General features: G+C 29.3%; 45 protein-coding genes and 1 riboswitch (1 of these 46 running past the window's edge). Of the genes, 44 read left to right on the top strand and 1 reads right to left on the bottom strand.

Going from position 1 to position 57671, the window contains the following annotated elements; translation table 11 throughout:
* The 31 genes from yicI to CLPUN_RS00670 all read left to right on the top strand — a co-directional run.
* A protein-coding gene (gene yicI, locus CLPUN_RS00815) for an alpha-xylosidase (protein ID WP_077845491.1) crosses the window boundary here: on the top strand, positions 1-810 show its 3' end. It extends 1539 nt beyond the left edge of the window; only the last 810 of its 2349 coding nucleotides appear in the window; its start codon lies beyond the left edge, outside the window; the stop codon is at positions 808-810.
* Positions 811-998: 188 nt separating this feature from the next.
* Positions 999-3143, top strand: a complete 2145-nt coding sequence (locus CLPUN_RS00810; protein ID WP_077845490.1) for a glycoside hydrolase family 3 C-terminal domain-containing protein — start codon at positions 999-1001, stop codon at positions 3141-3143.
* Between the two features lie 197 nt (positions 3144-3340).
* Positions 3341-5719 carry a glycoside hydrolase family 95 protein gene (locus CLPUN_RS00805; protein WP_077845489.1) on the top strand — a complete coding sequence of 793 codons (2379 nt, stop codon included), beginning with the start codon at positions 3341-3343 and terminating at the stop codon, positions 5717-5719.
* 232 nt (positions 5720-5951) lie between these two features.
* On the top strand, positions 5952-7760 hold the full coding sequence (locus CLPUN_RS00800; protein WP_077845488.1) for a cache domain-containing sensor histidine kinase: 1809 nt from the start codon (positions 5952-5954) through the stop codon (positions 7758-7760).
* Positions 7761-9275, top strand: coding sequence for a response regulator (locus CLPUN_RS00795; RefSeq protein ID WP_077845487.1), 1515 nt, complete (start codon positions 7761-7763; stop codon positions 9273-9275).
* A 99-nt stretch (positions 9276-9374) separates the two neighbouring features.
* Positions 9375-10691 (top strand): hemolysin family protein, encoded by a 1317-nt coding sequence (locus CLPUN_RS00790; RefSeq protein WP_077845486.1) that lies wholly within the window; start codon positions 9375-9377, stop codon positions 10689-10691.
* A gap of 329 nt (positions 10692-11020) precedes the next feature.
* Entirely contained in the window at positions 11021-11440 is a 420-nt protein-coding gene (locus CLPUN_RS00785) for a hypothetical protein (RefSeq protein WP_077845485.1), read from the top strand.
* A gap of 307 nt (positions 11441-11747) precedes the next feature.
* Entirely contained in the window at positions 11748-11897 is a 150-nt protein-coding gene (locus tag CLPUN_RS27390) for a hypothetical protein (protein WP_158078668.1), read from the top strand.
* Between the two features lie 91 nt (positions 11898-11988).
* Positions 11989-12498: an acetolactate synthase small subunit gene (gene ilvN / locus CLPUN_RS00780; protein WP_077845484.1), complete on the top strand. Its 510-nt coding sequence runs from the start codon at positions 11989-11991 to the stop codon at positions 12496-12498.
* A 65-nt stretch (positions 12499-12563) separates the two neighbouring features.
* Complete coding sequence (gene cimA / locus CLPUN_RS00775) at positions 12564-14159, top strand: citramalate synthase (RefSeq protein ID WP_077845483.1); 1596 nt, start codon at positions 12564-12566, stop codon at positions 14157-14159.
* Positions 14160-14174: 15 nt separating this feature from the next.
* A complete protein-coding gene (gene leuC, locus CLPUN_RS00770; RefSeq protein ID WP_077845482.1) occupies positions 14175-15434 on the top strand; it encodes a 3-isopropylmalate dehydratase large subunit in 1260 nt (419 codons plus the stop codon).
* A gap of 13 nt (positions 15435-15447) precedes the next feature.
* Complete coding sequence (gene leuD, locus CLPUN_RS00765) at positions 15448-15936, top strand: 3-isopropylmalate dehydratase small subunit (protein WP_077845481.1); 489 nt, start codon at positions 15448-15450, stop codon at positions 15934-15936.
* Between the two features lie 318 nt (positions 15937-16254).
* Positions 16255-17337 carry a 3-isopropylmalate dehydrogenase gene (leuB, locus tag CLPUN_RS00760; RefSeq protein WP_077845480.1) on the top strand — a complete coding sequence of 361 codons (1083 nt, stop codon included), beginning with the start codon at positions 16255-16257 and terminating at the stop codon, positions 17335-17337.
* Between the two features lie 99 nt (positions 17338-17436).
* Entirely contained in the window at positions 17437-19113 is a 1677-nt protein-coding gene (gene ilvB, locus CLPUN_RS00755) for a biosynthetic-type acetolactate synthase large subunit (protein ID WP_077845479.1), read from the top strand.
* A 13-nt stretch (positions 19114-19126) separates the two neighbouring features.
* Positions 19127-20131, top strand: coding sequence for a ketol-acid reductoisomerase (gene ilvC, locus CLPUN_RS00750; protein ID WP_077845478.1), 1005 nt, complete (start codon positions 19127-19129; stop codon positions 20129-20131).
* A 318-nt stretch (positions 20132-20449) separates the two neighbouring features.
* A complete protein-coding gene (locus CLPUN_RS00745; protein ID WP_077845477.1) occupies positions 20450-20758 on the top strand; it encodes a hypothetical protein in 309 nt (102 codons plus the stop codon).
* A 210-nt stretch (positions 20759-20968) separates the two neighbouring features.
* Positions 20969-21229: a GIY-YIG nuclease family protein gene (locus CLPUN_RS00740; RefSeq protein ID WP_077845476.1), complete on the top strand. Its 261-nt coding sequence runs from the start codon at positions 20969-20971 to the stop codon at positions 21227-21229.
* Between the two features lie 353 nt (positions 21230-21582).
* A complete protein-coding gene (locus CLPUN_RS00735; RefSeq protein WP_077845475.1) occupies positions 21583-22890 on the top strand; it encodes an ABC transporter substrate-binding protein in 1308 nt (435 codons plus the stop codon).
* A gap of 231 nt (positions 22891-23121) precedes the next feature.
* Positions 23122-23988 carry a carbohydrate ABC transporter permease gene (locus CLPUN_RS00730; RefSeq protein WP_077845474.1) on the top strand — a complete coding sequence of 289 codons (867 nt, stop codon included), beginning with the start codon at positions 23122-23124 and terminating at the stop codon, positions 23986-23988.
* On the top strand, positions 23988-24887 hold the full coding sequence (locus CLPUN_RS00725; RefSeq protein ID WP_077845473.1) for a carbohydrate ABC transporter permease: 900 nt from the start codon (positions 23988-23990) through the stop codon (positions 24885-24887). The genes CLPUN_RS00730 and CLPUN_RS00725 overlap by 1 nt, the downstream gene beginning before the upstream one ends.
* A 296-nt stretch (positions 24888-25183) precedes the next feature.
* Positions 25184-26728, top strand: a complete 1545-nt coding sequence (malQ, locus tag CLPUN_RS00720; RefSeq protein ID WP_077845472.1) for a 4-alpha-glucanotransferase — start codon at positions 25184-25186, stop codon at positions 26726-26728.
* 290 nt (positions 26729-27018) lie between these two features.
* Positions 27019-28023: a LacI family DNA-binding transcriptional regulator gene (locus tag CLPUN_RS00715; RefSeq protein WP_077845471.1), complete on the top strand. Its 1005-nt coding sequence runs from the start codon at positions 27019-27021 to the stop codon at positions 28021-28023.
* A 309-nt stretch (positions 28024-28332) separates the two neighbouring features.
* Positions 28333-29745 carry a methyl-accepting chemotaxis protein gene (locus CLPUN_RS00710; RefSeq protein ID WP_242954007.1) on the top strand — a complete coding sequence of 471 codons (1413 nt, stop codon included), beginning with the start codon at positions 28333-28335 and terminating at the stop codon, positions 29743-29745.
* An 82-nt stretch (positions 29746-29827) separates the two neighbouring features.
* The gene (locus tag CLPUN_RS00705) at positions 29828-31030 is read left to right on the top strand and encodes a CapA family protein (protein WP_077845470.1); all 1203 of its coding nucleotides are present in this window, start codon (positions 29828-29830) and stop codon (positions 31028-31030) included.
* Between the two features lie 824 nt (positions 31031-31854).
* Positions 31855-33264 (top strand): HlyD family secretion protein, encoded by a 1410-nt coding sequence (locus CLPUN_RS00700; protein WP_077845532.1) that lies wholly within the window; start codon positions 31855-31857, stop codon positions 33262-33264.
* A gap of 5 nt (positions 33265-33269) precedes the next feature.
* The gene (locus CLPUN_RS00695; RefSeq protein ID WP_077845469.1) at positions 33270-34007 is read left to right on the top strand and encodes an ABC transporter ATP-binding protein; all 738 of its coding nucleotides are present in this window, start codon (positions 33270-33272) and stop codon (positions 34005-34007) included.
* Positions 33998-35266, top strand: coding sequence for an ABC transporter permease (locus CLPUN_RS00690; RefSeq protein WP_077845468.1), 1269 nt, complete (start codon positions 33998-34000; stop codon positions 35264-35266). Before CLPUN_RS00695 ends, CLPUN_RS00690 begins: the two co-directional genes overlap by 10 nt.
* 459 nt (positions 35267-35725) lie before the next feature.
* Positions 35726-37402, top strand: coding sequence for a PTS transporter subunit IIBC (locus CLPUN_RS00685; protein WP_077845467.1), 1677 nt, complete (start codon positions 35726-35728; stop codon positions 37400-37402).
* 4 nt (positions 37403-37406) lie between these two features.
* Complete coding sequence (locus CLPUN_RS00680) at positions 37407-38201, top strand: endonuclease/exonuclease/phosphatase family protein (RefSeq protein ID WP_077845466.1); 795 nt, start codon at positions 37407-37409, stop codon at positions 38199-38201.
* A 257-nt stretch (positions 38202-38458) separates the two neighbouring features.
* A riboswitch (SAM riboswitch) is annotated at positions 38459-38573 on the top strand.
* Positions 38574-38713: 140 nt separating this feature from the next.
* Complete coding sequence (locus CLPUN_RS00675; protein WP_077845465.1) at positions 38714-39871, top strand: trans-sulfuration enzyme family protein; 1158 nt, start codon at positions 38714-38716, stop codon at positions 39869-39871.
* Positions 39872-40121: 250 nt separating this feature from the next.
* Positions 40122-41258 carry a trans-sulfuration enzyme family protein gene (locus CLPUN_RS00670; RefSeq protein WP_077845464.1) on the top strand — a complete coding sequence of 379 codons (1137 nt, stop codon included), beginning with the start codon at positions 40122-40124 and terminating at the stop codon, positions 41256-41258.
* A gap of 213 nt (positions 41259-41471) precedes the next feature.
* Here the strand turns inward: CLPUN_RS00670 and CLPUN_RS00665 are convergent, their stop codons facing one another.
* On the bottom strand, positions 41472-41957 hold the full coding sequence (locus tag CLPUN_RS00665) for a MarR family winged helix-turn-helix transcriptional regulator (protein ID WP_077845463.1): 486 nt from the start codon (positions 41955-41957) through the stop codon (positions 41472-41474).
* Between the two features lie 337 nt (positions 41958-42294).
* Between CLPUN_RS00665 and CLPUN_RS00660 the strand changes: the two genes are divergently transcribed.
* The 13 genes from CLPUN_RS00660 to tnpB all read left to right on the top strand — a co-directional run.
* Positions 42295-43515 carry an efflux RND transporter periplasmic adaptor subunit gene (locus CLPUN_RS00660; RefSeq protein ID WP_077845462.1) on the top strand — a complete coding sequence of 407 codons (1221 nt, stop codon included), beginning with the start codon at positions 42295-42297 and terminating at the stop codon, positions 43513-43515.
* Between the two features lie 4 nt (positions 43516-43519).
* Positions 43520-46714, top strand: coding sequence for an efflux RND transporter permease subunit (locus CLPUN_RS00655; RefSeq protein WP_077845461.1), 3195 nt, complete (start codon positions 43520-43522; stop codon positions 46712-46714).
* 221 nt (positions 46715-46935) lie between these two features.
* Positions 46936-48234: a TolC family protein gene (locus CLPUN_RS00650; RefSeq protein ID WP_158078667.1), complete on the top strand. Its 1299-nt coding sequence runs from the start codon at positions 46936-46938 to the stop codon at positions 48232-48234.
* Positions 48235-49261: 1027 nt separating this feature from the next.
* Positions 49262-51088, top strand: coding sequence for a glutamine--fructose-6-phosphate transaminase (isomerizing) (gene glmS, locus CLPUN_RS00645; protein WP_077845459.1), 1827 nt, complete (start codon positions 49262-49264; stop codon positions 51086-51088).
* 249 nt (positions 51089-51337) lie between these two features.
* Positions 51338-52177 carry a TnsA endonuclease N-terminal domain-containing protein gene (locus tag CLPUN_RS00640; protein WP_077845458.1) on the top strand — a complete coding sequence of 280 codons (840 nt, stop codon included), beginning with the start codon at positions 51338-51340 and terminating at the stop codon, positions 52175-52177.
* Positions 52174-52338, top strand: a complete 165-nt coding sequence (locus CLPUN_RS27385; RefSeq protein ID WP_158078666.1) for a hypothetical protein — start codon at positions 52174-52176, stop codon at positions 52336-52338. Before CLPUN_RS00640 ends, CLPUN_RS27385 begins: the two co-directional genes overlap by 4 nt.
* Positions 52339-52390: 52 nt before the next feature.
* Positions 52391-52558 (top strand): hypothetical protein, encoded by a 168-nt coding sequence (locus CLPUN_RS27380; protein ID WP_158078665.1) that lies wholly within the window; start codon positions 52391-52393, stop codon positions 52556-52558.
* 339 nt (positions 52559-52897) lie between these two features.
* Positions 52898-53293 carry a hypothetical protein gene (locus CLPUN_RS00635; RefSeq protein ID WP_077845457.1) on the top strand — a complete coding sequence of 132 codons (396 nt, stop codon included), beginning with the start codon at positions 52898-52900 and terminating at the stop codon, positions 53291-53293.
* A gap of 63 nt (positions 53294-53356) precedes the next feature.
* Positions 53357-54130 carry a hypothetical protein gene (locus CLPUN_RS00630; RefSeq protein WP_077845456.1) on the top strand — a complete coding sequence of 258 codons (774 nt, stop codon included), beginning with the start codon at positions 53357-53359 and terminating at the stop codon, positions 54128-54130.
* Positions 54114-54935 carry a hypothetical protein gene (locus CLPUN_RS00625; RefSeq protein WP_077845455.1) on the top strand — a complete coding sequence of 274 codons (822 nt, stop codon included), beginning with the start codon at positions 54114-54116 and terminating at the stop codon, positions 54933-54935. The genes CLPUN_RS00630 and CLPUN_RS00625 overlap by 17 nt, the downstream gene beginning before the upstream one ends.
* A gap of 981 nt (positions 54936-55916) precedes the next feature.
* Positions 55917-56564: an ABC transporter ATP-binding protein gene (locus CLPUN_RS00615; RefSeq protein ID WP_077845453.1), complete on the top strand. Its 648-nt coding sequence runs from the start codon at positions 55917-55919 to the stop codon at positions 56562-56564.
* Between the two features lie 443 nt (positions 56565-57007).
* A complete protein-coding gene (gene tnpA / locus CLPUN_RS00610; protein ID WP_077845452.1) occupies positions 57008-57331 on the top strand; it encodes an IS66 family insertion sequence element accessory protein TnpA in 324 nt (107 codons plus the stop codon).
* Positions 57324-57671: IS66 family insertion sequence element accessory protein TnpB (tnpB, locus tag CLPUN_RS00605; RefSeq protein ID WP_077845451.1), on the top strand; the 348-nt coding region annotated here is incomplete at its 3' end. The genes tnpA and tnpB, both read left to right, overlap by 8 nt.

Below are 57671 nucleotides of genomic sequence, written 5' to 3'. Positions count from 1 at the left end.
TTCTGGAGCCATGATATAGGTGGATTTGAAAGTACATCTACAGCTGATGTTTATAAGAGATGGGTTGCATTTGGATTACTATCATCTCATAGTAGATTGCATGGTAGTACCTCTTATAGAGTTCCATGGGCATATGATGAAGATGCTTCAGAAGTAGTAAAATTCTTTAGTAAATTAAAATGTAGTTTAATGCCATATTTATTTGAAACAGCTAATATAGCTCATACAGTAGGTATTCCAGTAATGAGATCTATGATATTAGAATTCCAAAATGATCCTGCATGTACTTATTTAGATAAACAATATATGCTTGGAGATTCAATATTAATAGCGCCTATATTTAATGAAGATGGAGAAGCTAATTATTATTTACCAGAAGGAACGTGGACAAATTTTATAACAGGTAAGAAGCATGAGGGTGGAAGATGGGTTAAAGAAAATCATGATTATTTGAGCATTCCTATGATGGTAAAGGAAAATAGTTTAATAGCAATAGGACATGAAGATACCGTGCCAGATTATGATTTTAGAGAAGATGTAAAAGTATTAGCTTATGAATTGAAAAACGATGTTAAAGCTACTACAAAAGTTTTAGATATGAGCAGAAATGAAGTGCTTGAAGTTCAAGTATTAAAACATGAAAATACAATAAACATTGAAGCAAGAGGAACTGATAAAGCTTGGACTATAGTTCTAAAAAATGTAGTAAATGTAAAAGAGGTTGAAGGTGCTGAGTTTAAGGTAGATGGAAATGATACTGTGGTAATAGCGAAATCAGGAAACATTAAGATATTGTGTCACCTAGCATAATCAATATAAGGATTTGTAGGGTTTTATTAACTACCACAATAACCAATATAAAATTTACATTAACTATTTGGGGAGCATGTTGAGGATGGGGAAACCTATCCTTAATTAAATAGAATATGAGAACAGTAGCTAAGAATTAGATTGCACAAATAAAAATAACGGAATTGAATTTTAAGGAGGATTTAGTTATGTCTAAGGATATATTAGAGATTGAGAAAAAAATAGAAGAAATAATATCAAAACTTACCTTAGAAGAAAAGAGTGCTATGTGTCACGGAAATGGACTTTTCAGAACTGGGGGAGTTGAAAGACTTAATATACCCCCATTGAAAATGTCTGATGGACCAATGGGGGTAAGAAACGAATTTCCAGATGATAGTTGGATGCCAATAGGTAATTCAGATGATTATACTACTTATCTTCCTTGTAATACAGCATTAGCAGCAACTTGGAACACTAGTTTAGCTCATGAAGCAGGAGTAGTACTCGGAAATGAAGCAAGAGGAAGAGGAAAAGATGTTATCCTTGGACCTGGAATTAATATTATAAGAAGTCCTCTTTGTGGTAGAAACTTTGAGTATATGTCTGAAGATCCATATTTAATAAGTAAACTAGTAGTTCCACTGATTAAGGGGATTCAAGAAAATAATGATGTTGCAGCATGTGTTAAACATTTTGCAGCAAATAATCAAGAAACTGAAAGATTAAAGGTTGAAGTTGAAATAGATGAAAGAACTTTAAGAGAAATATATTTACCGGGTTTTGAAGCAGCAGTAAAGGAAGGAAATTCATATTCGATAATGACTGCCTATAACAAGCTGTATGGATATTACTGTTCTCATAGTGAACAGTTAATTAAGGAAATATTAGAAGAGGAATGGGGATTTGATGGAGTAGTAGTATCAGACTGGGGAGCAGTTCATGATACTGTAGAAGCGGCTAATAGTGGCTTGGATATAGAAATGAATGTGACCTATAACTTTGATGATTATTTTTTTGCCAAACCATTGGTCGAAGCGGTAAAATCAGGAAAAGTAAGCGAAGAAGTAGTTAATGAAAAAATTAGAAGAATTCTAAGAATGATGTATAAGATAAATGCATTTTCAGAAGATAGAAAAAGAGGTATTTATAATTCTTCAAAACATAGAGAGAAAACATTAGAATTGGCTAGAGAATCAATAGTTTTACTTAAAAATGAAAAAAATGTACTGCCATTAAAGGATAACAAAATAAAAACTTTAGCAGTAATAGGTGAAAACGCAAATATAATACATTCAAATGGGGGAGGAAGTGCTGAAATAAAAGCTTTATATGAGGTTACACCATTACTTGGAATTAAGAGCAGATTAGGCGGGCAAACAGAAGTTAAATACGCAAAAGGCTATGATGCAGATAAATCGAAGAAGGAAGCTTTAATAAACGAAGCTGTTGAGCTTGCTAAAATTTCTGATGTTGTAATTATAATTGGTGGCTTGAAGCATACCGATGATGATTTACAATTAGAAAATAATGCACTGACAGTATCAAAGGATCAAGAAATAAAACATTATGTTGACAGTGAAGGTTATGACAAAACAGATTTAAACCTTCCTTATGCTCAAGATGAACTTATTAAGAGCGTATTGGAAGTCAATAAAAATGCAGTTGTGGTAATGCTTAGTGGAGCACCAGTTAAAATGACTGAATGGATAGATGATGTATCTGCTGTAGTTCAAACTTGGTATAACGGAATGGAAGGTGGAAATGCACTTGCAGAAATTCTTTTTGGAGATGTTAGCCCTTCAGGTAAACTTCCGATTACTTTCCCAAGAGCATTAGAAGATTCGCCAGCGCATAAGATAGGAGAATTCCCAGGTGGAAAGACAGTTAAATATACTGAAGGTATTTTTGTTGGGTATAGATATTTCTCAAGTTATGATGTAAAACCATTATTCTGCTTTGGCCATGGACTTTCATATACAGATTTTAAATATGAAGCTTTAGATATATTAATAAATGAAGTACCAGAAGATACTGATATATCAGTGAAGTTTAAAGTGACCAATGCAGGAGATAAAGATGGAGCTGAAGTTCCTCAAATATATGTAAGAGATTTAGATGCATCAGTAGAAAGACCTAAACTAGAATTAAAAGGCTTTGATAAGGTATATTTAAAAGCTTATGAAACTAAAGAAGTTGAAATTAAACTAAATAAGAAGTCATTAGCATTTTATAGTGTAGAAGATAAAAAATGGACTGTTGAACCAGGAACTTTTGAAATTTTTGTAGGTAGTTCTTCAGAAGATATTAGATTAAGGAAAAAATTTAATTTAAATTCAAGCTATAAATTTTAAACAATAGAATATACAGGACATAATAATTAAAATTGATGCCCTTTATGGGTAGCCTGTGGGCAATCAAGGAGAAAGGCTTAAGGCTTTTGAAAATCATGCAGTAATTATGCGACGATTTCATCCTTGATTGTCAATTGTATTTTATAAAAGAACATTTATAAAGAGGGGAAATTCTCGATTGAAAAGGGGGAAGTTAGGTGTGTGGGGATAGAACTAAAGACAGCAGATTAAAATTATGGTATGAAAGTCCGGCTAATGAATGGGTAGAAGCGCTTCCGTTAGGAAATGGAAGGCTTGGAAGTATGGTATTTGGAAATGTTTCTAAGGAAAGAATTCAACTAAATGAGGATACATTGTGGACAGGTATGCCAATTAAAGAAGAAAACTGTGGATTATTTTTAGAAAATTTAAATGAAGTAAGAAATTTAATGTTTCAAGGAGAGTATGTTAAGGGACAAGAAATAATGAATGAAAAATTACTTGGACCTTGGAATGAATCTTATGCTCCTATGGGAAATTTATATTTAGATTTTGAAAATACTGACGCTTATGAGGAATATAAGAGAGAATTAGATTTAGAAGAAGGCCTTGTAAGAGTTAATTATAAGATAAATGGAGTTGAATTTAACAGAACTTTATTTATTTCTGCACCAGATAATGCAATTGTTATAAATCTTACTGCAAGTAAAAAAGGAAAATTAACTTTTTTGGCGTCTTTAGATAGTCTTTTAAGATTTGAAACAAAATCTTTAAATGAAAATTCAATAACATTAACAGGAAAAGCACCAATACATGCAGCACCTTCTTATGTTCAAGAAGAAAATCCGATTATATATGATGAGGAAGGCAAAAAGGGAATGGATTTTCAAATTCTGGTAGATGTAAAAGCTTGTAATGGAAAAGTCAGCTCTGAAAATGGATTTTTAAAAGTTCAAGGAGCAGATAGTGTCTTAATAAAAATTATAGCTCATACAAGCTTTAATGATTTTAAATGTGAGGCTGGAATAGAGGGAAAAGATTCAGAAAAACTTTGTAGTGAAACTTTAGAGAAAATAAAGGAAAAGACTTTTAAAGAGCTTTATTCAGCCCATTTACAAGAATATATAGAATTATTTAACCGAGTGAATTTTAATTTGGGTGAGGATGAAAAGTATAAAATTCCAACAAATAAGAGATTAGAGAAGGTCGTTAATGGTGGAGAGGATTTATCACTAATCCCACTATATTTTCAATATGGAAGATATCTTTTGATGTCAAGTTCTAGGGAAGGAACTCAGCCAGCTAATCTTCAAGGAATTTGGAATGAAGATTTAAGGCCTGCTTGGAGCAGTAATTATACAACAAATATAAATGTTGAAATGAATTATTGGCCAGCGGAAGTATGCAATTTATCTGAATGTCATGAGCCATTATTTAAAATGATAAAAGAAGTATCAGAAGTTGGAGCAGAAACAGCAAAAGTTAGATATGGCTGCAATGGATGGACTGCAAATCATAATATAAATTTATGGAGACAATCAGCACCAGCTGGAGGAAGTGTTGAATGGGCATATTGGCCAATGGCGGGAGCATGGTTATGCAGTCATCTTTGGGAGCACTATGAATTCACTCAAGATAAAAAATTTCTAGAAGAGGTGTACCCAACTATGAGGGGGGCAGCAATCTTTTTATTAGACTGGTTAATAAGTGATGAAAACGGATATTTAGTAACATGTCCATCAATTTCACCGGAAAATAATTTCGTAGCACCAGGTGGAGAAAAATGCTCACCAAGCATTGCTTCTACAATGGATATGGCAATTACAAGAGAGCTATTCACTAACTGTATAAAAACCATAGAAGTTTTAGAAAACGACATAGAATTTAGTGAAAAATTAAAAGATGCTAAAGAAAAATTATATCCATATAAAATAGGAAAACATGGACAGCTGCAAGAATGGTTTAAAGATTTTGATGAATTTGAAATAGGTCACAGACATTTATCCCATTTATTTGGTTTATATCCAGGCAGTGATATAAGTGAGGAAAAGACAAAGGAATTATTTGAAGCGTGCAGAGTATCTTTAGAAAGAAGATTAAGTCATGGCGGTGGTCATACAGGCTGGAGTTGTTCTTGGGTAGTTAATTTATTTGCAAGACTTAAAGATTCAAAAGCTTCATATGAGTATTTAATGGTTTTATTTAGAAAGTTAACTTTTTCAAATTTATTTAATGTATGTCCACCATTTCAAATAGACGGAAACTTTGGTGGAACCGCCGCTATTGCAGAAATGCTTTTGCAAAGTCATGAAGGATATATTGATTTTCTTCCAGCTTTACCTAAAGAATGGGAAAATGGTTGTATAGAAGGCCTTAAAGCTAGAGGTGGTTTTGAAATTAATATGGAATGGAAAAATGGACAATTGCTTAAGGTTAAGATTATATCAAAGTTAAGTAATATATGTAGAATTAAAGTAAATAGAAATATGGTAATTAAAAGAGATTCAACAAAGGTTTATGTTAAGTATATTAAGGAAAATATAATAGAATTTGCAACAAGTGAAAAGGGTGAATATATTATTTGCATAAAAGAATAATCGATTTATAGGAAAGATTTTAAGAAAAATATTAATGATTAAAAATTGTCTAAATTAGGGTTAGCAATTGTTTTTATCATATATAAAATGGGTAAATAAGATGAAAAACGTTTTATTTACCCATTACTATTTATAGTTAATAATTAAATAATTTAAAAGAAATAGAAAATATAGTATACTATTTTGGAAAAGGTTTTCTAAAATTTTAAATTATGAATAATGAGGATTAATTATGAAGCACAACAATTGGAGAATTAAAAATCTAATTAATAATGTGAAGATAAGGAATAAATTAATATTAACTTACCTTATAGTTACCATTGCAACAGTATCTATAGTTGGAACTTATTTAACAACACAAATGACTACTATAGTTGTAAATAGAGCCGTAGATGAAGCTGAAAACAACTCTAAAACAATACAACATAGATTAGAAGAGATTCTTAATTTAACAACAAAGGTATCTGATATGATTTATGGAGATGAGAATTTAAATTCAATTTTAACTAGAAATTATACAAGTTATAATGAAGTTATAGAGACATACTACAATTATTCCGTTCTTAAAAATTATTTGAAGTATTATAGGGAATTTTCAAGTATAACTGTATATGTTGAAAATCCTACACTACTTCCAAATACAGAATTTTTGATGGTTTCGGATACCATAAGAAACGAAGACTGGTATAAAAAAGCTATAGCTAATAGTGGAAAAATAGCATGGAGATATACTAAAGATGAATTCACAAATTTGGAATATTTATCTTTGGTTAGATGTATAAAAGATAATAGAGGCAAACAAACAGGAGTATTAGTAATAAGTATTAATCCAAGCATATTAAAAGGTTTAATAGATACTGACCCATCTAATAATATGATTCTTCTAGATGGACAAACAATTTCGTCCAAGAATAAATATGAAATTGATGAAAAGCAATTAACAAAATATATTATAAAAAAATCTCAGAAAGATGATATTAATGTTTTTAAAACAGAATTTAATAAACAGGAAAGTTATATGATATTAAACTCATTTAAGATAGACAAAACTTTAGAAAATAATTTTAAAATTCTTATTATAGTGCCTATAAATCAAATTACTAACCAAACTAATAAAGTTACAACGAATAGTATAGTAGTAATTTTAATAACAATTATTTTTGCCTTATTTATAATTATATATTTCTCAAAAACAATATCAGAGAGAGTTGATATATTAAGGAGAGAAATGCATAGGGTGGTAAATGGTGATTTCTACATAGTATCGCGTATTGAAGGTAGTGATGAAATAGGGCAGCTATATCAAGATCTAAAGACGATGATAAAAAGTATAAAACAATTAATTGAAGAAGTTTATATTGAAAAAATACAAAAGGAACAATTAAGAGCAAGTCAAAAGGAAGCAGAATTTAAAATGCTTGCGAATCAAATAAATCCTCATTTTCTATATAATACACTTGAAACTATAAGGATGAAGGCATTTTGTAATGGTGATAAGGAAATTGCTGATATAGTGAAGAAACTTGGTAAAATAATGAGAAGAAATCTAGAAGTTAGTGGTAAGAGTGTTAGTCTTAAATCGGAACTTGACCTTATAGAAAGTTATCTTCAAATTCAGGCCATGAGATTTGAAGGAATGGTTAAGTATGAGCTAAATATAGAAAGTTCAGTTAACCAAGATGAATATGAGATATTACCATTGCTACTTCAACCAGTTGTTGAAAATGCATTTGTTCATGGGTTAGAAGAAAAGAGGGAAAAAGGAACAATTATAATAGATATACTAGAAAAGGATGAATGTTTAATAATAAAGATAAACGATAATGGGGTGGGGCTTGAACCGAAAAAATTAGAAAAAATAAACAAAAAATTAGTTTTATCGGAAGAAAACAATGGAAAGAGTATTGGAATGATTAATGTAAATCAAAGAATAAAAATACGTTATGGAAAACAATATGGATTAAATATAGAAAGTGAATTTGGAAAGGGGACAACGGTTACTTTGTCATTACCTATTATAGATAAAACGGAGGTATTATAAATGTTAAATGTTCTAATTATAGATGATGAACCAAATGTTAGGTTAGGGCTTAGAAAAATAATGCCTTGGCAAGAAAATGGATTTCAAGTCTGCGGAGAAGGCCAAGATGCAGAAGATGGGTTTGAAAAGATAATGACGCTTTTACCTGATATTGTGTTGATAGACATAAAACTTCCTGGTAAATTAGGTACAGATGTAATTAAAGAAGCAAGAGAAGCAGGATATGTAGGCAAATTTATAATTGTAAGTGGTTATTCTAACTTTGAATATGCTAAGACAGGAATTAAATATGGAGTAAAATCTTATATTTTAAAACCAGTTGACGAAGATGAACTAATAGATTTATTACTACAATTAAAAACTGAAATAGAAAATGAAAAATTGTGGCAACAAGAAAAGAAAATAGTTCAATATACTAAACTTCATAATTTTATTTTAGATGAAAATGATGAGAGCTTAGAAGAAGATAATCAAATAAAAGAAGAATATAGTAAATATGAAAAATTTAGAGTTGCCTTAATATCAGAAGTTGATGGTTATGATAAAAAAATTAAATTAGAAGAATTAGTTAAAGAACAATTAAAAAGCTATGGAGATGTAGATGTTATTAAAATAGATATGGGAATTTTGATATTATTTAAAGATTTTAATAACAAGCGTATTAATAGCATTGCAAGTGAATTAAAAGGCAAATTAAGTAAAAAATTACATGAAAACATATTTATAACTATAGGTTGTGAAGTTAATAATATAAGAAAGATAAAACAGTCTTATAAAGAAGCAAAAAAATTATTAATAAAAAGGTTTTTATTCCTTGAAAAGGGGATAATATCTAAGAAAAGCGTAGAAAAAATTGATATGAATAAATCATTTAATTTTGATACCGTTGTAGAAAAAATATATAGTTATGTTGAAATTAGTGATGTAGAAAAAATAATTTCAAAATTTAGAGATCTTGAAAAATTGGTTATACAAAGAAATTATTCAGAAGAGCAAATAAAAGTTATGTGTATAAAAATATTCTTAGATTTAAAACAGAAGTTGAACAGTGATTATGATGAAATTGCGATTAAAGCTAATGAAGAAATTATAGAAAATATATATAGCCAAATAAGCTTAAAACATGTAATAGATTATCTTATAGAAAATTTTAATAATATTGCTAATCAAATTGGAGGTACATCCTCAGATAATATTATAAAGAGAGTAATTAACTACATGAATACTAATTATTACAAAGATTTAAAGTTAGAGATATTAGCTGAAATATTCAATTATAATAGTGCATATTTAGGTAAACTTTTTAAAAGCAATGTGGGAGAAAATTTCAATACATACTTAGATAAAATCAGAATAGAAAAGGCCAAGTGTTTTTTAGTAGAAGAAAAGCTTAAGGTTTATCAAGTTTGTGAAAAAGTCGGCTATAAAAATATAGATTATTTCCATAGTAAGTTTAAAAAATATGTAGGTACAAGCCCTTTAAATTATAAAAAACAATGTGATGAAGAAATGTAAAAAATTAATAAACATTCAATGAAATATAACATAAATGTTTTATTTATGTTAATATATATATATAAATAAAAAACATTTATGTTATGGAGGAGAAGGAAGATGGAAGGCGAAGTAGCCCAGACAAATAATATGGTAATGCAAATTATATTTTTAGTTGCATTAACTTTAATCAATGCATTTTTTGCATCGGCAGAAATGGCAATTGTTTCAGTAAACAAAAACAAAATGAAGATGTTAGCAAGTGAGGGAGATAAAAAAGCACAAATTCTTTGCAAGCTGATGGAGGAGCCAACAAAATTTTTATCAACAATTCAAGTAGGAATAACACTCGCAGGTTTTTTTGCCAGTGCTTCTGCAGCCACAGGAATTTCAACACAATTAGGAAAAGCTTTAAACAGTATAAATATACCTTATGGAGATGAAATTGCATTCATAGGAGTTACAATTATATTGTCATATTTTACCTTAGTATTTGGAGAATTGGTTCCAAAGAGAATAGCTTTAAGAAAATCGGAAAGTATAGCTATGTTTTCTCTTAAACCAATAATATTTATTTCTAAGATAGCAGCACCATTTATAAAGGTATTATCATTATCAACATCTTTATTAGTAAAAATTTTAGGATTAGATAGTGAGAATTTAGATGAAATAGTAACAAGAGAAGAGCTTAAATCATTTATAGAAACTGGAGAAGAACAAGGTGCTATAAATGAAAGTGAAAAAGAAATGATTGAGGGAATAATTGAATTTGATAATAAAAAAATTGAAAAAGTGATGACACCTAGAACAAAGGTATATTGTATAAATATCAAAGAACCATTAAATTCTTATTTAGATGAATTATTAGAAATGAGATATTCTAGGGTTCCAGTATATGAAGATGATATAGATAATGTAATGGGTATTTTATATATGAAAGATTTCATTATTGAAGCTAAGGATAAAGGCTTTGATAATGTAGATATTAAGAAGATATTGAAAGAACCATATTTTGTTCATGGAGGCAAGAAGGTGCAGGATTTATTTAAATCACTTCAAGCATCCCAAAGGCATATAGCAATTATAATTGATGAATATGGTGGTTTTTCTGGTATCATAACAATTGAGGATCTCCTAGAAGAAATTGTGGGAGAAATTAATGATGAAGATGATAGTCATGAAGAAACAATTAGAAAGATAGATGAAAATACTTTTTTGGTAGATGGTTTAACAACATTAGAGGAATTAAATGATAAGTTAAATTTAGATATTAAATTAGATGCTGATATTGATACTATAAGTGGATTTCTTATTAATTTAATTGGAAACATACCATCAGAAGAGGATGAAAAAATAATAGAATATAATGATATAACCTTTAAGATAGATAAATTAGGTGATAAGAGAATTGAAACGATTCTTATTAGCAAAACATAATGGCTAAAATGTAAGTAAAGGTATTGTAGATAAAGATGGAATTTTACATAAATAAAGTAAAATTCCATCTTTTTTGCAATAAAATCATTTTAGATGAAGAGAGAAAATCCTCATAAGCATTGATATAACTAACAGTATAATTAATTGCATAGATTAAAAATAGTTTATTGTATATACCAATACATTAGCAAAATTATCGTAAAATATTATGAATAATATTTTATTGATAAGGGATAAATATATATAAGTTGTTTATTTTGGAACGATAAAGTAAGCTGTAAAAGTTAAAAAGAAAAATTTACATACAATATTGATGAAGGGGAGATTATATGGATAGAGAAATATATAATGATTATTTATTAATAATGCCAAGTGGCAGTTGTAAGGGATTTAATGACCTAGAAGGAGTAAAGGCGTATATAAATTTATATTACGAAAAACGATTTGATGATACTCTTCATGAGGATGGATATAATGATGCTACAGAAAGTGGTGGAGATGATCCGAGATTAAATGTATTTACACAATTAGGTGTTGAAGAAGGCAAATGTGAAGTATACAGAACTCAAGATTTTGTTGAAATATTGGATAATGAATTAATATTTGAAGAAGATAAGGAAGAAATAATTTCTAAACTATCAGAAGCAAAAATAAAGTTGAATATATATGATTATGGTTTAGATGAAATCTTAGCACATATTCAAGAAGTTGATGTTATGGAGGATTTTGGAGAGAAGGTAAGAAGCTAGAATAAATATGTTAATATTTATGCAATTAAACTATTAATATGAAATATGCAAATTATCAATCAATACTTAATAAATGAAAAATATAATCAAACAAAACTTAACAATATTAATGAATATTTAAAAAAATAATGATAAAAATGATAAATAGATAATTAGGATATATTTTTAATCAATAAAAAAACCATACTGTAAAATATATTACTAAATTATTGACAATAGTAAAAACGGAGAGTAAAATCTAGAATAACAAGAAAATTTAATAGGTCCTTAAGTATTAAATGCTGAGATGGAGAAAATTATTTAGCAAATGAGTTGCAGAGAGTCGATGGTTGGTGAGAATCGATACTTTAGCTTTAGAGTTATCACTCCTGAGCAGAATCCAGAAAGAGAAAGTAATTTCTTGAGTAAAAGATGTCCGGTGTGCATCCGTTATATGCAAGGGTTTGTTAGAACCTAGTGATATTATATAAGGCGGAATATTATCCCACTTCTTATGATTCATATCATTAAGGGTGGATTTTTTTAACCATTTTTAAGGGGGAGAGGTAATGGAAAAGCATGTATTATCGGCTTTAGTAAAGAATTCATCAGGGGTTTTAAGCAGAGTGAGTGGATTGTTTTCAAGAAGGGGATATAACATTGACAGTTTAACTGTTGGTAGAACTGAAGATCCTTCAATTTCAAGAATGACAATTACTCTTATGGGAGACGAAAATGTATTAGAACAAGTTAAAAAACAATTAAATAAATTAGAAGATGTAGTAAGAGTTATAGATTTTAAAGCAAATGAATCAGTATATAGAGAATTGGTACTTATTAAAGTAAGAGCAAATGCTGAAAATAGAGCAGCAATAAATGAAACTGTAAAGATTTTTAGAAGTAAGATAATAGATCTATCTTCTGATACTTTAACAATAGAATTAACTGGTGATGAAGAAAAAATATCAGCATTAATAAACTTAATGGAAGAATACGGAATAGAAGAATTAGTTAGAACTGGAGTCACAGCACTTCAAAGGGGCGAAAAAACTATAAAAGATTCTGTTGAAACTTATTAAAATAACTTAAATTCAGAAAGCAATGGCAATGAAGCAATAAATTGGGGAAGGGGGATAATCATATTATGGAACAGAATCAGGTTAAGATATTTGATTCTACATTAAGAGATGGAGCTCAGGGGCAAGGAATTTCCTTTTCATTAGAAGATAAGATCAAGATAGTAAAAGTTTTAGATGAGATGCACATTGACTACATTGAAGCTGGTAATCCTGGATCAAATCCAAAGGATATGGAATTCTTTAAGAGACTTAAGGATGTGGAACTTAAGACATCAAAACTAGTTGCATTTGGATCAACTAGAAAACCTAATGTTACGGTAGAAGATGATAAAAGCTTAAAAGATTTATTATTATCAGGTACAGATGTTATTGTGGTTTTTGGAAAGTCATGGGACTTCCAAGTTACAGATATTATAAAAACATCATTAGATGAAAATATTGAAATGATAAAAGATACTATTAAATATTTGTGTAAAAATGGAAAAGAAGTTTTTTTCGATGCAGAACATTTTTATGATGGGTACAAAGAAAATAAAGATTATGCAATGTCAACTTTAAAGGCTGCTGAAGAAGCTGGGGCAAAAGCAGTAGTCTTATGTGATACTAATGGAGGTACCTTACCCCAAGATATATATGATATAACAAAGGCTGTAAAGAATGAAATAAGCGGAGAAATTGGAATTCATAGTCATGATGATATGGGAATGGCAGTTGCAAGTTCAATTATGGCGGTTGAAGCTGGGGCAAAGCAAGTTCAAGGAACCTTTATTGGAATTGGAGAAAGATGTGGTAATGCTAATTTAAGTACAATAATACCGGTATTGAAACTGAAGTTTGAATATGAAATTTTAAATAATATTGACTTAGTTAATTTAACAAAATCAGCTAGATATATTGCAGAAATATGCAATATAACATTAATAGATCAAAGTCCTTTTGTAGGTAGTTCATCGTTTGCTCATAAAGGTGGAATGCACATTGATGCAGTAACTAAAGCACCAAGATCATATGAACATGTAGCTCCAGAGATTGTAGGAAATAAGAGGAGATTTTTAGTTTCAGAAGTTAGTGGAAAAAGTACTATATTACAAGAAATAAAAAAGATATTTCCGAACATATCTAAAGATGATATTTCAGTTCAAAAGATTACAGATAGATTAAAAGAATTGGAATATGAAGGCTATCAATTTGAAGGAGCAGAAGGAACTATTGAATTAGTTATAAGAAAGATTATTGGTAAATACAAACCATTCTTTAAATTAAATCACTTTAAAATTATTGGAGAACAACCTTATGGCTCTGAAGAATTTTCTTCAACAGCAGTAATAAATATTACAGTTGATGGACAAAATGAAATGACAGCAGCAGAAGGGGAAGGACCAGTAAATGCACTAGACAAAGCTATTAGAAAAGCACTTGAAGTATTTTATCCAGAACTAAAAAAAGCAAGGCTTGTAGATTATAAAGTTAGAGTTTTAGATTCAGAAAGTGCAACAGAAGCAAAGGTAAGAGTTTTAATTGAATCAACAGATGGGATTGAGAATTGGAGTACTGTTGGGGTATCTCGAGATGTAATTCAAGCCAGCTGGATAGCACTAGTAGATTCAATAGAATATAAATTAATAAAAGATATTGAAAGAAAAGTAAAAGCATATTTTTAAGGAGATGATTAAAACATGGGAATGACAATGACACAAAAAATCTTAGCAGCGCATGCAGGCTTAGAAGCTGTAAAAGCTGGACAATTAATTGAAGCAAATCTTGATTTAGTATTAGGAAATGATATTACAACTCCAGTGGCTGTAAATGAATTTAAGAAATTTGGAACAGATAAAGTATTTAGCAAAAGCCAAATTGCAATTGTTCCAGATCACTTTACTCCGAATAAGGATATAAAAGCAGCTGAGCAAGTTAAATACATTAGAGAATTTGCTCAAAAGATGGAAATAGAAAACTTTTTTGAAGTTGGAGAAATGGGAATTGAACATTGCTTACTTCCTGAAAAAGGATTAGTCGTTGCTGGTGATGTTGTTATAGGAGCAGACTCACATACTTGTACATATGGAGCACTTGGCGCTTTTTCAACTGGTATTGGATCAACTGACATGGCTGCTGGTATGGCTATAGGGAAATGTTGGTTTAAAGTACCATCAGCTTTAAAATTTGTTCTTAAGAACAAACCTGCCAAATGGATAAGCGGAAAAGATATCATATTACACATAATTGGAATGATTGGTGTTGACGGCGCATTATATAAATCAATGGAATTTGTAGGAGATGGATTACAATACCTTTCAATGGACGATAGATTTACAATGGCAAATATGGCAATAGAAGCTGGTGGAAAGAATGGAATTTTCCCAGTTGATGATAAAACAGTTGAATATTTAAAAGCTCATGCAGCTAGAGAGTGGAAAACTTATGAAGCTGATGCAGATGCAGAATATGATGAAGTGTTTGAAATTGACTTAAGTACATTAAGACCAACAGTTTCATTCCCTCATTTACCAGATAACACAAGAACAATTGATAATACAGGAGAATTGGCTGTTGATCAAGTTGTAATCGGATCATGTACTAATGGTAGAATTTCAGATTTAAGAATAGCTAGAGATATATTGAAAGGAAAGAAAGTTAAAAAAGGTATCAGATGTATAGTTATTCCTGGAACTCAAAAAATCTACTTACAAGCCTTAGAAGAGGGAATAATAAAAGATTTAGTTGAAGCTGGAGCAGTATTCTCCACACCAACTTGTGGGCCATGTTTAGGTGGACATATGGGAATCTTAGCGAAAGATGAAAGATGCGTATCAACAACAAACAGAAACTTTGTAGGAAGAATGGGACATGTTGAATCAGAAGTATATCTTGCAAGTCCAGCAGTAGCAGCAGCATCTGCTTTAACTGGAAAAATAACTAGCCCAGAATTAGTCTAGGAGGTATTTAGTAATGAGCGTAAAAGGTAAAGTATTCAAATATGGAGACAATGTAGATACAGATGTAATAATCCCAGCGAGATATTTAAACACATCAGATGCTAAAGAACTTGCTGCACACTGTATGGAGGATATAGATTTAGACTTTGTAAAGAATGTAAAAGATGGTGATATAATTGTTGCTAACAAAAACTTTGGCTGTGGTTCTTCAAGAGAACATGCGCCACTTGCAATTAAGACAGCTGGAATCAGTTGTGTTATAGCATCAACTTTTGCAAGAATATTCTATAGAAATTCAATTAATATTGGATTACCAATTTTAGAATGTGATGAAGCTGTAAAGAATATAGATGCAGGTAACGAATTAGAAGTTGATTTCTCGACAGGTGTTATTAAAAATCTAACTAAGAATCAAGAATATAAAGGTGAACCATTCCCAGAATTTATGCAAAAGATCATAGATAATGATGGATTAATTGGATATATAGGAAGCAATAAGTAATAAAAAATAATAACAGAATTGTGTGAATTTTCTTGATATAATTACTCGAGAAAGAGATAATATTAGGTAAAGATATAACTTATTTCATATGAATCTAATGCAAATAGAATAATTTAATATTAATTAAGAATTATGTTTTAGTAATTAAATTATTATTTGATTATATGAAGTAATGTGAACAAATGTTAAATAAATGAGTAATAAGAAAATAATTAAATAGAGTTTAATAGTTACTAGTTAATAATTGTGAATAAAACATCACAACTCTTAACTCTTAACTCTTAGTTCTTAACTGAGTTAAAGAGGGGGATTTTTATAATGAAATGTAATATAGCTGTAATACCAGGAGACGGAATAGGTCCAGAGGTTATAGACGAAACAGTAAAAGTTTTAAAAGTTATTGGGGATAAGTTTGGACATAGATTTGAGTATGAATATGTATTAGCAGGTGGATGTGCTATAGATAGAGAAGGAACACCACTTCCAGAAGCAACTTTAGAAGCATGTAAAAATAGTGATGCTGTTTTACTTGGAGCTGTTGGAGGTCCTAAATGGGATGATCCTACTGCTAAAATAAGACCAGAGCAAGCGTTATTAGGTTTAAGAGGGGCATTAAATCTTTATTGTAATTTAAGACCTGCTGTATTATATGCTCCACTAAAAAATGAATCACCACTTAAAGACAGCATAGTTAAAGATGGAATAGATATCTGTATAGTAAGAGAATTAACAGGTGGTATATATTTTGGCCAAAGAGGCCTAGAAGAAGTTGATGGTGTAAAGAGCGCTTATGATACTGAAAGATATAATGTAAATGAAATAACTAGAATTGCTAAAATCGGATTTGAAACGGCAATGAAGAGAAATAAGAAACTTACAAGTGTTGATAAAGCTAACATATTAGAAAGTTCAAGACTTTGGAGAAGTGTAGTTAATGAAATGGCTAAGGATTATCCAGAAGTAGAAGTAAATCATTTATATGTTGATAACACTGCAATGCAGCTAGTTAAAGATCCAAATCAATTTGATGTAATTGTAACTTCAAATATATTTGGAGATATATTATCAGATGAAGCTAGTATGGTTACAGGATCAATTGGAATGTTACCATCAGCATCACTTGGAGAAGGGACACTTGGAATGTATGAACCAATTCATGGGAGTGCTCCAGACATAGCAGGGCAAGGAATTGCTAATCCTTTAGCAACTATTCTTTCAGCTGCAATGATGCTTAGATACAGTTTTTCACTAGAAGAAGAAGCTAAATTAATTGAAAATGCAGTATTAGCAGTTCTTGAAGATGGTTATAGAACTGGAGATATAATGACAGAAGGTAAGAAAAAAGTTGGAACAGTTGAAATGGGAAGTCTAGTTTGTCAAAAATTACAAGCAATAAAATAATTAACAGGTCATAGTTTTATAGAGAAATTACAATAAGGGTAGTTTGCTCTATTAGATGTTAATTGTAAAAACCATTTTATAAGCAAAGGAGTGAATAAAATGTTATTAACAGGGGCTGAAATCTTAATAAAGTCACTGCTTGATGAAGGTGTAGAGACTATATTTGGATATCCAGGGGGGGCTGTATTAAATATATATGATGAATTATATAAATATAAGGATAAAGTTCACCATGTTTTAACCTGTCATGAACAAGGGGCAGCTCATGCAGCTGATGGATATGCAAGAGCAACTGGAAAAGTGGGAGTTTGTCTTGCAACTTCAGGACCAGGTGCTACTAATCTAGTAACAGGTATTGCTACGGCATACATGGATTCAATTCCTATGGTGGCTATTACAGGAAATGTGGCTAAACCACTACTAGGAAAGGATAGCTTTCAAGAAGTTGATATAACTGGAATTACAATGCCTATAACAAAACATAATTATATTGTAAAAGATGTTAAGGATCTTCAAGACATAATTAGAGATGCTTTTTATATAGCACAAGAAGGTAGACCAGGTCCTGTATTAATAGATATTCCTAAGGACATTACTGCAGATAAAACTCAGTATACAAAATTAATACCTAAAGAAGTTATTAGGAAATCAGAGCATATTACAGAAAAATCTGTGAAAGAAGCAGTAGAATTAATAAATCAAAGTAAGAAACCACTTATATATGCAGGTGGAGGTGTTGGCATTTCCGAAGCAACACAAGAATTAATAAGTTTTGCAGAAAAGATAGGTGCACCTGTATCAACATCACTTATGTGTATGGCAGAGTTTCCAAATGACCATGAACTATATACTGGAATGATAGGAATGCATGGAACAAAAGCATCAAATATCGCTGCAACTAAATGCGATTTATTAATAACACTTGGAGCTAGATTTAGTGATAGAGTTATAAGTCATCAAAATCATATTAAGAATGCAAAGGTATTACAAATAGATGTAGATCCAGCAGAAATAAATAAAAATATAAAAGTTGATACTTGCGTTGTTGGAGATTTAAAGTTAGCCTTAGATAAATTAATACCATTAATTGAAGAAAAGAAAAATGAAGAATGGCTAAACACAATTAATAATCTAAAAGAAGAAAAAAAAATGCCATCAAACTGTGAGATAACTCCAGAATTATTTTTCGATAAACTAAATCAATTAAATGATGGAAGTTTTATAATATCAACTGAAGTTGGGCAACATCAAATGTGGACTGCTCAATACTTTAAGTTTAAGAAACCAAGAACTTTTATAACTTCAGGTGGTCTTGGAACTATGGGATATGGACTTGGAGCCGCAATAGGTGCTCAAACAGGTATGATTGATAAAAGAGTATTTAACATTGCTGGAGATGGAAGCTTTGGAATGAATTGCAATGAATTAGTTACTGCAGTTAAAAATAAACTTCCATTAATACAAGTAGTTATGAATAATAACTGTTTGGGAATGGTTAGACAATGGCAAAACTTATTTTATGAAGAAAGATATTCTGAAACAACGCTAGATAGACCAACAGACTATGTTAAACTTGCAGAAGCTTTTGGAGCTAAAGCATTTAGAATAACTAAAGAAGAAGAAATAGATGATATTTTAAGAAAAGCTCTGGCTTCAACAGAAGGTCCAGTTCTTATAGATTATGTAATAAACAGTAATAAAAAAGTTTTTCCTATGGTTGCACCTGGTGCGCCAATTAATCAAATAATAAGCGAAGAAGATATTAATAATAATTAGGAGGTCATTAGAGATGGCAAAAATGTATTATGAAAAGGACACAGATTTAAATTTATTAAAAGGAAAGAAAGTTGCTATAATAGGTTATGGTAGTCAAGGTCATGCTCATGCATTAAATCTTCATGAAAGTGGAATAGATGTTACTGTTGGTTTATACAATGGAAGTAAATCTTGGGCTAAAGCAGAAGCAGCTGGATTAAAAGTTGCAACTGTTGCAGAAGCATCAAAAGCAGCAGATTTCATCATGATTTTATTACCAGATGAAAAACAAGGAAAAATATACAATGAAGAAATTGCTCCAAACTTAGAAGAAGGAAATTCATTAGTATTTGCTCATGGATTTAACATACACTTTGCACAAATTGTACCACCTTCATTTGTTGATGTATTTATGGTTGCACCTAAGGGACCAGGACACTTAGTAAGAAGAACATATACTGAAGGCGCTGGAGTACCATGTTTAATCGCTGTACATCAAGATGCATCAGGAAAAGCAAAACAATATGCTTTAGCATATGCTAATGGAGTTGGTGGAGCAAGAGCTGGTATTCTTGAAACTACGTTCAAGGATGAAACAGAAACTGATTTATTCGGGGAACAAGCAGTACTTTGTGGTGGAGCAGCAGAACTTATCAAAGCTGGCTTTGAAACTTTAGTAGAAGCTGGATATGCACCAGAAAATGCTTACTTTGAATGTATGCATGAAATGAAATTAATCGTTGACTTATTCTACCAAGGTGGATTAAGCTTAATGAGATATTCAGTATCTGACACTGCTGAATACGGAGATTACCAAATCGGTAAGAGAATCATTACAGATGAAACTAAGAAAGAAATGAAGAAAGTTCTTAAAGAAATCCAAGATGGTACTTTTGCAAAGAACTGGTTATTAGAAAACCAAGTTGGAAGACCAAACTTTAATGCGACTAGAAGAATGGAAGCAGAGCATCCAATCGAAAAAGTTGGTAAAGAATTAAGAGGAATGATGAGCTGGATAGATACAGCTAAAGTAGACTAGTATCTATAATAGTGGTTATAAATAAGGAAGAGGGCGAGTGTTTAGATTTACTAAATACTTGCCTTCTTCTTTTCATTGTATTTTATTAAATGCAGGAGACATTTGTTAAGGGCTATAAGGATTATAAATATATATTTTTTGAGTCTTTTCTTTAGAATTTAATAGTTATGATAGTGAGAAATATATAAATGTAAAAATTAAAAACAATTAAATTCTAAGTCTTTCCAAGAATTATGTTATTATAATTCATTTTGGGGTAGCTTGACTTTAATAAAATATATATAATTATTTATAGAGGAAATTTTAAGGGGTGAAATAATGAGTGCAAAATTATATGTAAATTTTAAATTGAGTAAATTGGAGTTTCGTTTTCGCAGCATAAAGCTGAGTATAAAGAATGAAACAAGATCATATGAACTGGTAGCGAAACCTAATAAAGAAGAAGAGCTTGAAATTGAGCCAGGAAAGTATGAAGTAAATGTACATATTCCATATTTATTTACTAAGGCAGGTGCAGCAAGATTTGTAATAGCACCTAATGAAGGGGACAAACTTTTAATAACATATAGACTACCAAGTGGAGCAGTATTCTTGGAAGGTAAGGTAGATATAACAAGAAAAGAGTAGTTAATATTATTGAAATATATTGTTAATTGCTAATTAACAATTAACAATTAGCAATTAGCAATTAAGGAATAAAAGTTAAAGGATTAAAGAGTAAAGTAAGGAATAACAGCTTAAGAATAAAAGGAATTAAGAAGATTCATAGTTTTTAATATTAATTGTACAGGTACAATATAAATTTTAAATTGCTAATTTACTAAAGTGAGGGAAAGCATGAATTATGTATATATAGTAGAATGCTCAGATGGTACATTCTACACTGGGTGGACAAATAATTTAGATAAAAGAATAGATATGCATTCAAAAGGCAGAGGCGCTAAATACACTAAAGGCAGAGGCCCTGTCAAGCTAGTATATAATGAAATATTTGATACTAAAGAAGCTGCAATGAAGAGAGAATATCAGATAAAAAAATTAACAAGGCAGGAAAAATTATTATTGATTGATGCTGGGTTAAATAAATTAAGTAATTAGTCGAGAAATGAAAATATTTGTGCAAACGGTTTAGTAAAAATGAATATATTAAAGCAAACAGTAATAAATTTAAGAAAAACATATTAATTTGCCCCAAAATGAAGGAAAATATTACTTGTGAAAAATTTTAATAATTGATATACTAAAACTATGAAAAGAAAAGGTTATCATAACGTCTAATAGTAAGAAAAAAATAAAAGGTTAAATTTTTTTCAGAAATTTCGCAACCGGTTGCGAAATAATAAATAACAAGTTTAACATTATTTGCTTAAAAGTAATTTTAAGTATATGTTTATAATATAATATTTAAGATTTGAATAATTTTAAATCAATTTAATGGAGGGGTATTCATTATGAAAACAAAAAAATTATTATCCGCAATTTTGGCATCTACATTATTACTTGGAACGATGGTAGGCTGTGGGACAAGTTCCAGTACTGGCAGTGATAGCTCAGCTAAAGCTAGTGGAGGAAAAACAGTTAAGATATTTCAATTGAAAGTTGAAATTAACGATGCTCTGCAACAACTTGCTAAAAAGTATGAAGAAGAAAAAGGTGTAAAAGTTGAAATCACTTCAGTGGGTGGTGGTGCTGACTATGGTGCATCATTAAAAGCAGAATTCCAAAAAGGAACTGAACCAGATGTGTTTATGATTCAAGGTACTGCAGATTATCAAACTTGGAAACATAAAATTGATGATTTAAGCTCAGAAAAATGGGTTGGAAATGCTGTTAAGGGTACTTTAGATTCAGTAACTATTGACGGAAAAGTATATGGTATGCCAGCAGCAACAGAAGGTTATGGTTTAATATATAATAAAGAAATTTTAGATAAAGCTGGTATAGATCCAAAATCTATAGATACATTTGATAAATTAAAAGCAGCGTTTGAAAAATTAGATAGCAAAAAAGCTGAGTTAGGAATTGATAATGTTGTATCATATACAACAAAGGAATTCTGGGTTACTGGTAATCACACATTTAATATGGCATTAGCCACACAAGAAAAACCTAAAGAATTTATTGAAAATTATCTTGCAGGAAAAGCAGATATAGTTAATAATAAGCAATTTAATGATTGGATGAATTTAGTTGAATTACTTTGCAAATATGGCGGTGGAAAGAATTTAGATACTATAGATTACAGTACTCAAGTTGGTAACTTTGGAGCAACTTCGAAAACTGCATTCTTACATCAAGGTAATTGGGTTGCTGGAGATTTAAAGAACTTAGACGTTAAATTCGATATGGGATTTATACCATTACCAATTAACGATGATCCAAAGGTAAGCGGTTCTATTCCTGTTGGAGTACCAATGTATTGGGTAGTTAACAAAGATTCTAAAGTTAATAAAGAAGCAAAAGAATTCTTAGATTGGATGGTAAGCAGCAAAGCTGGCCAAGAGGCATTAGTTAAAGATATGAACATGATTCCAGCATTTACAAACTTTACAGTTGAAAGTGATAACCCATTGAATAAGTCAATAACTGAATACAACAAAGCAGGAAAAACTCTTCCATGGACATTCACTAACTTACCAGATGGATTTAACAAAAACAGCTTAGCGCCTTTATTCTCCAAATTTATTAATACAGATATGGGAGCACAAGCTAAGAAAGATATGTTACAAGGAATTCAAGATGCAACAAAAGCTAAATAGCATTAGATAAAGTAAAACTTGATTCAGGTAGCTTTTACCCATCTGAATCTATACCCTCAAGGGGTACAATGTCCAGGAACTTAGTGCCACTTAGCACCATTCTAAAACTGGTGTATTAGTGGCAGTTAGCTATCGGATAAAATTTATTCATGAGGAGTTTTATACCCCTCATGAATCTTTTAAAAATAAATTTTAAGATAGCACTTAAAATTTTAGGAAAGGAGTAAGTGTATGAGTAAGAAATTAAAATCGAATAAAGATTTTTGGATATTTGTCGGACCAGCTTTATTTGCAATAATAATGGTAGTAATAATTCCTTTTATAATAGGAATATATTATACATTTACAAATTGGAATGGTGCTAACCCACAATATGATTTTGTAGGAATAAAAAACTACATATACCTAGTAAAAGATGAACAATTTATATATTCTTTAAAAATAACTACGTTATATACATTTGCAAGTGTTATAACCATCAATTTAGTTGGATTCGGATTAGCATATGTGGTTACAAGAAAATTAAAGACTAGCAGCTTTTTAAGAACAGGTTTCTTTATGCCAAATCTAATTGGAGGATTAATTTTAGGCTTTATATGGCAATTTATGTTTAATTCAGTATTCACAGGAATAGGAAAAAGTTTAGGTAGTGAAACTCTTTCAACATCATTATTGCAACAACCAACTACTGCAATGTTTGCGATGCTTATAGTTTCAACTTGGCAATATGCTGGATATATAATGGTTATATATGTAGCAGCACTTGAAAATGTACCAGCAGATTTAATAGAGGCAGCACACATTGATGGAGCTAATGGATGGCATACCTTTAAGAACATAACAATACCGATGGTAAGACAAGGTATAACAATCTGTTTATTTTTAACATTGGCAAATTCATTTAAATTATTTGATTTGAATTTTTCGTTAACACCAGTAAAAACAACAGAAATGTTAGCCTTAAACATATACAATGAAGCATTTTTAATAAATAACATGGGAATAGGCCAAGCTAAAGCTATTATATTCTTCATACTTGTGACTACCATTTCTTTAACTCAAGTATACTTTAACAAGAAAAAGGAGGTAGAAGTATAATGATGGTAAGTAAAACTATAAATAATGCAGAAAACATTAAGTCACGTAAAAAACTAAAAACATTAGATAGTTATACTGGGAAATTAAAATTATTAGAAGCATTTTCATGGATATTACTGTTAATATATATGTTACCTTTTTATTTGATGTTTATAAATTCTTTCAAAACAAGAAGAGAAATTTTTTCAAATACAACAGGATTGCCAGCTGCATGGAATTATAAGAATTACTTGGATGCCATGAACAGAATGGATATAGTAACGTCATTTACTAATTCTATGATAGTAACAGTAGGAGGAGTTGCATTAATAATCCTATTTTCTTCAATGGCGGCCTGGGTATTAGTTCGTGATCAATCAAAAAAGAGCAAGGTAATATTTTATATATTCACTTCAGGTATGATTGTTCCTTTCCAAGCTATAATGTTACCACTTGTAAAGTGGATGGCAAAATTTCAATTTGGACCATTTCAAATGTTAGGTACACGTTATGGATTAATCTTTATGTATATAGGTTTTGGTGTTAGTATGAGTATATTCCTATATCATGGATTTATTAAAGGAATACCTCAAGAAGTAGAAGAGGCTGCAACTATAGATGGATGCAGTAAGTGGCAGACATATGTAAAAGTATTATTGCCCTTATTAAAACCAACAACTGTTACAGTAGCTGTTTTAAATAGTATATGGATATGGAATGACTTTCTATTACCTTTCTTAACTGTAAATGGAAAAGTAAACACTATACCGTTAGCTATGAATACTTTCTTTGGTGCATTCTCAAAACAATGGGAATTAGCCATGGCAGCATTAGTTTTAGCTATAATTCCAATTATTATATTCTATTTCTTTGTTCAAAAGCATATTATCGCAGGTATTGTTCAAGGTTCTATAAAATAAAGAATAAATTTAGAGGCTATTTTAAAGATTTAAATTGTTATTTTATAATGAGGCTTTTTAATAAAAATTTAATATATGGTGATAAATACTAGGAATTTCAAATTTAGATTTTTATTAAAAAACTAGACTAGAAATGATTTTAATTTAAATGTACAATAGTCTCTTAGATTTTAACAAGATTTTTACGTATAAGGATTAAATTATGGATTTTTATGCAAGCGCTTGCTTAAAGGCGGTAAAATAAATAAAGAATATCAAATAAAAAATCTCGATTAAATGATAATTAGGAGGAAAACATGAATAGAAGTAGTGGTATTATAATGCATATTGCTTCTCTACCTGGGAAATATGGAATAGGGACATTTGGTAAAGAAGCTTATGAATTTAGTAATTTTTTAAAAAAGGCTGGTCAAAAGTATTGGCAGATCTTGCCCCTTGGACCAACTAGTTTTGGAGACTCACCATATCAATCTTTTTCAGCATTTGCTGGAAACCCTTATTTTATAGATTTCAATATCTTAAGAGAAGATGGTTTATTAGAAAAAGAGGATTATGATTCTATCGATTTTGGACAAGATTCAGAAGATATAGATTATGGATTAATTTTTAAACAAAAATTAAAAGTATTAAGAAAAGCATATGAAAATTTTAAGTTAAACAAAGCAAAAGACATAAAGGAAGCTAAATATGTTGAAGAATTTAAAGAAAAGGAAGCATATTGGCTTGAAGATTATGCATTATATATGGCAATAAAAGGTCAATTTAACTTAAAGAGCTGGCAAACTTGGGACGAAGACATTAAACTCAGAAAGCCAGAGGCTGTAAGTAAATATAAAAATATGTTAAGTGATGAAATTAGATATTGGGAATTCTTACAATATGAATTTTATAAACAATGGAAAGCGCTAAAATCATATGTAAATGATTTGGGAATTGAGATAATAGGAGACATGCCTATCTATGTATCAGAAGATAGTTCAGATATTTGGGCAAACCCTGACGCATTTTTACTACATAAAAAAACATTAAAGCCACTAAAGGTAGCAGGATGTCCACCAGATATATTTGCTGCAACAGGCCAGCTATGGGGAAATCCAATATATGATTGGAACTATATGGAGAAAACTGATTATAGCTGGTGGGTTGATCGCATAAAACAAAGCCTTAGCTTATACGATGTACTTAGAATAGATCATTTTAAGGGTTTTGAATCATATTGGGCAATTCCTTATGGTGATGAAACTGCTGAAAATGGAGAATGGACTAAGGGGCCTGGAATAAAGGTATTTAATGCAATTAGAAATGCACTTGGAGATGTAAATATAATTGCAGAGGATTTGGGAACCTTAACAGCAGAAACAATAAAACTTAGAAATGATACAGGTTATCCTGGTATGAAAATTTTAACCTTTGCATTTGATACAGATGGTTCAAATCCTTTTTTACCTCACAATTACGAGAAAAATTTTATTGTTTACACAGGAACTCATGATAATGATACTGTTAGAGGATGGATGGAAACATCTGCTCCAAAGGAACATGTGAAAAAAGCAATAGAATATTTAAATTTAACTAAAGAGGAAGGTTATAACTGGGGCTTTATTAGAGGTGCTTGGAGTAGTGTTGGTGATGTTGCAATAGCGCAAATGCAAGATTTCTTGAATTTAGGAAATAAGGCAAGAGTTAATTTACCATCAACAATTGGAACTAATTGGAGATGGAGAGCCCAAACAGAAGCATTTAAGGAAGAGTTAGCAGAAAAAATTTATAGAATAACTGAAAATTATGGAAGATGCGAAAAAATTAAAGCTGAAGAAGTAGAAGAGAAGGCTGAAAAATAGTTAAAGATAAAAGAGTAATCGTATGTAAAAGGAAGGGTTATTATGATTGCTTGAAGGAGCTGTTGTGATGAATGTTTAAATAATCATAAATGTGATGAGTGAAAGGATAACATTATGGGTGAAATGTAGATTGATGTTTCAAATATAAGCTACTAAAGTAAAATAAACCTTTGGGTGAGTTCTACAAATGGTATTATCATATTTATTTAACCAACCTAAGCAGATAGTGTTTGTATCGTTATTTTAAATATGATAATATTATGATTATTAGTATAGAAGAGGAGCGAGTTATGAAGGTTACAATTAAAGAAGTAGCAAAAGAAGCAAATGTTTCTACATCAACTGTATCCAGAGTAATATCTGATAGTTCACAGATAAGTGAAGAGACTAAACAGAAGGTTAGGGAAGCTATAAAAAAGCTCAAATATAAGCCAAATGCAATCGCTAGAAGTTTAGCCAATAATAAAACGAGAATTCTAGGGGTAGTTTTGCCTAATGAAGCACAAGATTTAATATCTAGTACATTCTTTATCCAAGCTATGAAGGGAATGAGCAGATATGCTCAAAACAAAAGTTATTATATAACATATGCCTTTAGTGAAGATGAAAAGACGGAATTAAAGTATATAAATGATTTTATAACTAGTAATTTAGTTGATGGTATTTGTTTGTTACGTGCAAGGACAGACGATGAAAGCATTAAATATCTTAAACGCACTGAATTTCCATTTGTAGTAATAGGAAGACCAGAGGAATCTGATGGTTTACTATGGGTAGATAATGATAATTTTCAGGCTACATATAATTTAGTAAATGAACTTATAAAAAAAGGTCATAAAACTATTGCTTTTTTAGGTGCTAAGAAAGAATGGAATGTAACAAAAGATAGATTTAAAGGTTTTAAGGTTGCGTGTGAAATTAATGGTATTTTAATACAAGATAGAAACGTTGTAATGATGGAAGAGTTCAATGAAAAAGAAGGTATAAAAGGAACTATTAAATTGCTAGAAAATATTACTCCGACAGCTATAATAGTAGAGGATGATGTATTAGCATTTGGAACGATTAAAGTTCTTAAGGAAAGAAAATTGCATAATAATGTAGAGATAGTTGGATTTAATAATAATCCATTAGATGAATTTCAAACTCCATCTTTGTCTTCTGTAGATATTAATGCAGCAGAACTTGGATATTATGCAGCAAAGATTTTAATAGATCATTTAGAAAATAGTGAAGTAGGTATAAATCATTATATTATTGATTCTAAACTTATAAAGAGAAATTCTCTTAAATAATAGATATTATGATTTTTTATAGATGCAAGCGATTGCAATTTAAATGGAAAGTTTTTAGGAATTCTTGCATCTATTTATAAAAAATAGAATTAATTAATAACTAATTTAAAGGAAGTACATTTAAGTGTGATAACTTTAAAAAATTTGCTTAACCTACAAACATAAGACTAGATATATTGCAATTTAAATTTTACATCCTTAATTGTTAGCTGCAATATATAAGTTGTAATTAATTTGCTACATAAAAAAACTATGTAGCTTATTAATGGAGCATATATATTAAAAATAGTTAGGAGGGTACAAAATAAATTGAGTAAGAAAAATAAGAAAGTTAAAAAAGAATTAATAAATAAAGTAGGAACAACTCTTAAAAAGAAAATAATAGTAAGTTACATTATGGTATTAAGTTTTATGATTGCTATTGCAGAAATTTGCATATATCAAATGAAAAATATCATGAGAGAACTTGGAAATACTCAAGATATAATTAACAGTGCAGCAGTACAGACAGTAACTAAACAGAATATGAGAGCATCTATTACAACCCTTGAAAGCTCCATAGATAAGTTTACAACTATTGCTATTATAGCTTCTATTTTTGGAGTTATAGTTACAATAATTCTTGCAATATTAATAATTAGAAGAATATTAAATCCATTAAAAGATTTAAGCAGACTTTCACATTCCTTAAGAGAAGGTGATTTAACTGCTAAGCTTGAAGGTAAAAAGTATGATAAGGAAATAGGAGACGTTGTAGATAGTTTAAATGACGCAATGAAAGCTAATAGAACAATGGTAGGAAATATATACTCTTACTCAACGTTATTAATAAAATCAAGTGACGACCTTAATAAGATAGTTAAATCTATTAGTGGAAGAATATTAGAAGTTAACGCTGCTACAGAAATTATATCTAGTGAAGTTGAACATTTAAGCGCAGTTTCACAAGAAGTTAATGCATCAACCTTTGAAATAAAAACAACAGTTTCAAGCTTAAATCAAACCGCAGAAACTGATAATAAATCAGCAGATATTATTAGAGAGAAGGCAATTAAAGTAAAAGAAAAAGGACAGAAAGCGGCAGAAAATGCAAGGCGAATTTATGTAGAGAAAATTGATAACATAACCAATGCAATTGAGCGAGGTAAGGTAGTAAAAGATATTGAAATGATGGCGGATGTAATAGCAGGAGTTTCAGAACAGACTAATTTATTAGCACTTAATGCTGCAATAGAAGCGGCTAGAGCTGGAGAACAAGGAAAAGGTTTTGCAGTAGTTGCTGACGAAGTAAAGAAGCTTGCGGAACAAAGTAAAGAAGCTGTTGATAAAATAAAGAAAGTTATTAATGAAGTGCATGGGGCATTTGGTAATTTAAGTGAGCATAGTAAAGACTTATTAGGTTTTATAGAAAAAGATGTTGATGGGGATTATGAACTTCTAATTGAAACAGCAACAAGCTATGAAAAGGACTCTAAGCTAATTACAAGTATGTCGGAAGAAATAAAAAATAGAAGTAAGATAATTGAGAATATTATTAGTCAAATAACAGAGGGAATTAATAGTGTAAGTTTAAATGCAGTTGAGACTTCAAGTAAATCACAAGATATACAAGAAAATGTAAAAAAAGCTACAAGCCAAGTTCAAACTATTGTAGAAGCAATAAGACAACAAACTGCATTAGCTGGAGAGCTTAAAGAGGTTATTAATGTATATCGGATCTAATAAAGTCGGATTATAATTGTAGTAGAGAAGCTTAGAATGTGTTAATATTTGTATAAAGATAACTCAAAATTGGGGGCTGTATATGAATAAAAGAAGTTCTAGAAGCAGGCACGGAAGAAAATATGCATATTTGAAAAGTGCAGTTTTACTTATTATAAGTATACTAATAGTAGGCGGATTGGCATTTTATTTAAAGAGCACAAATAGTTCAATTAACAAAAAGGCGAAAACCAATAGTGAAGACGAATATACAGCTAAAGAGACGACAGAATTAGGCAAACAAGAAGAGAATACAGCAAAAGAAGTAAAAAAACCAGAAGAACCAGTGAAAAAAACAGTTTTAATTTCTTTTGCAGGAGATTTTACGTTAGGTACAGATACAAAGTTTGCATATGATAGCAGCCTACCAGCTGCATTTATAAATAGCGGTAAAAATTATTCTTATTTTATGCAAAATGTATCTAACATATTTAGCAGCGATGATTATACTTTAGTAAATTTAGAAACAACCTTTACAGATTCTAATGAAAAAGCACCTAAGGATGGAGAGGTATTTTACAATTTTAAAGGTCCTAAAGAATATGTAAATATTCTAACAAAAGGTTCTATTGAAGGCGTTACTATAGCCAACAATCATATTTATGATTATGGTAAACAAGGGATTACAGACACAATTAATGTGCTAAAAGAAAATAATGTTGATATATGTGGAGAAGGTTATAAGATTTTACGTGATATACAAGGTGTTAAGTTTGGATTTTTAGGATATACAGGTTGGGAATATTCTAATGCTTTAAAAACAAAAATAAGTACTGATATTAGTCAGCTCCGAAAAGAGGGTGCAGAAGTTATTATTCCATATTTTCATTGGGGAATAGAACGTTCTTATGAACCCTATGATGTTCAGCAGAATTTAGCTAGATTTTGTATTGATAATGGTGCAGAGGCAGTTATAGGCTCACATCCTCACGTAATTCAAAGCATGGAAAGTTATAAGGGGAAACTTATAGTATATTCTATGGGAAATTTTTGCTTTGGAGGAAATTCAAATCCACCAGATAAAAGAACCTTTATACTTCAAGCTAAGGCGAATATAGAAGATAATAAATTCAAGAGTTTTCAATATAAAATACTTCCTGCAATGATTTCTTCTAGGAATGATAAAAATGATTATATTCCAACTTTAGCAGTTGGGGATAATAAAGCCAATATATTAAAAACCTTAAATGAATTGTCACCAACTTTAAAGGGAAAGATTAAGGACGAGTTTTTTGCTATAGAATAAGAAGAAGTAAAATGTAAATGAAATCTTTAATAAATTAAGAAATCCAAATGAATTTTTAAACATTGCTGAGACTTTAGATTTAGCAAAGGCACAAACAGAGTATCTTTTAAACATAGATGATTCTACTCTTAAAGATATACTTGTAAATGATGATTTTTATGAAAGTAATGGGAAGATACAATTTCCAAAAGCACTTAATTATAGAAAAAGTGATAATATAATTATTGGAATACCTATGCCACATGCAGTAGGAGATTATGAAGAATTTGTGGTAAAGAAGTAATGTATTAAAAAAGGAGTATAGCTCTTGATTAAATTTTAATCAAGAGCTATACTCCTTTTTTACTTAAAGTATACTTAAGTTACATTGCTTATTGAATAATGAAATAAGTAATATTACAAAAATGAAAGATTAATGTAAGGATTATCAATATAAGATTAATTAAAATTAGTCTAACCTATAATTAAGGAAAAATGCGTATCTTAGCTTCATATTTTTATAGTAGAAATTAGTTGGAGAAATTATATATGTTGAAATTTAAATTGTAAGAAATCTCGAAGGTATTTAGCCTTTAATTGTTAACACAATATATTAGTATCATTTAAGGAAAAATTAATGTTTTATTAAGAGGAATGTTAGGTTAGTGATGATATACTAAAGATGTTAGGGAAAATTATATATATAAACATTATTATAGAAAATAATACAGATTTGTGAGGTATCTGGTGTTGAAATAATAATGTGAGGAACATTATATTTATAATAATTAATTGTATTACATATAAATGAAAGAAGGTTATTAAGAGTGGGGATAAGTTTTAAAATGCCAAAACTAGAAATTAAAAAATTAAAACCTAAAGGTATAGGTTTTAAATTAAAAAAGAAACCAAGTAAAAAAGTGATTATATTTAGTACAATATTTGTAATAGTTGTAGCATTTATAATTGCTAAATTAATTATGCCTAAACCATCATTACCAGTGAAACATACAGTTTTATCAAAAGGAAAAATAGTTAATAGCATTAATGTTTTAGGTGATATAAACAGCAAGGATTCAACTAATGTGTATAGCACTTTAAGTAATCCAGTTAAAGAAGTTAAGGTTCATGTTGGAGATAAGGTTAAGGCTGGAGATGTACTTGCAATATTAGATTCAGGAACCTTAGAAAAAGATGTTAAGCAATCAGAAGCAACTACAGTAGCAGCAGAAGCTAATGCAAAATCAGAGCTTGAAAGTAAAAAGAAAGCATATGATAATGCTTCATATTTATATAATAATAACTTAAATTCCGAAATTAGAAATGCAGAAGAAACTTTAAAATCAGCAAAAATTAATTTAGATGATAAGAAAAGAACATATGAAAATAACAAAGCCTTATATGATACAGATGCAATTACAAAGAATGACTTAAATAAAAGTGAAATAGACTATTCTAATGCTTTATCAGACTATGATAAAGCAACTGTAGCAATAGAAAATGCAAAGCTTAAAGCAGAACAAGACGTAGATTTAGCAAAAAGCAGCTATGAAACAGCTGAAACAAATTATAATAATAAAAGCCAAAGAATAGCTCTTGAAAAGCAACAAAATGAATTAGAGAAATGTGAAATTAAAGCACCCGTTGATGGAACAATTACAGTTGTAAATGCAGTTGTAGGAAATGCTGGAACAGGAACTTTATTTGAAATCGAAAATTTAGATGATATGGAAATAAAAACATCAATTAAAGAAGTAGATATAGCTAATGTTAAAGTTGGACAAAGAGCAGAAATAAAAACAGATGCAACAGGAGATACAGCTATTGCTGGTGAAATTGTAAGCATTAGTCCATCTGCTAAAAAGGGAGGAGCTTCTCAAATTAAAACTGATAGCCAATCAACAAGCAGTAGTGATGCTGGTTTCGAAACAAAAATTAAAATTAATGATATAAATGAAAATGTAAAGTCAGGAATGAGTGCAAGAATAAATGTTATTTTAAATGAGAAATCAGATATTTACACAGTTTCATCAGATTCCATAGTTGAAAATGGAAATGGCAAAAGCATATATATAGCAGAAAAAAGTGGTGAAAAGCCAAATGAATATATAATTAAGGAATTACCAGTAGAAATAGGAGTAGAATCTGACTTTAATATAGAGATTTCAGGTGAAGGAATTACAGATGGAATAATTGTAATTGATGATCCTTCAATTCATAAAGTTGGAGATAAAATTCAAATAAATGAGGGGTGAGTTTTTTGAATCGAAATATAATAGAGATGAAAAATATCGTTAAAAGCTTTTATATAGGAACTCCCAATCAATTAAATATATTGAAGAATATTGACATAACAATAAAAGAAGGTGAGTTCGTATCTATAGTTGGGGCTTCAGGTTCTGGAAAAAGTACTTTGATGAATATTATAGGAGCTCTTGACAGGCAGACCTCAGGAACTTATGTGTTAGATGATTCTAATGTTGAAGAAGTATCTGATAATGGATTATCAGAAATACGTAATAAGAAAATAGGTTTTGTATTTCAAACCTTTAATTTAATACCTAGGAGTACTGCATTAAAAAATGTTGAATTACCAATGCTTTATGCAGGAATGGGAAGAAAAGAAAGGTTAGAGAGGGCTGAGAATCTATTAAAGCTAGTTGGTATGGAAGATAGAATGACCCATGTTCCAAATGAGTTATCTGGTGGACAGAAGCAAAGAGTTGCAATTGCACGTGCCCTTGCAAATGAGCCAAGCATAATATTGGCAGATGAGCCAACAGGAGCACTTGATTCTTCAACAGGGAGACTAGTTATGGATTTATTTCATAAGGTACATGAATTAGAAGGAAAAACTATAGTATTTATAACTCATAATCAAGAACTTGCAGAGGAAACTGAGCGAATTATAACGTTAAAGGATGGAAATATAGTTTCAGAAGAATATAATAAAAAGTACGTTAGAAAATTTCCAAATGGTGAAGAAATATGTTTATAAAAGAAAATATATTGCTTGCAATAGCAGGTATACGATCAAGTAAAATGCGTTCGCTCCTAACTATGCTTGGAATTATAATAGGAATATCATCTGTTATAGGAATTGTTTCTATTGGAAGTGCAATTACTGCTAAAGTTTCGGGTGAACTAGATAAACTGGGTGCCAATAATATGCAGGTTTATGTAAGGGAAAAAAGTCAAGAAGGCTCTGAAGGAGGACGTTCAAATAAGGAACCAGAAGATAGTGACCTTATGACTTTAGAGCAAATAAATTCTATTGAAGAAACATTTTCTGATAGAATTGGCAATATAAGTGTGTCGGCTCAACAAGGAAGTGGAAAAGTTAAGGAAGGTTATTTATATGCGAATGTAGTAACTACAGGAGTAAATGCTGGTTATAAAGATGTTAATAATGTGAAAATGCTTAGTGGAAGATTTATTTCCGACAAAGATGTTAAGGGCATGAAAAAAATTGCTGTAGTTTCGGATAAACTTGTTAATAATATTTTTAAAGGAAAATCCGATCCTATAGGTAAAGAAATTAAAGTTTATATAGGAGATAATATAGAGACTTATATTATTGCAGGGGTATATAAATATGAGCCACCTTCATTTCTAGAAGGTGGAGGCAGTACAGCAAAAGAAAAAGATATACAAACTAGTGTATATATTCCTATAACAACAGCAAAAGCCGATAAAAAAAATAAAAATTATGGCTATTTTATGATTAAACCTAGCACTACTGCTGATCAAGACAAGCTTGTAAAAGATATAAAAAAGTATACAGAGAAGTTATATAAGAATAATAAAAATTGGGAACTTGAAGTTGCTAACCTTAAAAACGAAGCAGAATCTATTACATCAGTACTTGGTATGATATCTATGGGGATATCTGTAATTGCAGCGATAGCATTACTTGTAGGTGGAATAGGAGTAATGAATATAATGCTTGTATCTGTTACAGAGAGAACAAGGGAAATTGGTACTAGAAAAGCTCTTGGTGCTAAAAGCAGTCATATAAAAATGCAATTTATAACTGAGTCAGTTATAATATGTTCTATTGGTGGAGCAATAGGTATAGTACTTGGAATAGGAATGGGTATAATAACAAGTTTGGTATTGAATTCACCTATATCAATATCAGTTCCAACAATTTTAATAAGCTTTACTTTCTCAATGGCAATTGGTGTATTCTTTGGATACTATCCAGCTAAGAAGGCAGCAAGCCTTGATCCAATTGAAGCTTTAAGGTATGAATAATAAGCAGTAAATCTATTTTTTATAACATTTGTTAAAAAATGAAATAAAATAAATTAAAGAGGTTACTTAAAAACAAATAAATAAGAATTTTTATAAATGAAAGCCGTGCAATACATAGAATATTTTCTATATTGCATGGCTTTTGGTTATTAAAGTACAATTCTTTTGTATAAACTTACAAATTTAAAACAAAATGATATTAAAATGTTTACAGTAAGCTTTATAAAATTTTAAAAGGGTGATATAATTTAAATAGTTAAAACTTATAATAATATTAAAGCTAGTCTAGTTTTATGCTAGACAAAATATTTTTCTTTATGCAAGCGATTGCAAAAGAAATGGGTGGCTTATATGAAAAATGTAAATAAATAGTTTTGAATGTGATTTTTATAAAAATGTTTTTAAAAATTTTTGAAAATGTTTTTATAATATAATAATTAATAAAATGGAGGAATAGGGATGGAAAAGAAAAAAAGTAAGTTATTATCGTTTGAATTTTGGCAGAAGTTTGGGAAAGCTCTTTTAGTAGTAGTTGCAGTAATGCCAGCGGCAGGATTAATGATCTGTATTGGAAAATTAATAGGCATGTCTGGAGATTTATCTTTTGTGCAAGCGATTGCGAGAGTTATAGAGGATCTTGGATGGGGAATCATCGGAAATCTACATATTTTATTTGCAATTGCAATTGGTGGTTCTTGGGCTAAGGAACGTGCTGGTGGAGCATTCGCTGCAATTATAGCATTTATTCTTACAAACCGTATAACAGGAGCTATTTTTGGAATTAATGCTGCAATGCTCGCAGATCCAAAGGCAACTGTAACATCGTTATTTGGAAGTAATTTAGTTGTTAAGGATTATTTTATATCCGTACTTGGAGCACCAGCTTTAAATATGGGAGTATTTATTGGAATTATTTCAGGTTTCTTAGGTGCAGTATTATATAATAAATACTATAATTTTAACAAGTTACCAGATGCATTAGCTTTCTTTAATGGAAAGAGATTTGTACCCTTTGTTGTTATATTAGGATCAGTAATTACAGCTTTAATACTTTCAGTAGTTTGGCCATTTGCACAATTTGCTTTAAATTCTTTTGGTATGTGGCTTGCAAAATCTAAAGACACAGCTCCTATATTATCTCCATTTATATATGGATGTTTGGAACGTATTTTATTACCATTTGGATTACATCATATGCTTACTATTCCAGTAAATTATACTGAATTAGGAGGAACTTATACTATATTATCAGGAGCAAATGCAGGAAAAGTTATTGCAGGACAAGATCCTCTTTGGTATGCATGGATATCAGATTTAATTAATTTAAAAGGAAATGGAGATGCTAGTGGATATAATAACTTATTAAATGCAGTTACACCAGCAAGATTTAAAGCTGGTCAGGTTATATTATCAAGTGCATCACTACTAGGAGTTGCAACTGCCATGTATAGAAATGTTGATCAAGATAAAAAAGCACAATATAGATCAGTATTCTTTTCAGCTGGACTTGCAGTATTTTTAACAGGAGTTACTGAACCAATTGAATTTATGTTCATGTTTGTATCGCCAATTCTTTATGGGGCATATGCAGTTATAACAGGTATTGGATTTGCTTTAGCAGATATAATTAACTTAAGAATACAAGCTTTTGGATTTGTTGAACTTTTAACTCGTACACCTATGTTAGTTAGAGCTGGATTAACAATGGATTTAGTTAATTTCTTTGTATCAGCAATAATTTTCTTCCTATTAAATTATTTTATATTTAATTTCTTAATTAACAAATTCAAAATAGCAACGCCAGGACGTAGAGGAAATTATATTGAAATGGAAGAAGAAACACAAGCTTCATCAGCAGTTGCAGCTTCAAGTTCAAATAATTCAAATGCCTCAGATAAAGAGTTGCCAATAAAAATAATAAAATTATTAGGTGATACAGAAAATATAGTAGATGTTGATGCGTGTATGACACGTTTAAGAGTTACTGTTAAGAATAGGGACTTAGTTGCTGGAGTAGAAGAATGGAAAAAATGTGGAGCTCTTGGATTAATACTTAAAGATAATGGGGTTCAAGCAGTATATGGTCCTAAAGCAGATGTTTTAAAATCAGATATTCAAGATATATTAGGAGCATAGTAATATGAAATTATTAACTTTAAATTGTCATTCCTGGCAGGAAGAAAATCAAATTGATAAAATAAAATATTTAGCTGAAGTTATAAATCAGAAGGATTATGATGTTATAGCACTTCAGGAAGTTAGCCAATCAGTTATTGCAGAAAGTATAGATTCTAAATTAAAGAAAGATAACTTTGCTTTATTGTTAAAGGAAGAATTAGATAGATATAGTTTGAATAAATATAATTTTTATTGGGATTTTTCACATATAGGCTATGATGTGTATGAAGAAGGCTTAGCTATTTTCACTAAACATAAAATAATTGATTCTGAATCTTTCTTTGTTACTAGAAATAAGAATAGAAGCTATTGGAAAACGAGGAAAATAATCAGAATAAGGATATCCTATAATGATAGAGAATTGGATTTCTATTCATGCCATATTGGCTGGTGGAATGATGAGGAAGAACCTTTTAAAAATCAAATTGATAATATAATGAAAAGAGTTGATGAAGCTACTACATTTATAATGGGAGATTTTAACAATAGTGCTTTTGTAAAAGGTGAGGGTTATGATTATTTAATTGAAAAAGGCTTGAAGGATTTGTACCTTTTATCTGAAACAAAAGATTCAGGTGTTACTGTAAAAGGTAAAATTGCAGGCTGGGATGATAATGAAGAAAAACTAAGATTGGATTTAATGTTTTGTAATAAAGAAATTAAAGTAATGACAATTAAAGTTATATTTAATGGTAAGAATAAAGCTATAATATCAGATCATTACGGTGTTGAGAGTGAGATTGATATAAATTTTTAATTATTAAGAAATGTATGTTTTAAAATTAGAAATAGTAAATTTTATAATAATAAAAATAAGTGCATTATTGAAGAATAATTCAATAATGTGTTTATTTTTGTTGTAGAGATTTCCAATATAATTTTATAAAGTGCACATATAAAATTATGAATTTGCTTTTAATTGTACACAAAATCGATAAAGTTACTAATATTTATTGACAAGAGATTTTATGTATGTATAATTAGTATTAACAAATTAAATATTTAAATAAGTTAATCTTATTAAGAGTGGTGGAGGGACTGGCCCTTTGAAACCCGGCAACCTGACAAAAATTTATATTAATTTTTTCGTGGTGCTAAATCCTGCAAGAGATATCTTGAAAAATGAGAGGGAATTAAGTTTTATTAAAACTTATATTAAGGCTATATAGTCACTTCTTATTTTAGAAGTGGCTTTTTTTAGTACTGTTAGTTTAGAGTAATAACTAAGCTAAGCATTAAGCAATAAACAAATTAAGGGAGGCAAGAAAAATGACTTTAAAAAAATCTTTTGAAACAATAGCAGTTAGTGGAGTATCAGGTGGAGATAAAACCACAGGAGCAATAAGTTATCCAATATATCAATCTGCTACCTTTAGACATAATGGATTAAATAATAGTACTGGATATGATTATTCAAGAGCTCAAAATCCAACTAGAGAAGAGGCAGAAAAAACCTTAGCCATTTTAGAAGGAGGAAAAGAAGCAATAGGATTTTCCTCTGGAGTTGCAGCAATTACTGCCTGTATACACTTATTTAAGTCTGGAGATCATATAATCTTATCTGATGATTTATATGGAGGGACATATAGATTATTTGAAGAGACTTATAAGGATTTCGGAATAAGCGTTACATTTGTTGATACAACAAATACTGAAAATATATTAAGTGCTATAGAAAATAATACGAAAGCTGTATTTATAGAAACGCCTTCTAATCCAATGATGAAGGTAACGGATATAAGAGCAGTAGCAGATATAAGTAAAAGTAAGGGATTATTGTTAATTGTAGATAATACTTTTTTGACACCTTATTATCAAAAACCATTAGAATTAGGTGCTGATTTAGTAATTCATAGTGGAACAAAGTTTATAGGTGGACATCATGATTTATTAGCAGGATTTATAGTAGGTAATGATGAGGAAATTCTACAAAAGCTAAGAAGAATTCACATGTCAACAGGGGCGACGTTATCACCTTTTGACTCATGGTTAGTTTTAAGAGGACTTAAGACACTACATATAAGACTAGATAGAGCACAAGAAAATTCAATAAAAGTAGCAAAGTACTTAGAAAGTAATCCCAATATAGAAAAAGTTTATTATGTAGGGTTGGAAGACTTTGAAGGATATGAATTAAATAAAAAGCAAGCAACGGGGTTTGGGTCAACATTATCTTTTAGAGTTAAAGAGAAAGAATTAGTGTCTAAGATTTTGAACAATGTTCAAGTTATAAGATTTGCAGAAAGCTTAGGTGGTGTAGAAACACTAATAACTTATCCAATAACTCAAACTCATTCGGAAATTCCAGAGGAGATTAAAACAAGATTAGGAGTAGATGAATATTTACTACGATTATCCGTTGGAATAGAAAATGTAGAAGATTTGATTAAAGATCTAGACAATGCAATTAACTCAGCTAAGAATTAATAGCTTTTAGGGTACCCTATGGTAGCTATGAGTTCAGAATTAAGGGAAAAAAGCTTGTCCCTTTTCGGAAGATATATTTTTATATGAGGTTTGCTTTTTTATAAATAATTCTATAAATCATAGATAGATAGATAGATAGATAGATAGAATAAAAAAATAAAAGAATAAAATTTAAGAATTTACGAAGTAAATTTATTAAAAATTATTAATTGTAAATTCTTAACTTTTAACTGAATAATGGGGGTTAATTATGAATTTTGGAACTAAATTAATACATGCAAGTGGAGACATTGATCCAGCAACAGGATCTGTAAGTACTCCAATATATCAAACATCAACATTTCATCAATTTGACATAGAGAACTTTGGAAAATATGATTATGCTCGATCTGGGAATCCAACTAGAGATGTTGTAGAGCAATTAATAGCTGAGCTTGAAGGTGGAGAACGTGGTTTTGCCTTTGCTTCAGGCATGGCAGCTATTTGTTCAGTATTATCAATATTTTCAGCAGGAGATCACGTTGTGATCTGTGGCGATGTTTATGGCGGCACATATAGAGCAACTACAAAGTTATTTTCAAGATTTAATATTGAATTTACTTTTGTAGATGCCTCAAATCTTGAAGAAATACAAAAAGCTTTTAAAGAAAACACAAAGGGGCTTTATTTAGAAACACCATCAAATCCATTATTAAAGGTAACTGATTTGAGAGCAGCCAGTAGAATAGCGAAAGAAAGAAATGCAATTACAATAGTAGATAATACTTTTATGTCACCATATCTTCAACGACCAATAGAATTAGGGATAGATATAGTTGTTCATAGTGCCACTAAATTTTTAGGTGGACATAGTGATGTTATAGCAGGTCTTGTTGTAACTAAAACAAAAGAACTTGGAGATAGAGTTTATCAAATTCAAAATACCTTTGGAGCTGTACTTGGGCCACAAGATTGCTGGTTATTAGTTAGAGGAATTAAAACTTTAAAGGTAAGATTAGATGCACTTCAAAAAAGTGCTCAGAAATTGGCGGAGTGGCTTGAATCAAGAGCTGAAGTAGAAAAGGTTTATTATCTTGGACTTGAATCTATGGAAGGAAGAGAATTGCATTTAGAGCAGGCTGATGGTGCAGGTGCTGTTTTATCCTTTAAGTTTAAGACTCTAGAAAGAACTACAACTTTCTTGAATAATGTTAAAAATGTAGCTGTAGCAGTAAGCTTAGGAAGTGTTGAAACTATAGTTTCATATCCAGCTAAAATGAGTCATGCCTCAATTCCAAAAGAAGAAAGAGAAGAACTTGGAATTACAGATACATTAATAAGAGTATCTGTTGGACTTGAAGATATAGAAGATTTAATAGAATCATTTAGAGAAGCAATGGAAAAATAAGTTTATTTCAGTTAAAAAAATTATATATGTTACAATTTAAATTTCTGTATTTATTGTTAACTGCCATATATTAATGTAAGTTTTATTTTTCAGAAAAATTAAGTTCAGAGACATATTTGCATGAAAGGATTGCTTATAACATATATTAGAATAGAAAACATAAAAATAAAGAACTACTAGAAAAATTAACTAGTAGTTCTTTATTTTTATGTTTTATTTAAGTTTCCTTAATATAGTTATAAGATTTGATATAGAGTCATCTAGTATTATTATATCGTCATCAGAAAGTGTCGATATTTTTTCTTTAAAGGAATTACAAACCACAACACGAAAAGCATCTAATAAATCATATGCCTTTTTTGTTAATTCAATTCTAAGAATTCTCCTGTCATTAGGATCGTTATATCTCTTAACTAATCCATAATTAATTAAGTTATCTATAATTGGTGTCATATTGGGTTTTGATATACCTAAATTATCTGCTATTTGTGAAATCGGAGATGAATTATAGTGTATAAGATAAAAAATAACTCGTATATGTGATGGCGGAATTGATAAATCTGAGCAGCATTCATCTTGACTATTTTTTGCTATTTCTAAAGCCTTTGGAATATCGGGCATTTTAACCATATTATTTTGAATAATCCATAAAAACTCTACTAAGGATTCAGAGACTTTTAATAAATTATCTTTATCCATGTTTAAACAATCCTTCCTAAGATAATATATGAGTAATTATAAACTATTAACAAATTGAAAACAATAGAAAAAGTTATTGACTAAGAATAGTTATAAAAATATAATCATATATAAATAGAATATAATAGCATAGTAACCAAAAAAATAAATGAAATATAAGTTAGAATTAAGTTTTAGTTAAGAAAAAAGTAATGAATTTCAGTTAATATTAGAATAAGAAAATTTTAAGAAAAAAGGACATTGTTAGAAATAAGTTATAATGCTGTTATGTAAATCAAAAGTCTGGAAGAAATTATTAAGAGATTTAATAAAAATATTTGAAAATTAGGAGGAAAACATGAAAAAATACTTAGCATTATTTTTAGTAGTTAGTTCGTTAGGACTAGTTGGATGTGGAAAAGCTCCAGTAGAAAAAGAAAAGCCAATAGCGGTATCAGTACAAGCTGCTAAGGGGAATGGAATCGAAAATACAAATACTTTTACAGGAACTACAAAAGTTAAAGAGGAAACCTCTGTGACAGTTGAAATGGGAGGCGTAATTCAAGAAATATATGTAAACTTAGGACAAGAAATAAAAAAAGGAGATAAGCTTTTAACGATTAAAGGGGATGATACACAAAATAGTGTAAAACAAGCTGCAGCTGCTCTAGAGCTTGCAAAGGCCAATTATACAAATTCAACAGATGCAAATGTAGAGAGCCAATTGAATTCAATAAATAATTCAATAAAAATAGCACAAATGAATTATGATGAAGCAAAGAGGACTAATGATATTAACGCTCAATTGTATGAAGTCGGTGCAATAAGTCAAGATACATATAAAAAATCGCAACTTTCTTTTGATCAAGCCAAACAGAACTTAGATAATGCACAAAAGTCTTATGATACTTCAAATAATAAAAGTATTCCAGAAGCAAAAGAAATTGCAGAAAAGCAGCTTAATCAAGCACAAGCGGCATATGATACAGCAGCTAGTAATTTAAACAAACTTATATTAATTGCACCAACAGATGGAATTATTACAACTAAAAATTTTAATGTAAATGAAATGGCTAGTCAACAAAAGCCAGCGTTTATAATTTCAAGTCCTAATACGCTTCAAGTTGATTTAAATGTAACTCAAGCTGATTTAGGTAAATTTATATTAGGAAAAGAAGTGGAAGTTACAATTAATGATAAAAATGTTAAAGGAACAGTTAAATATGTACCAGAAGTAGTTACAGGAAGTACATCTTTATATGATGTTCAAATAATAGTGGACAATTCAGCAAATGATCTAAAGGCTGGAATGTCGGCAGAAGTAAGTGTAAGTATAGAAAAACAAGATACAGCAATTACAATTCCTAAAAAAGCAATATTTGAAGAAGAGGGAAAAAGTTATGTATATGTAACTGATTCAGATAATAAAGCAGTGAAAACAGAAGTTACAACAGGAATAAAGACGGATACTACAGTGGAAATAAAAAGTGGAGTAAGTCAAAATGATACGGTAGTTATTGGAGGATTAAACTTAATTTCCGATGGAACGAGCCTATTTCCTGTAGTAAAGGAGGACTAACATTATGAATTTAATTAAAACCTCAATTAAGCGTCCTCTTACTATAATTATGGCTTTCTTGGTAGTAATAATGTTTGGATATATAGGATACGTAAAAATGCCAGCAGATTTAATGCCTAAGATGGAAATACCAGTTGTAAGTATTCAAACAGTATGGCAGGGGGCAGGACCAACAGATATTGATGAACAAATAAGTGAGAAGATAGAAGAAAAAGTTTCGGGTGTATCTAAGGTAAAACAAACACAAGCTATTTCTCAAGAAAGTGTTTCTGTTGTTGTTGTTCAATTTGAATATGGAACAAACATTAACGACATAATTGATGATGTTAAATCAAAGGTAGATGAAGTACAACATTCTTTGCCTGATGAGGCAGAAAAATCAACAGTTTTAAAATTGGATATAAATTCTGGCTCTATAGGAAGTCTAGTAATTACAGGTGGTAAAGCGCCTGAAGACTTAATGAAATATGCAGAAGATGTAGTGCAAAATAGAGTTAAAGCAGCAGATGGAGTTACACAAGCAGATATTAAGGGTGGTGAAAAATCACAAGTTAATATAACAGCAGATCCAGCTGTACTTTCAAGTTATGGAGTTAGTTTATCAACAATCAAAAATACTCTAGCTGGTAGTAATAAGACTTTTCCTTATGGAACAATTACTCAAGGAGAAGATAAAATTACACTAAGAGGAATGGATGAATTAAAGTCATTAGAGGATATAAAGCAAATACAAATTTCTACTAACAAAGGACAATCTGTTAGATTAGATCAAGTTTGTAATGTTGAATATGGTAAAGCTGATAAGAAGGATATCTATAGATATAATGGTACTGAAAGTTTAGTAATAGATGTTAATAAACAACAGGATGCAAATACTATAAAGGTTATGGAAGAAGTAAAAAAAGCTGCAGCTGAGTTAAATAAGCAAAATCCACAATATAATATTACTATAGCTAACGACTCAAGTGATTATATTCAAACTTCTATTAAAAATGTAATGTCTGAAATATTTGTAAGTTCTCTTATTGCATTTTTGGTTATTTTAGTATTTTTAAAGACTGTAAGGGCTTCTGCGGTTGTAGCATTAGGAATTCCAACATCTATAGTAGGAACTTTAGCAGTGCTTTATTTTACAGGGGAAACACTAAACATTGTTACGCTAAGTTCCTTAGTTATATCGGTTGGTCTTGTTGTAGATAATTCTATTGTTGTTATAGAAAATATATTTAAGTATAGGAAAAATAAAGAGTTATCTAATGAAGAGGCAGCACTGCAAGGAACTAAAACAGTAACAAGCGCAATTACTGGGTCTACATTAACAATTATTTGTGTATTTTTACCTATAATGTTTACTGATGGACTTACAAAGATAATGTTTGGAGCTTTGGCTAAAACATTAATTTCAGCTTTGACAATATCTTTAATAGTAGCAGTAACTTTAGTGCCAAGTGTTTTCAATAAGTTAAGTGGTGGTAAAAATTCTGCTAAACTTGAAGAAAAGCCTTCGCCTATATTTGATAAGATAAGTGAATTTTATAAAAAGTTAATAGATAAATCGTTAAAACATAAAAAATTAGTTGTAATATTAAGTACAGCATTATTTATAGTTTCACTAGCTGGGGTACCATTTATTGGCATGGATTTTATGCCAGCGTCAGATAAAGGAAAATTAAGTATAGCTATAACTTTACCACAAGGTTTAGATTTAAAGCCAAGTGATTATTATGTTTCTATGGCAGAAGAAAAAATTTCTGATATTCCAGAAATTAAAACAGTAATAACATCTTTAATTACTTCAGGAAATTCAACTAAAAGCACTAATACCGCTAATATAAATGTAGAATTAGTTGAAAAAAAAGAAAGAAAAAAATCTACAGCACAAGTAGAAAAAGAAATAATTGAAAGAATGAGCACCGTTCCAGATTGTAAGATTAAGGTTTCTTTAGACAGTGGAATGATGGGTGGAGGATCAAGTGGTGCAGATTTTTCACTTACTGTAAAAGGTGAAGATTTAGATACTTTAGATATATTAGCAAAACAAATAGAAGAAAAATTAGCAGGTGTAAATGGTCTTAGAAATATTGAAACATCAATTGCAGATACGTCTCAAGAGGCTCAATTTACAATAGATAAACAAAAAGCAAATCAATATGGAATTAACGCTAGCTCAATTGGTTCTCTATTAAATACTGCAATAGGAGGAAGTTCAGTAACGAAGGCTAAGATAAATGACTACGATGTAGATGTTAATTTGAAATTTAAAGATAGCAGCATTAATAGTATTGAAGATATAAAGCAGATAAAAGTAATCTCTAAGACTGGTGAAGAAGTTCCACTGGGAAATATAGCAAACATAGAGATGAAAGAAGGCTTAAAGAAAATCTCAAGATCAGATAGAGATTATTCTATAAGTGTTAGTGCTACACTTAGTGGAGTTGACGCAGGAACAGCCTCTAAACTAGCAATGGCTGAAATAAATAAATTAGATATTCCAAAAGATTACGAAGTATCTTTTGGTGGAAATACACAAAGTATGAATGAATCTATGAGCGGTCTTGTTTTTGCAATGGCAATTGCTATAATATTAGTTTATATGGTAATGGTAGCTCAATTTGAATCCTTTAGTAAACCAGTTATTATCATGACTTGTATTCCATATGCTTTCGTGGGAGTAATTGTTGCATTACTAATAACTAGAATAAGTCTTAGTATAGTTGGAATGCTGGGAGTGGTTTTACTTATGGGTATAGTTGTTAATCATGGTATAGTTATGATTGACTATATTGAACAGTTAAGACATTCTATGAAGGCCCCAATAGAAGAAATTGTTGCAAAAGGAGCAGCAGTAAGATTAAGACCAGTTTTAATGACAGTTTTAACAGCATCCCTAGGTATGGTGCCAACAGCCTTAGCATTAGAAGAAGGCGGAGAAATGATGCAGCCTTTAGCTGTAGTAATTATAGGTGGTCTTACGGTATCAACCTTAGTTACTTTAGTATTAATTCCAGTTATTTATGTAATTTTTGATAATTTGGAAAAGAAATTTGGAAAGAAAATTCATAATATTACAGGGAAAATATCAGGAAAGTATGGGCAGTTTAAAAAAGAAAAAATAAGTCCTAAATTCGATGAGGTTTTAGGTAATAATGTAGAACCTAAAACAATTGATATGGAGAAAGAACAAGATTCCTTAAAATAAGTTTAAATAAACCTTAAATTAAAGAGAACTATTCCAAAATATGACTAATGTGAGGTATAATTATGTTAGCAAAATTTAAATTGAATAGTTTTCTTTAACAAAATGAAATGCAAAGTGAAAGCAATAATAAATAATGAATAAGGCGTACTGAAAAATAACAAAGTAAAAGTTAATTTATTTAGTAATGTCTAAGATAAAATTTAATGAAGAGGAGAATAAACATGAGAAAGAACATAAATAAGTTAATTGCATTTGCAATTGGGATAAGTGTTATAAGTGGAGGTGCTATGCCAGCATTTGCAGCGGATACAACAATTTCTAGTACAAGCACTTCTGCTGCAGCTAATACTGATAATTCTATATATGTACAAAATCAAGTTAAACAAAATCCAGTACTTACTTTAAAAGAGGCTGTAAATTCAGCAATTAACAACAGTGAGAAGTTAGCGTTGCAAGCTAAACAAATAAAGTTATACGAAGATAAAATGGATATTCAAGAAGAATTAGATGACGTTAATGATAATGATGAAGATTTTCCTTATGATAAACTTGAATTGCTTTTAAATCAGTCAAAAGAGCAAAAAGAATATATGAAGGATCAAATAGAACAAGATATAACTAACAAGTACAATACTTTGATAGATAAAGAAAAGGCATTAAATAAATTAAAAAAGCAAATACAAATTAAAACTAAGCAAATTAATGATACTGGACTTAAGAAAAACTTAGGGCTTGTAACTTCAATAGATGTGAAAAATGCAGAAATTGAACTTGAAAAATTGAAAAATACTGAAAAGGCTAAAGAAGATCAATTAAAAAATAGTCAAGATTATTTTGAAGTATTAACTGGCAAAGATTTAAGTAAATATTCCTTAGATGAAAGTCAAGAGTTTGAAGCATTTAGAATAACTGGTTCAGTAGATCAGTACTTTGATGGAGTTATAGATAAATATAAAAAATATGACAAAAAGCTTCTTGAACTTACTAAAGACAATTTAAAAGATATTAAGGATACAGCAGGCGATAAACCAGATACTAGTGATGCTCCTAATAAAAATAGTTCTGCTTATTATGATACAGATCCAGATACTGGTGAAAAAGAGTTCAATTCAGACAAATATGATAAGGCGGTATTAGCTTATAAAAACCAATGGAATACTTATGGAGGATATCTAGAACAAAAATTTGCATATAGTACTAGTGTATATACATTAAATGAAACTACTAAGGGGCTTAAAAATGGATTAAAAGAAAGTTATGCAAGCTTACTTGATATGGAAAATAGCATTAAAGTAATGAAATCTACCATGGAAGTAAAGAATAAAGAACTTGCTAATTCTAAGCTAAAATATGACCTAGGATTAATAACAAAAACTGATTATAATAGTTTAATTTTAGATAATGATGATTTAGAAACTAATCTAAGAACTGCTATTAATAATTACAATACATTAAAAGAGCAAATCCAAAAACCTTGGATATCTGCTTCTGGAGCTGGTTCAGCAGGTGGTGCAAGCTAGAGATAATAGTGTTTTAAAGATTATTTAATTGAAATATAAAAAAATGTACTGGTATGGGGTTTACAATTTTATTATTGGCTCCATACCTTATATATTTTATGAGAAAAATTATACAATTAATGCACTGAAAATAGAGAAGAAGTATATATATATTTATATAATAATCTTTAATGTTTTAGTTGTTATAGTATTTAAGCAAATGAATTGTATATTATAATATGTTTACAATTAAGCAACCCAATATTTGGACAATTAAAAACTATTAACTATTTTATAGACAAAATTATTTTATATGATAAAATAATATCCAAGGGTATGAAATACAAGGCTAAAGGAGTGATAGTATAAAAAAGAATTTTTAACGTAAAACAAAGCGCCAGAACTTAGGTGATATTAAGAAAGAAATGAATTTATAGTGAGATAAGCTTCATAACGAAAAAAGATTTAGCAAGAATAAGCTTCAAATATTAGAAGTGATCTAACAATATCTTTTTAAAGGAAACTGGACTCACATTCGTTTGTTGAGTCAAATCACAGATTTAGATTCTCACTTGCTCGATTATACTGAGTAAGTTCGAATACCCAAATCATAGATTTGGATTCTCACTTGCTCGATTACACTGAGTAAGTTCGAATACCCAAATCATAGATTTGGATTCTCACTTAAGTTGACGAGGTTGGGGAGTTATCGAAACTTCGGCGGGTGCCCCACGGTAAGGTTATTTGAAATATTATTTTGTTTCAGAGACCGCAGCACTACCGTTAACAACTGGCAAAACTTTAAAGTAATTTAAAGTACAAATCCAGTTTGGTGTTAAAACCTTCAAAAGTTTAAGGCTTTTTAGGGTACTAGGATAATTATGCCCTTTTTTAGTGGTTTCTTAATTTGTAAATAGTTCATACTATAGGTATGCACAGAAAACTTTTATATTGCTAGTACAAAGGCTTTAAACTTAGATAAATTAAATATTAAAATGCTTACTCAAAATATAAGGGTAAGGTTAAAGAAAAGGAAGGAAGAATCAATATGTGCGGAATAGTTGGATATTTAGGAAGTGGAAGAGCAACATCATTTTTAATTAATGGTTTATCAAAGTTAGAGTATAGAGGATATGACTCGGCTGGAGTTGCTGTTCTTAATAAAGGAAATATTGAAGTAAGAAAGTTTAAAGGACGTTTAGCTAATTTAGCTGATAATATAAAGGAAAATCCTGTGGAAGGAAATATGGGAATAGGTCATACAAGATGGGCAACTCATGGAGCACCATCAGATGTAAACTCTCATCCACATTTAAACAGTAAGGAAACAATTGCTGTAGTCCAAAATGGTATTATTGAGAACTATTTAACTTTAAGAACATGGCTTAAAGGGGAAGGGTATACTTTCAAATCAGAAACTGATACAGAAGTAATACCAAACTTAATCGACTATTACTATGAGGGAGATTTATTTGAAGCAGTTAGAAAGGCTCTTAAGAAGCTTGAAGGAAGTTATGCTTTAGGTGTTGTTTCTAAAGATGAACCAGACAAGCTTATCGCTGTAAGAAAAGAATGTCCATTAATAGTAGGCTTAGGAGAAAATGAAACCTTTATAGCATCTGATATTCCAGCTGTATTAAGCTATACTAGAGATGTATATCTTTTAGAAGATCATGAAATAGCCGTTCTTACAAAAGATGGAGTTAAGCTTTTTGACCAAGATGGCCAAGAAATTAAAAAAGAAATATATCATGTAACCTGGAGTGAAGATGCAGCAGAAAAAGGCGGCTTTGAAGATTTCATGTTAAAAGAAATTCATGAACAACCAAGAGCTATAAGAGATACTATGGCTGGAAGAATTTCTATGGAAAATGAAATATTATTAAATGAGTTAAAGATTACTAAAGAAGATTTACAAAATACTGATAGAGTATTTATAGTAGCTTGTGGTACTGCATATCATGCTGGACTTGTAGGTAAGAATTTAATAGAATCACTTGCGAGAATACCTGTTGAAGTAGATATTGCATCAGAATTTAGATATAGAAATCCATTAGTTACAGAAAAATCTTTAGTTATTGTAATAAGTCAATCAGGAGAAACAGCAGATACACTTGCAGCACTTAGAAACTCTAAGAATATAGGAGCTACAATCGTTGCATTAACAAATGTAGTAGGAAGTTCAGTTTCAAGAGAAGCAGACCACGTATTATATACTCTAGCAGGTCCAGAAATTTCTGTTGCGTCAACTAAAGCTTATACAACTCAAATAATTGGAATGTATATGATAGCAATGACATTTGCAAAAATTTTAGGTAAGCTAAAGAGTGATAGATTAGATAAATTAAAAGAAGAGTTATTAAACTTACCAGAAAAAGTAGAATTAATTTTAGAAGATAAGGAAATAATAAAGAAGATAGCTGAAGATGTAGCCGAAGAAAAGGATATGTACTATTTAGGTAGAGGATTAGATTATGCATTAGCATTAGAAGGATCACTTAAGCTTAAAGAAATATCATATATCCATTCAGATGCATATGCTGGTGGAGAATTAAAGCATGGCCCTATAGCATTAATTGAAGATGGAACAAAGGTTGTAACTTTATTAACTCAAGAAGCTTTAAAAGAAAAAATGGTAAGTAATATAGTTGAAATTAAAGCTAGAGGGGCAAAGGTTATTGGAGTTTGCTACGAAGGAACAAAAGGATTAGAAGAAGTTCTAGATCAAGTTATCTATATTCCAAGAACTATAGATATATTTGCACCAGTGCTTGGAGTTGCAGTACTTCAATTATTCTCATATTATGTTGCGAAGGCTAAGGGGTGCGACATTGATAAACCTAGAAACTTGGCTAAGTCAGTTACTGTAGAATAAAATAAAAAAGGACAGGCTTAGATGTTGTAGATTTAGAACAAAGTTGTATCGTTTAGAATAAAGTCGTATCATTTTGAATAAAGTTATATCGTTTATAATAAAGTCGTATCAAAAATAATTAATTGGTAATACTAAAGATAAGTGTTTAGTATTACCAATTAAACTAAAAACAAAAAATAAATTCATAAAAGGCTAGACGTTTTAAGTAAATTTAAATGTCTAGTCTTTTGTTATTTTGAGGTGAAAATTATGGCTAAAAGGGAAAGAAAAAAAGAGATTGAGAAAATGCTTAAGGAAGGCAGTGGAAATGGAATCGGAAAAGACTATATTCCGTGGATAAGAATACAAGATGTAGCGTCAACAGGAAGAGTTACAAGAGTAAAAGGAATTAAAACAGGTAGGCAGCATGAACTATTATCTGATATGGAAAGAAACTATTTTTATTTACTGGAATTTTCAAATGAGGTGGTTGATATAAGAGAACAATATCCACTACTTCCATTAGAAGATACATTAGCTATAGCAATGGAGCTTGGAATAACTCATCCTAAAGATCCAAAAACTAATGAACCAATTGTTATGACTACTGACTTTTTAGTAACTGTAGAGAATAATGGAGAATACCTTGAAGTAGCAAGAACGATAAAAACCAAAGATGATCTTTTAAATAAAAGGATAATGGAAAAGTTTGAAATAGAGAGAATGTATTGGAGAAAAAAAGAAATAGATTGGGGAATAGTAACGGAGAATGAAATTGATAGGATTATAGCTCATAACATAAGTTTTATACAAGGATATAAAGATATATCAGCAATAGATTGTTTTGAAGCAATTGATGATCAAGAGCTGAAGGATTTTATATATGAATTTATGAAACGAATTGTTGATGATAAAAGAAGTGTAAGGAAAATATGTTCTGAATTCGATAGCGATATGGAATTAGAGAAAGGTAGTGGATTAAGTATATTTAAATATTTAGTTATAAATAAAATTATTAAAATAGATATTACACAGGGAATTGATGTTAATAAGCATATTCCTATTATTAGCATAGAGAAAGAAGAAATTAAGAAGGTGGAAGCTATATGATTGAGATTAATTCTGTATTTAAATATGTTGATAGTACTCATGAAGAACGAATTAGAGTCATTGATATAATAGATAAGTTTATTTATATAGTAAAGGATATATTATATGAACCAAAAAGAGATAAAGTACATAGAAAAGTTTTACAAATATCATTGCTATAAATGTAATTATAGTGAATTCGCTCCCGCGGACATCGTAGATGAGTTTGCTGATATGGATGAATATTGCGATGGAGAATACAGTTCAGAACAAGAATGTAAAAGGAAGGGAATGCCAGTAATGGAGTGCCCTAATTGTAATGCGGATTTTTATTATTCAGGAGAAACGAAAAGAGAAGAAGGCTCATATTGGATTGATGAAGATGAACCTTCTCCGTTTTAAAATTCACAAAACTCATAGTCCCCGCTAGGGGATTTTTTATATTTTCATTTTGCAAAAAGTCAATGCTTTATCGTAAAGCGTATGTTTTTAAGCGTAAAAGGGATATTTTGAGAAAATAGAGTATATTTGTCTTTAATGAATGATTTTGTGCGTTTTAAGGAAAAAGTATGTATTTAATTTAAGTATTATGAGAGTATGTATGTTGTAACAATCTGCAGAGTTACTGATTATTATATAAATTAATTTATATAACAACAAAAAATCAAACGATTAGGTAAATATAACAAAAGTGTAAGACGGTTTTGAAAAATATTTATCTAAAATGGAGGGGATATTAAAATGAGAAAAATATCAAAAATGGTTGCAATTGCAGCATTCGGAATTATACTTGCATCAAATGCAGCTTATGCTGCATCAACAGATTATAGTTTCCAACTTCCTTCAAGAGGAAGCAAAACTACTAACGATGTATATAAACAAACAAGGGGTAGAGTAGCAACCAACAATGCAACATATGTTGGATGGGCAGGGACTGAAATAAATTGTTGGACTTGTTCAACAGATAATGATGAATTATCGGCTAAATCATCATATTCAAAAACTGGAACTGTTAATATGTATATGGATCAATCTTCAGCAAATGATTATATAGGTAATCCAGTTAATATGAAAATAAAAACATCAACTACAACAATGCATGCATGCGATGTAAGAGGTAGCTTTGATCCCAATTAGTATTTAATTAATAAGAACTACTTTAAAAGTAGTTCTTATTAATTAAGTTTAGGAGGTTTAATAATGAGTAGTTATTTTAAAAGTGAATTAAAAAGAGTAGTAATTTCTAAAAATACTTTAATAGCATTAATTCTTACAATAGTATTATACTTCATTGGATATTATGAGTTTACAAATTTTAAAGGATTTAATGTAAAAGGATTTAAAGAAATATATGATTCTATAGATGTTTTTATAGTAATAAGAAAATCGTACTTATCTTTACTTATACCATTAATTGCTTCAATGATTTTTTCTGATTCCTATCTATTAGATTTAGAAACAGGATATTTAAATTTTATTTATTTAAGGTTATCTAGGAAAAAATATATATTAATAAAAATACTTGTAAATGCTATAGTAAGTGGACTTGTTATAGCAGTTTCATCAATTTTTGTATTTATTATTTTATATTTAATATTTGGAATAAATAATAATAGCTTATTTAATGAAGTGACAGGGACTTTCAGTTTAATTTATCAAGAAAATAAATTTATTTATTTTTTGATTTTAATAATGATATCATTTATTTTTAATGTGATATTTGCAACTTTATCTTTAGGATTAAGTCCATATTTAAAAAATAGATATCTAACAGTTATATCATCATTTGCTTATTATGTGATTTCTGCAACTATATTTATATCATTGAAATTATTTGAATTAAATGCTGCATTATTGTTTACATTAAATTATTTATCTGCAGAAATGCTTATCATATATCAAATTTTATTATTCCTAATAGGGGTAATTTTATTCTATTTTGGAGTGTTATATAAAAATGAAAAAAATGCTTAACTATCTAGCCATCAAAATTAATTTCAATAAAATCAGATTAATAATTATAGTAGCTTGTGTTTATCAATTTTTCATATATTTAGATATGCTTTTTGGGGGATATAGATTTAATTTTTATGACATTATTATAGAACAATTTGGGTATTTAAATTTGTTTTATTTTATAAGCTTCTGTTTCTTGTTAATTCTTTATAACCTATGTAATAATAATACTTTTAATGAGTATGTATGTGTAAGATTAAACTCTAAATATAAGGTATATAATATGAATATAGTTGCAATATTATTAATGAGTATATTTTCAACTATATTTTTTGATGTTATTGCAGTTCTAGAATGTATAGGAAGGATAAGTTTTAATAATAAATGGAGCGAATATTTTTATAGTAATATGACTGGAAATCTAAATTTGTTTTTTTCAGAAGAAAATACACAATTAATAACTACTAAATTAACACCTTTAAATTATGTGTTATTTACAAATAATTTAGTAACATTGTATTTACTATTTATTGGAGCATTATTTTTTGTAATAAATTTATGTATAAGGAAAAGGGCAATTTCGTTCATTATTAGTATAATAATTTTAGCCATAAATTTATTTGTTGGATCTAGTAATAGTATTATTGGAAAACTTTCTTTTACACAAAATATTTTTTTTATAACTTCTTCTTATCAAGATTTTCAAAGTAATAACTATATTTTATATAAACATCTATATTGGACTATATTAAATTTAGTAATATATTTAATAGGTTTAGCTTTAATGAGAAAATATGATTATGAGTTTGAGGAATTAATATGAATGAATTTTTTAGAAGATTAATCAGTAATTTAAAATTTACATTCTTTTTAAAAAGAATTTATTTAGTAGTAGGTATATTTATACTAATTTTTTTGTTGAAATTAGATTATATGTTTAACTGTATAAATTCTCAGGAATACATAAATGCTATGTTTTTTAGCCCTAACACGTTAACGGATAATGTATTGGAAGTATTAATTTGGAGTATATATCAATTTTATTTAATATATATTATAGGGGACTATATATATAAAGAATTTAAAATGAGGAATATATATATATTATGTAGAATTGGAAGTAAAAGAAATTATATTGTATATTTGTATTTAAATATACTTTTAATATGTTTACTTTACTATTTAATGGGAATAAGCATATTTTTTATACTTACAGTGATATTGAATAAACAGACTTTTGTTCCCAATTTATTTAGTACTTTAGATATATTGTTTACATTGGTAATATCAGGATGCTTTCTTTCGACAATATATTTAATCATTTTTTCAAGCATAAAGAATCATATCATGAGCTTTATTTTTACAATAGTTTATGTATATTTAGGAGTTATAATTAAAGATAATTATAATATTAATTTATTTATTTCTTTAAATTTAGATTTCTTTTGGCGTATTTTTTTATACACAATACTTATAGTAAATTTAATAATAATTAGTAAATTTATTATTAAAGAAGATATGACAAATTATCTATCATAATATAGGTGGTAAAAATAAAATTATTCAAGGCTGAAATTAATAATTATATTAAGCATATAACAAATGCTGTGAAAATACTAAAGATATATGATGTGATATAAAGATATCTTACTTAAGTGTCTTGAAGTATTTAATAATTAGAAAATAAACAAATCAGATTAATAAAACTCCTATTTAAATAATGAACAAGCTATTATTAAAATATAAAAGCTTTATTGTAGCATATGTATTATTAAATTAAATAATTTTAGTAAGGAGAGTTCTTATGAATAATGAAATTATAGTGGAAATTAAAAATTTATCAAAGACCATAAAAAATACTACAATATTAAATAATATATCTGTTACTTTTGAAAAGGGTAAAATTTATGGCATAATTGGGAAAAACGGATCTGGTAAATCTATGCTTTTTAAAGCCATATGCGGGTTGATTAATTTAAGTGAGGGAGAAATTAAGGTATTTGATGAAACTATAAAAGATGGGAAATTTCCTAAGGAGACGGGTATAATAATAGAACATCCAGGTTTCTTACCTCAATATTCTGGATTTAAAAATTTAAAATTTTTAGCTAATATAAAAAATATAATTTCCGACGAAGAGATAAGAAATATGATTTCATTAGTTGGTTTAAATCCTGATGATGCGAGACCAGTCAAGAAGTATTCATTAGGAATGAAACAAAGATTGGGAATAGCTCAAGCAATAATGGAAGAGCCTAAATTATTGATATTAGATGAGCCGATGAATGCACTGGATTCTGAAGGCGTTAATTTAATAAGAGAGATTTTATTAAAACTAAAAGATAAATCCGTAACAATACTATTGACTAGCCATAATAAGGAAGATATTGATATATTGTGTGATTCCATATATACTATGGATAATGGAATTTTAAAAGAATGGATTTGTTAGATATGCATTTGAATTGACAACTTTATGTTCGCATATCATGGTAATAAATAAGTTCATATCATAAATAAAGATGATATGAACTTGTTTATTTTTATAAATTTAGCCAGCTTATACTATTTAACTAATTGTGTTAAATATTTTTTGAATTCAATATAAAATATAAAAAAATAACAAAAAAAGTTGTGTTTGGTAGAAGTCAAAAAAGAAACGCTTAATCTATAGTAAAGCATGCAATTGGCGTAATCCAATTTGTAATTTTGATTACGCCAATTGCATGCTTTATAGTGTTTGTTTTATATCCAATAAAATAAATTATAGACTTAATAAATATAAAGAAGAATAAGGATTTGTTTGAAGGTAAGCGTAAAAGAATTAACGGGTAGATAAATGTAAACCTCTATTGCTAAAATTAACATAGATTTTAACAATGGAGGTTTACTTATATGAATAATACTGAAAATATAAATTGGAGAGAAATTGTTGCTACTTTTTCTTCTTACGAAGGAACGTTAGGAAATTTCTGCAATGCAAATCACATTACTAAAAGTCAATTCCATTACTATAAAAAGAAATTTAAGGATAAAGATAATAATTTACAGTTTCATGCCATTTTCATGCGAGAAGAAAGAGTAAGGACTGAAATGACTGTAGTTCCGGCCAATAGATCTAACATAATAATTGAAATAGGAGCAGCTAAAATATATGTACCGGCTAATGAAATAGCTGTTTTGAGTAATCTACTTAAGGATTTGATTACAAATGTTTAATGTTAATAAAGTTAGTACAGTTTATCTTGCATGTGCAATACCAGATTTGAGAAAAAGCATTGATGGACTAGTCGTGATTGTGCAAACGCAGCTAAAGCTGGATCCGTTTGAAAAAGCCTTGTTTGTTTTTTGTAATAGGCAAATGAATAGAATTAAGATACTTCACTTTGATGAAGGATTCTGGCTGTACTATTTTAGACTTGAAAATAGTACATTGAAATGGCCAATGACTCCTGACGAAGCTCTTAAAATCAACAAAGAAGAATTGAAATGGCTGCTTATGGGCTATGAAGTTAGAACTAAGTCTAAATTTAAGCCAATTGAAGTAAGAAACAGCTTT

Source organism: Clostridium puniceum, assembly GCF_002006345.1.
GTDB classification, from domain to species: Bacteria; Bacillota; Clostridia; order Clostridiales; family Clostridiaceae; genus Clostridium; species Clostridium puniceum.
Note: the sequence above shows the minus strand (reverse complement) of the source record. Positions and strands in the feature narration are given on the sequence as shown.

Bases quoted from the DNA above. Each gene is read 5' to 3' on its own strand.
- CLPUN_RS00735 (WP_077845475.1), top strand. From the start codon at position 21,583: ATGAAAACAAAAAAATTATTATCCGCAATTTTGGCATCTACATTATTA.
- cimA (WP_077845483.1), top strand. From the start codon at position 12,564: ATGGAACAGAATCAGGTTAAGATATTTGATTCTACATTAAGAGATGGA.
- leuD (WP_077845481.1), top strand. From the start codon at position 15,448: ATGAGCGTAAAAGGTAAAGTATTCAAATATGGAGACAATGTAGATACA.
- CLPUN_RS00745 (WP_077845477.1), top strand. From the start codon at position 20,450: ATGAGTGCAAAATTATATGTAAATTTTAAATTGAGTAAATTGGAGTTT.
- leuB (WP_077845480.1), top strand. From the start codon at position 16,255: ATGAAATGTAATATAGCTGTAATACCAGGAGACGGAATAGGTCCAGAG.
- CLPUN_RS00725 (WP_077845473.1), top strand. From the start codon at position 23,988: ATGATGGTAAGTAAAACTATAAATAATGCAGAAAACATTAAGTCACGT.
- CLPUN_RS00730 (WP_077845474.1), top strand. From the start codon at position 23,122: ATGAGTAAGAAATTAAAATCGAATAAAGATTTTTGGATATTTGTCGGA.
- CLPUN_RS00705 (WP_077845470.1), top strand. From the start codon at position 29,828: ATGAATAAAAGAAGTTCTAGAAGCAGGCACGGAAGAAAATATGCATAT.
- leuC (WP_077845482.1), top strand. From the start codon at position 14,175: ATGGGAATGACAATGACACAAAAAATCTTAGCAGCGCATGCAGGCTTA.
- CLPUN_RS00615 (WP_077845453.1), top strand. From the start codon at position 55,917: ATGAATAATGAAATTATAGTGGAAATTAAAAATTTATCAAAGACCATA.
- ilvB (WP_077845479.1), top strand. From the start codon at position 17,437: ATGTTATTAACAGGGGCTGAAATCTTAATAAAGTCACTGCTTGATGAA.
- CLPUN_RS00785 (WP_077845485.1), top strand. From the start codon at position 11,021: ATGGATAGAGAAATATATAATGATTATTTATTAATAATGCCAAGTGGC.
- CLPUN_RS00625 (WP_077845455.1), top strand. From the start codon at position 54,114: ATGAAAAAAATGCTTAACTATCTAGCCATCAAAATTAATTTCAATAAA.
- CLPUN_RS00660 (WP_077845462.1), top strand. From the start codon at position 42,295: ATGAAAAAATACTTAGCATTATTTTTAGTAGTTAGTTCGTTAGGACTA.
- glmS (WP_077845459.1), top strand. From the start codon at position 49,262: ATGTGCGGAATAGTTGGATATTTAGGAAGTGGAAGAGCAACATCATTT.
- CLPUN_RS00700 (WP_077845532.1), top strand. From the start codon at position 31,855: ATGCCAAAACTAGAAATTAAAAAATTAAAACCTAAAGGTATAGGTTTT.
- CLPUN_RS00635 (WP_077845457.1), top strand. From the start codon at position 52,898: ATGAGAAAAATATCAAAAATGGTTGCAATTGCAGCATTCGGAATTATA.
- CLPUN_RS00715 (WP_077845471.1), top strand. From the start codon at position 27,019: ATGAAGGTTACAATTAAAGAAGTAGCAAAAGAAGCAAATGTTTCTACA.
- ilvC (WP_077845478.1), top strand. From the start codon at position 19,127: ATGGCAAAAATGTATTATGAAAAGGACACAGATTTAAATTTATTAAAA.
- CLPUN_RS00640 (WP_077845458.1), top strand. From the start codon at position 51,338: ATGGCTAAAAGGGAAAGAAAAAAAGAGATTGAGAAAATGCTTAAGGAA.
- CLPUN_RS27385 (WP_158078666.1), top strand. From the start codon at position 52,174: ATGATTGAGATTAATTCTGTATTTAAATATGTTGATAGTACTCATGAA.
- CLPUN_RS00740 (WP_077845476.1), top strand. From the start codon at position 20,969: ATGAATTATGTATATATAGTAGAATGCTCAGATGGTACATTCTACACT.
- CLPUN_RS00670 (WP_077845464.1), top strand. From the start codon at position 40,122: ATGAATTTTGGAACTAAATTAATACATGCAAGTGGAGACATTGATCCA.
- CLPUN_RS00790 (WP_077845486.1), top strand. From the start codon at position 9,375: ATGGAAGGCGAAGTAGCCCAGACAAATAATATGGTAATGCAAATTATA.
- CLPUN_RS00675 (WP_077845465.1), top strand. From the start codon at position 38,714: ATGACTTTAAAAAAATCTTTTGAAACAATAGCAGTTAGTGGAGTATCA.
- tnpA (WP_077845452.1), top strand. From the start codon at position 57,008: ATGAATAATACTGAAAATATAAATTGGAGAGAAATTGTTGCTACTTTT.
- CLPUN_RS00685 (WP_077845467.1), top strand. From the start codon at position 35,726: ATGGAAAAGAAAAAAAGTAAGTTATTATCGTTTGAATTTTGGCAGAAG.
- CLPUN_RS00655 (WP_077845461.1), top strand. From the start codon at position 43,520: ATGAATTTAATTAAAACCTCAATTAAGCGTCCTCTTACTATAATTATG.
- CLPUN_RS27380 (WP_158078665.1), top strand. From the start codon at position 52,391: ATGGATGAATATTGCGATGGAGAATACAGTTCAGAACAAGAATGTAAA.
- ilvN (WP_077845484.1), top strand. From the start codon at position 11,989: ATGGAAAAGCATGTATTATCGGCTTTAGTAAAGAATTCATCAGGGGTT.
- CLPUN_RS00795 (WP_077845487.1), top strand. From the start codon at position 7,761: ATGTTAAATGTTCTAATTATAGATGATGAACCAAATGTTAGGTTAGGG.
- CLPUN_RS00630 (WP_077845456.1), top strand. From the start codon at position 53,357: ATGAGTAGTTATTTTAAAAGTGAATTAAAAAGAGTAGTAATTTCTAAA.
- CLPUN_RS00810 (WP_077845490.1), top strand. From the start codon at position 999: ATGTCTAAGGATATATTAGAGATTGAGAAAAAAATAGAAGAAATAATA.
- CLPUN_RS00665 (WP_077845463.1), bottom strand. From the start codon at position 41,957: ATGGATAAAGATAATTTATTAAAAGTCTCTGAATCCTTAGTAGAGTTT.
- CLPUN_RS27390 (WP_158078668.1), top strand. From the start codon at position 11,748: ATGAGTTGCAGAGAGTCGATGGTTGGTGAGAATCGATACTTTAGCTTT.
- CLPUN_RS00690 (WP_077845468.1), top strand. From the start codon at position 33,998: ATGTTTATAAAAGAAAATATATTGCTTGCAATAGCAGGTATACGATCA.
- CLPUN_RS00680 (WP_077845466.1), top strand. From the start codon at position 37,407: ATGAAATTATTAACTTTAAATTGTCATTCCTGGCAGGAAGAAAATCAA.
- CLPUN_RS00650 (WP_158078667.1), top strand. From the start codon at position 46,936: ATGAGAAAGAACATAAATAAGTTAATTGCATTTGCAATTGGGATAAGT.
- malQ (WP_077845472.1), top strand. From the start codon at position 25,184: ATGAATAGAAGTAGTGGTATTATAATGCATATTGCTTCTCTACCTGGG.
- CLPUN_RS00800 (WP_077845488.1), top strand. From the start codon at position 5,952: ATGAAGCACAACAATTGGAGAATTAAAAATCTAATTAATAATGTGAAG.